This window comes from Paenibacillus humicus NBRC 102415 (assembly GCF_004000905.1).
GTDB classification, from domain to species: domain Bacteria; phylum Bacillota; class Bacilli; order Paenibacillales; family Paenibacillaceae; genus Paenibacillus_O; species Paenibacillus_O humicus.
In genome coordinates this window covers 1-57,671 of the sequence record NZ_BIMD01000004.1, presented here as the reverse complement: position 1 = coordinate 57,671, position 57,671 = coordinate 1, and the positions used below count along the sequence as shown (strand labels likewise).

The following is a 57,671-nucleotide window of genomic DNA, read 5'->3' as shown; positions in this document are numbered from 1 at the left end:
GAGGCGCGCCGGGAGGAATCCGCCCTCGGTCATCCCTCCCTCCATGCGGTTATCCGGACTTGTTTTTGCGCTATCCGGACTTTGGCATTCCGAGCCGCCGACATCCGATCCATTTTCTGGACGAAAACCTTTATACTAGAAATAAAGCGCATTCAAGATTGGAAGCGCGGAAAGGACTGGAGCCTCCCGCCTATGAATCCATCCAACCGGAAAAAGCCCTACCCGATTATCCATTATGTCAGGCTGCTGGTTTTCCTCTCGTTCCTGGCCCTTGCGCTCGACCTTGTCATCAGCGTCATCTCCATGTCCCTGGTCAAGCAGCAATCCACGAGCAATGTCCAGGATACGGCCGATCTCTATGTCAACCGGATCGACCATGACTTCGCCTATATCAACCATTACATGGGCTGGACGCTGGCCAACGACGAGACGATCACGGACATGAACGATTATCCGGACAACAGCACCGAATTCCTGAAGGCTCAGGAGAAGCTCTTTAAGCGGTTCACCGAGCTGACGAAAAACTACGAGCAGGAATACAACTTCTTCTATTACTTGAAGAGCCGGGACTTGTTCCAGAACTGCGCGCCGATGGGGATATCCTACGGGCATTTTCTCGAGCTGAAGCAGCAGATCCGATCGCTGACGGAAGACAAGGGGGTCTATGAAAACTATTATTCCAAATGGACGCCGCTTACGGTTCGGGGAATTTCCTACATCGTCAACATCGTCCCCTACCATGACCGCTACCTGATCGGACTCGTCTCGGCGGACAATATGATCCGGCCGCTCCGGCAGATGGATCTCGGGGCAAGCGGGTACGCATCGCTGGTCGACGAGGAAGGCCGCAGCCTGTCCGCTCCCCAGAGCGGCAGCCCGCCCGGCGCCCGCAAGCCGTTCTGGCTGAATCTGCTCCGGGCGCCGACCGTCGTGGACAGCAGCTTCAGCAACGCCACCTTCACCGCCGAGCTGGTCATCCACTACGGGGCGTTCGAGAAGATCATGATTGTGCAGCTGCTGATCATGCTGCTCTTCTTTCTCGTCACCTGCACGCTCAGCGCGTTCCTGTTCCTCTTCCGCAAGCAGGTGCTCGGGCCCGTCAAGAGCTTCTCCTACAATCTGGCCCGCATCTACGAGGACGGCGACTCCGGATCAGGCGCCGGAAGCCGCATCATCGAGCTGGAGCAGGCGAACGCGCAGTTCCGGGATCTCGTCAGGCAGCTCAAGAAATACAAGATCGAAATGTACGAGCAGGAGCTGGAAAAAAAGAAGATTCAGCTGGATTACATGAAGCTTCAGATCAACCCGCATTTCTTTCTGAACTGCCTGACGAGCATTTACAGCATGGCGCAAATGGAAATGCACGAGGAGATCGAGAGCATGTCGATGGCCACGACGCGCTACTTCCGCTATATCTTCCAGAGCGGAGACAACCTGGTCCTCCTCGAGGACGAGATCGAGCATGCCCGAATCTATCTCGATATTCAGCGATCCCGCTACCGGAGCGCATTGTCCTATACGATCTGCCAGCCGGACCGTGCTTCGGGCGTAAAGATTCCCCCTCTCGTCATCCAGACGTTCATCGAGAATGCCGTCAAATATGCTGTCTCGCGAGAGCGGGAGCTCAGCATCTCCATCACGGTGTCGATGCAGAGAAAGGAGGAGGAGGAGATGGCCGTCATCGCTATCGCGGACACCGGCCCCGGATTCCCGCCTCCCATCCTGGAGCGGCTGCACAGCGGAGAGAGCCTCGATCAGACAGGAGGCAACCGGATCGGCATCATGAACACGCTGCAGCGGCTGAAGCTGATGTACCGCGAGCGGGCGACGGTCGACTTCGCCAATGGAATCGACGGCGGAGCCCGCATCACGATGACGCTCCCGGCCGGCAGCGACTAATCCCATCCCGAAAGGAAGCCTGCCATGAACGTCCTTCTTGTGGACGACGATTACTTCGTCGTCAAGGCGCTTGAGAGCAAAATCGATTGGCGCGCGATGAACGTCGAGCATGTCCATACCGCCTACAATGTCGCGCAGGCAAGGGAGATTCTGCTGGAATATACCGTGCAGATCCTCATTTGCGATATCGAGATGCCCCAAGGCAGCGGGCTCGAGCTGCTGGCCTGGATCCGACAGGAGAATTGCCCGGTCCAGGCGATCTTTCTGACCAACTACGCCGACTTCAACTATGCGCAGAAAGCGATCGAGCTGCAAAGCTTCGATTATTTCCTCAAGCCGATCGAGGTCGACAAGCTGACTCTGATTATCCGGAAGGCGATCGCCAAAGCCCGCGAGCAGAAGCATAACGAGCTGGCGATCCATGAAGGGGAGCTGTGGCAAAAGAGCCGCAAGAGCGTGCTGGAGGATTTCTGGACCCGGCTCGTCGCCGGCAAGGCCTTCCCCTCCAGTCCTTCTGCGGCTGCAGGCGCCATCACGGAAGAGAATCTACCCTACCGGCTGAGCGATCTGTTCCTGCCCGTGCTTGTGACCTTGTTTCCGCATGAGGCCAGCCTCGGCCGCGAAGACAAGCCGCTGTTCGACTACGCGCTGCTCAATGTCATGTACGAGCTGTTTCAGCACCCCTCCTTATCCGTCGAAGCCATCTCCGAGTTCAAGGAAGGCAACTGGATGCTCATCTTGAAATGGACGCTTGCTCCCGACAGAGATATCCCGATGCGGCTCTGCGACGCGCTGATATCCGAGGTCCGCAAATTCCTGAAATGCGACTGCAGCTGCCATATCGCGACGTCCCGGCCGCTCGGGGAGATCCGCAAAGCCGTCAAGGAGCTGCTGCATGTCAATGAGGAATGGATCAAGCACCGCAATGAGACGATCTTCGTCGAAAGCGGCTCCAGTCAGGAGGCGGCTTATATGCCGCCCAATCTGGACTTGCTCGAGCGGCTGCTTGGCGAGGGGGCATACGGCTCTTTTCTCGATGAAACCGAGGCGTATCTGAAGCGCCTGATGCGGGAGAACGCTCTATGCGCTTCCGTGCTACGGCCGTTCCGGCACGATATGGTCCAGATCGTCTACGCCCATCTGAAGAGCAGGGAAATTCAAGCCCATCAGCTGTATGCGGGCTCGGAAGGGGACCGGCTGCATGCCCAGTCCCTCCATTCCGTCGAAGACATGCAGGGCTACCTTCGGTATCTGGTCCGTACGGCGGCGCATTCCCGTCCTTTCGCCGAGCATCCCAAGTCCATCGCGGACGAGGTCGCCCGTCATATCCATGCCCATCTCGCGCATGATCTTACCCGCACCAGCCTGGCGGAGACGGTCTTTCTCAATCCCGACTACATGGCCCGGCTGTTCAAGAAGGAGACAGGCATGCCTCTCGGCACTTATATCATCCAGGCGCGGCTCTCGGAGGCCAAGCGGCTGCTGCAGGACACCTCCCTGCCGGTCCGCGCCGTCGCCAATCAGGTCGGATACGCCAACGACTCTCATTTTTCCAAGCTGTTCAAGCAGGAGACCGGCTGCAGTCCGGCCGACTACCGCAAGAAGTTCCAAAAGCCGGCCAGACCGTGACGCGGTCCGGGCCGGCTTTTTTTGCGCTGAAGGGAAAGCCGGCCCGGGGAGCTGCAGCGCGGCCCGGAACATATAACGGACAGATTGGGAATATTTTAAAACTCTGAGGATTATTTCGCTTCTTGCAAGAGAGAGGCAGCGCAACCTATGGTATACTTTTCCTAGTAAAACATTGGAAGATAGATTGAGAGCCCCGTTCGGCGCAGGGCAAGGGGGGAAAGAAGAAATGAACGGTTCCAAGCTGTTCAGACTCGCTGGATTGATCGTCGTCGTGGCTGCCGCCGATATCGCGGTGCTGTCGCCCGGACTGCTGAACGTCGAGATCGGCGGCAGCGCGCTGGAGACCGCCTCCGGCGTCAGCCTGCTGCTGGCAAGCGCGCTGGCGCTGTTCTACGGAAGCTATGCGATCGTATTCCGGGAGCCTGCCGCTCTGCCCGTCAAGCAGATCAAATCCTATGACGATTACGCGGAAGCGCTGTCTCCATACAGGCGCGTCAAGGCGCTTGAGAACGATATCGACGGCGCTGGAGCAGATCGCCCGGCTGAAGAAAAAAAAGCTCGCGCTGGAAAATGTGCTGGAGCAGCGCTTCGACCGCGGCGAGCTGAGCTTCAAGAAGTTCGCCTCCGTAACCGAAGAGGCGGAGAAGCTGTTCTATCTCAACGTGCGCAGCCTGCTGAACCGGCTGCATGTGTTCGACGAGGCGGAGTTCTCCAGCATGTCGGGCCGCAAGAGAAGCTCCTTCTCCAGCGAGCTCATCCAGGAGAAGGCGGCCATGTACAACGACCACCTTGCCTTCGTCAAAAGCTCCCTGTCCGCCAACGAGGAGCTGCTGATGAAGCTCGACCGGCTGCTCCTCGAAATCTCCCGCCTCGACGGCATCGATCCCGATGACATCGATGCGATGCCGGGCATGCAGGAGCTGGATTCCCTCATCAAGCAGACCAAATTCTACAAACAGTAAGAGGTGCAGAATGCCGAAGAAAAGCAGGTTTTTCCTTCTATCCGCCGTCATTGTCGTGCTTGTGTTCGCGGGCGTCTACGCGGGCATATCCCTGACCTCCAACCTGGGCAAGAGCAAAGCCCAGGTATCGGCCGAGGATGCGGGCAAACGTCTGAACAAGCTGTACGGCGATCTGTCGGTCGCGACGGAAACCCCGGTCAAAGGACAGATCGACCTGAACCCTGCGGACATTGCCGAATCGCTGCCGGACATCTCCAAGTTTCCGGTCACGGTCAATAATTCCACGGATCAATTCGTCGAAATCTTCTCGTCGACCGAAAAATCGGGAACCGGCGTGGACGGCTGGCTGACAGAAACCGCAGCCGAGTTCAACAAGGCCGGCATCGTCGTGGACGGCAAGCCGGCATCGGTCAAGATCCGCAACATCGCTTCCGGCACGGCAGCCGATTACATTAAGTCCGGCAAATATATCCCCGATGCGTTCACCCCGTCCAACGAGCTGTGGGGCGAGATGGTCAAAGCGGCCGGAGTCAAGACGGAGCTGATCTCGAAGCGGCTCACCGGCAACGTTCCCGGCATCGTCATCGCCAAAGCCAAGTATGATGCCCTCGTGGATACATACGGCTCGGTCAACGTCAAAACGGTGACGGAAGCGATCGCGAACAACGAATTTTCCATGGGCTACACGGATCCGTTCGCAAGCTCCACCGGACTCAACTTTCTCGTCACGGCGCTGAGCACGTTCGACAGCGCCAATATTCTCAGCGACAAAGCGGTCCAAGGCTTCGAGAAGTTCCAGGCCAACATTCCGTTCACCGCGTCGACGACGATCCAGATGCGCGATGCGGCCAAGTCGGGCATGCTGGACGGATTCGTATTGGAATACCAGACATACGTCAATGCGGCCGACTTGAAGAGCGGATACGTGTTCACGCCATTCGGAGCGCGGCATGACAGCCCGCTGTACGCCCTGGGCGAGCTCCCCCGGGAGAAGCTCGACATCATCAAGAAATTCGCCGAATTCACCGCCCAGGACAACTACCAGAAGGCCGCGGCGGACAAAGGCTTCAACGGCCTGCAGGACTACAAGTCGGAGCTCCCTTCGGTCGACGGCAGCCTGCTCGGCTCCGCCCAGAAGGTATGGAAAGAGAAGAAGAACGGCAGCAAGCCGATCGCGGCCGTGTTCGTCGCCGACGTATCGGGCAGCATGGACGGCGCGCCGCTGAACCAGCTCAAGGAATCGCTGCTCAAGGGCCAGAAATACCTCGGCAAGGACAACAGCATCGGCCTCGTCTCCTACTCCAGCTCGGTCACGGTCAACCTTCCGATCAAGAAGTACGACACGAACCAGCAGTCCATGTTCGTCGGCGCGGTGGAAGGCTTGCAGGCCGGAGGCGGCACCGCCACCTTCGACGGCATCATCGTCGCGCTCAAGATGCTGCAGGACGAGATGGCGGCCAACCCCGGCGTCAAACCGCTCATCTTCGTGCTCAGCGACGGCGAGACGAATGAGGGCCATACGCTCAAGGACATCAAGGAGCTCGTCGAAATCTACAAGGTCCCGATCTATACGATCGGCTACAATGCCAACATCAAGGCGCTGCAAAGCATATCGAGCATCAACGAGGCCGCCAGCATCAATGCGGATACGGATGATGTCGTCTACAAGATCGGCAATCTGTTCAATGTCCAGATGTAACTCGGAGGAGGATGACCATGACATTTTCGCTTGAGGTAGCCAGCCCGGAAGAGATCAAGGCGGCGGTAGAAGAAGAAGTCAAGCCCGTGCCGGAGGAGATCCGCAAGCTCAAGGAGCTGGCGGACGCCAACGTCGCCGCCATCATGGAGCTGGACACGGAATCGCTGGACAAACGCAGGGAGATACTCCAGACGATCGACGGCTTCGGCATGAAAACGATGAAGGCTTCCTCGGACAAAAACTCGCTGCTCCAGGTATCGGTCGGCAATCTCTCCAGGACGGGAGACGAAGGCGGCCAAGTCGCCAAGGGACTGTCCGAGCTGCATACGCAGCTCAAGGATCTCGACCCGAGCGCTGTCGACTTTGCCAAGAGCGGCTTCCTCGGCAAGCTGTTCAATCCGCTGCGGGCGTACTTCCTGAAATTCCAGAAGGCCGACGCCGTCATCTCCGATATCGTCGTCTCTCTCGACAAGGGCCGGTCGACGCTGAAGAACGACAACACGACGCTGGAGATCGAGCAGCAGGCCCTTCGGGAGCTGACCAAGAAGCTCCAGAAGGAAATCCAGCTCGGCGGGCTCATGGACGAATCGATCGAAGCCCAGATCGAGGCCGCCAAAATCCGCGGCGAGGATCCCGAGAAGGTTCGCTTCATTACCGAAGAGGTGCTGTTCCCGATGCGCCAGCGCGTGATGGACCTGCAGCAGATGCTCGTCGTCAACCAGCAGGGCATCATGGCAATCGAGGTCGTCATCCGCAACAACAAGGAATTGATCCGGGGCGTCGACAGAGCCAAGAACGTCACGATCTCGGCGCTCAAAATCTCCGTCATCGTCGCTTCGGCGCTCTACAACCAGAAGATCGTGCTCAAGAAGATCGAGCTGCTCAACCAGACGACCAACGACATCATCTCCTCTACCTCCCGGATGCTCAATACGCAGGGAGCCGCGATCCACAAGCAGTCTCTGGAGGCCAGCATCTCCGTGGATACGCTGAAGCAGGCGTTCACCGAGATGCTGTCGGCTCTCGATTCCATCAGCGCCTACAAGCAGGAGGCTCTGCCCAAGATGCGCGACACCATCCTGCAGTTCCGCGAGCTCGCCGACAACGGCGAGAAGCAGATCGTCCGGCTGGAGAAGGGGCATAAGCTGGGGCTTTGACCTCCAGCGGAACGATGCCGCTGCGGTCTCCCTTCGAACAACGAGCACACCCAAAAGCAGGCACCTGTACATATATAGGTGCCTGCTTTTGTTCGTTTCGTCATGGGGTCTGCCTGACGAGACAGATCCGGCACGAATTGGGCCGCCTCCGTCTTCCAATGCCGGCGGGGCGAGAATATATATAGTCCATTCCGGTCTATGAAAGGATGATTCAAGCTGAAGCTGCGGCTTAATCGCTTCTACAAGAAATCCGGTGTCGCTTCTCCCGCCGCCAAAACCGCCAAACGCGTCAAAAACGCCAAACCGTCCAAGCGAATCCAAAGCGTTAAACCCGTCCAGCGCGTTGCGAAACGCAAAATAACCGCCTGCCCACTCAAAAAAAGGCGCCTGAATGCCGTCCAAACCGTCAACTTCCTCGTCATGGGCGACAGCCATGTCGGTTTTGGGAACAGCCTGAGCATTTATAAGCGTCTGCTTCAGCAAGCGGTGAAGTCCGGCCGCAAGAGCTTCTGCATTTTTGGCGGCGACAACAAGCACGGATCGACCGGAACGCAAGCCACGACGGACTACAAGGCGTTCAAGAACGTCGCGACGGGCATTCTTGGCCCCAAGCACATTCCGTTCAAAGCGTCGATCGGCAACTGGGAGGACAACACGCGCGCCCAGTTCAAACAATACCTTGGCGACGTGATGGGCAAGATGGATTTTCCCGGCACGCAGGGCAAGGTCAAGTACGTCTGGCTCGACAACGCTCCGGGAAAATTCAGCTTCGCGAGCATCGATCTGCTGACCAAGCTCGATCCGAATTTCTACTACATCATCGATTGTCACTGGCCGCTGAAAGTAAACGGCATCACCGTCGATCCTTCGCATGTGCTGGACGCGCAGGAGACAGCCCATTTTTTCCACGCTATCCCGGCCAACGTCAGAGACAAAGTGCTGGCGATCTTCACCCATCACTCGCATACGTTCTACCAGAACTTATCGCATATCTACCCCGGCTTCAACGAAACTCAATTCTACGTCTGCGGGTGTTCCGGCGATTACGAGTGCAAATGCGATACGACCGGCTGCGGCAGAGGATATTACGAGGGCGTGCTGACGCTGAACAACGGCAAAGCTTCCTTGAAAATAACGCCGGTCGAGTCGTAAGCCTTAGCGGCGTCGAACGGAAAGCCGGAACGAAACGTATGCCTGATGCGAAAACGCTCCTCATCAGCCTGACCGAACGTTGCCTTCCGCGTGTTCCGATTGCGCAGGCGACGGCGGTCTCCGCCGCAATAGCGGACTAGCCTGCCAGTCGGACGATATTCGGCGGATCATGCCCCAAAAACGGCTTTATTCCGGTCCGATCGATTGGATGGGCTCGCCTCATCTATCCGGCGTATTGATGGAGGCCGCATCTCCGTGGATACGCTGAAGCAGGCGTTCACCGAGATGCTGTCGGCTCTCGATTCCATCAGCGCCTACAAGCAGGAGGCTCTGCCCAAGATGCGCGACACCATCCTGCAGTTCCGCGACTCGCCGACAACGGCGGGAAGCAGATCGTCCGGCTGGAGAAGGGACATAAGCTGGGGCTCTGACCATGCGAAATGGAAAGAAGGTTCCTTTGCGGCAGCCTCACTAAGCCAACAGAAAGGCCAGCCGGAAATTACCGGCTGGCCTTTCGTTTTTAAAATTGAAAGCCTGCTATTCCTTGCACCTATTTCCGTCAAAGACGGCTTCAGCCAACCATGTTTACTCTCGTCGTTCGGTTGTCTTCGCTGTCTATTCGTCACGTCAGCCTTGGCTGTCCCTCCAAGCCCTCAACCCGAGCGCCAGCGCCCCGCTTAATCCCGAACGGCCGTCAAGCCCTGGAAGCACGACATACGCGTCCAGACCTTCCGCAAGCTCGTCCGCCTTTACGTATCCGTTCAGATTGCGGCGGACCTCTTCCCTGATCATCGGCAGCAGCTGCGGCTGCTGCATGACGCCTCCTCCAAGAATGACCTTCGCTGGCGACAGCATCAAAATCACGTTCGCGACTGCCTGGCCGAGATAGAACGCCTCGAATGTCCATGCCTCGTGCTCTGACGGAAGCACACTCCCCTTGACCTGCCAGCGGGCTTCCAGTGCCGGGCCGGCAGCCATCCCCTCCAGGCAGTCGCCATGGAAGGGACAGATGCCGCGGAACCCGTCCTTGGGATGCCTGCGCGTCAGCACATGTCCTCCTTCAGGATGAAGCAGCCCGTGAACCAGCCTGCCTTCGTAATAAACGCCGACTCCGATACCGGTTCCGACCGTAATATATACGCAGCTGCCCAGACCTGAAGCCGCTCCCCAAGATGCTTCGCCAAGCGCCGCTGCGTTGACATCCGTATCCCAGCCGATCGGAACCCCGAACTCCCGCTTCATCGTCCCCAGGAAATCGAACCCGGACCACCCTGTCTTGGGCGTCGCGGTCACGAACCCGTAATCTGGCCGGTCCGGATGGACGCCGATCGGCCCGAACGAGCCGATCCCGATCGCCTCCGCATCCCGGCTGCGGAAATAAGCCATCGCCTGTTCCACGGTCCGCTCGGGATCCCCCGTCGGGAAGCTGATGCTGTCCAGGATATCTCCGTCCTCATTGCCGATGCCGCACACAAACTTGGTTCCTCCTGCTTCAATCGCTCCGATTCTCATGCCTGTCCGCCTCCTTCAACTGCCCAGCGCCAGTCTGTACAGCTCGAGCGAAAGAAGCTTGACCCGATCTTCGCTGCCGAACAGGATGAGTCCCAGCGACTCGGGATCCGGGAAGATCAGCTCGGTCATGACGGCCCGTCCGCCGCATGCGAACACTTCGACCGAAGATCGGTCCACGAGAATACGAAGCTTCATCCGTCCACCGTCCGCCTTCGCCGCCATGGCGTGCCTGCCAGCAAAATCGACATGGAAATCGCCCACTCCGGATCGTGTCCGATCCACGAACAATTCCCCGCTCTGCGGACTGAAACCTACTCGCGTCTCTTCCTCCGCCGACATCCTTATGCTGATGCCGTACTCTCCGGCGCCGGCTTCCGCCTCGAACTCGGCCACCATCTCGAAGCTGTCCAGCCCGAATCCGCTCAGCTTGCTCTGGGCTTCCTTCCATTCCGGCTCCAGAAGAGACAGCAGCGGCTGCCGCGCCGACTCCAGCTCACGGACCGGCCGCTGCACGAGGACGGCGTCGCCTTCCGAGTAGTCAAGCGCGAGCTCTCGGGGAATCGTCATGGCGCTCCTCCAGCCTTCGGTCGGCGTCTGGTTGGCATAACGCCAATTGCTCATCCAGCCGATGCAGACCGTACGGCCATCCGTCTCCGGAATGCCGGACCACGTGACCGCCGCATAATTGTCCCGGCCGTGATCCAGCCAGCGAACGGTATTCGATGCTTCATCGGGCGTGAACGCGAACCCGTCGAAGGAGCCCATGAAATACTGGATCCGCGATCCCTCCACGATGCCGGGATCGTTGCCGATGCTGACGAGCATCGCCCAGACGCGCTTCTGCGGATCGCCGTCCACAGCAAGCGGGAACAAGTCCGGACATTCCCAGACACCGTCGTGGGAGCCGATTCCTTGGCCGAACTCGCTCGCAAACGTCCAATCGATGAGGTTAACCGAGCGGTAGATCGTCACCGTTTGACCGGAGGCGAGAATCATGATCCAGCAGCCTTCATGCCGGAATACTTTCGGATCCCGAAAATCGGCATGGCTTTCATGGGAAAGGACGGGATTGCCAGCGTACTTGATCCATGTCGCTCCCTCGTCCAAGCTGTACGCCAGGCTCTGTCTCTGCCTGGCTGCACCCGTGACCGGATGCTCGTCATGATGCGTGAAGATCGCGACGAGCCCCTCCCCGCCGCCAAAGAAGCCCGATGTATCATATCGGTCGACAACGGCGCTGCCGGAAAAGATCATGCCGTGCTCGTCGGGAGCCAGCGCGATAGGACGATGCTCCCACCGGATCAGATCCTTGCTGACCGCATGGCCCCAGTGCATCGGACCCCAGGTCGTACCGCGGGGATGATGCTGGTAGAACAGATGATAGGCGCCGCGATAATAGACCATTCCGTTCGGATCGTTCATCCAGCCGGCTGGCGGAGTGAAATGGTATTCGGGTCGAAAAGCCGTGTTGGATATAGGGTTCATCGTAACTCTCCTTTTATGCCATTCAAATGTCATGAGTGCTGTCCTGCTGCTGAAGTCCTGAAGCTGCAGCCGTTCGGCTTCAGCCCGCGGCCGCGTTGCGGTCATAGCCTTCCTGCTTGATTCTCAGCCAGTCCTGCAGACCAAGCCGGTCGAGCTCCTTGAGATAGGAAGCCCATTCCTGATCGGCCTTGCCGTTCTGGATCCATTCCGTGCGCATCCGCAGCACATAGGGCTTCAAATCGGCCTCGATGGCGGACAGACGGTCGAGATCCTCCATCGAGTAGAACACTTTCGGATAGATGTTCTTGGCCTTCATGTCCGGCACGTAAATCTTCTTGAGGATGTCCAGTCTCCATGCCGCGTCATCCGGCTTCGTCGTGACGGTGCCGTAATACGAATCTAGAATCGCCAGCGGTCCGCCTACGCTTGTCTTCCCTCTCAGCTCCCCTGGAGCCGCACCGTTCAGCGGCAGATGCTTGAGCATTTTATTGGCTTCGTCGAATTCAAAGATGTTCTGCTGCTTGTCGTCGCCGTACGTTCCCCAGTTGTCCTGAACCGACTGCAGCGGATCGTACAGCTGGTCCATCCACTTGGCCGTCGCCTCCAGATTCTTGTTCGCCTTCGTGACGACCATGCGGCCCCGATCGAATCCCATGCCGTTCGTGCGGGTAACGTTCTTCGTGCCGTCCGGGCCGGCCAGAGCCGGCATCGGCTCGAACTTGCTGTCCATGCCGGTCACGTTGGCCTTGTCCCAAGTGAAGTATAGGCCATAGACATCTTCCTTGCCCTTGGCGATATACGTGTTCCAATCTTGAGTGACGAACTCGTTGTCAATGACTCCGGCAGCATACAGCTCATGGATATAGTCGACGGCTTTCTTGAAGCCTTCTTCCGCGGGACCGAAGCTGATCTTGCCTTCGTCGCTCACGAGCGTATAGTCCCAGTTGATTCCTCCCCCGAACGATCCGAACAGAAACGCGAGATCCTCATTGCCCCCATCGGAGTTGATGAAGGAAAGCGGAATCTCGTCGGCCTTCCCATTGCCGTTGGGATCCTTCGTCTTGAAGGCGATGAGCACCTGCTTCAGCTCTTCGGTCGTTGTCGGCATTTGAAGTCCCAGCTTGTCGAGCCAAGCTATGTTGATCCAAGGAATGTTGTTGACGGAATGGATGCTTTCCTTGCCCGATCCCAGCTCTTCGATCCAGGGAAGAGAGTAGATATGCCCGTCCGGAGCCGTCATCATCGCCTTGTACTGGGGAGCCTTCTCCAGCACCGCGTTCAGGTTCGGCATCTGCTTAACGAGATCGTCGAGCGGGATGATCGTGCCGTCCTTGGCCAGCTTCAGCAGCTCGTAGTCGCCCAGACCCGCATCGAAAATCGCGTCGGGAAGGTCGCCTGTCGCCAGCGCCAGATTCCGCTTCTCGGCGAAGACGTCGCTTGTATAGTTGGTCCACTTGATATGGATGCCCGTCTTTTCCTCCAGCCGCTTGAAGATGAGCTTGTCGTTGGGATTTTCCGGAGCGAGCACGGAGCTCTGGGTCATGAACTTCAAGGTCGTGGCGGAATCTCCCGATCCATCCGGTCCTGCGTCGTTTCCGCTGCATCCGGCTGCGGCGAGCAGCAGTGCCGCGCCGGAAAAGCAGACCGCCGTTTTTTTCATTTTTTTCATTTGATACCCCTCCTATGATGGTTGATCTTATAGACAGTGCCCAGACTGCCGCCCTCCTTACTTCAAAGATCCTACCATGACGCCCTTCTCGAAGTATTTCTGGAAAAAGGGATACATGATCAGCAGCGGAAGGCTGGAAATGACGATGGAAGCATACTTGATGATTTCGGACAGGCGCTTGAGCTCCGCTGCCTGGGCGCGGTCCGTCAGCATCTCGGGGCTGACCTGATTCTGGATCAGAATCGAACGCAGCACGAGCTGCAGCGGATACAGCTTGGTATTCTCCAGATAGATCATAGCGTCGAAAAAGGAGTTCCACTGGCCGACGAAGGCGTACAAGGCCAGAACGAACATGATCGGCTTGGACAGCGGCAGGACGATGTTCAGGAAGATGGTCAGTTCCGAGGCTCCGTCGACCTTGGCCGCCTCGCTCAGCTCCCTTGGTATCCCCTTGAAGAAAGTTCTCGCCAGAATGATGTTCCACACGTTGACGGCGCCGGGAATGAGGATCGCCCATACCGTGTCGAGCATGCCGAGCTGCTTGATGACGAGGAAGGTCGGGATGAGCCCTCCCCCGAAAAACATCGTAAACACAAACGCCGTCATGAAAAACTTGCGGCCGGCAAAGCTGTCGATCGACAGCGGGAACCCCGCGCATACCGATACCGCCACTGTGATCAGCGCGAACGCGCCTGAATAGAACAGAGCGTTGAGGAAGCCGCGCACCATGGCTTTATTGGAGAGAATCAGCTTGTAGCCCTCGACGCTGTAATCCTTCAAATGAAACGATATGCCCTTGTTCAAGAGGGCGGTCGGTTCCATGAAGGAGGCGACGGCCACATAGATGAGCGGAACAAGGACGACAAGGACGATGCAAGCCAAGAGCAGGCGATTGACGGCAAGAATGAACCGGTCCATGGCGGTCGGCTTGATATTCATAGGGCAGCTCCTTTCTTATTTAGTAGAGGCCTTCTCCTTCGTTGAGCTTCTTCACGACAAAGTTAACCAAGATCAGCAGGATGACGTTGATGATGGAGTTGAACAAGCCGATGGCGGCGGAGTAGGAGTAATCGCCTGATTTCAAGCCGACCTTGTACACATAGGTAGGCAGAATTTCCGATGTGGGAAGATTGAGAGCCGTCTGCATCAGGAACGCCTTTTCAAAGCCGATGGCCATGATTCCTCCCGCAGAGAGAATGAACACGATCGCCATGACCGGCTTGATCGTGGGCAGATCGATGCTGCGTATTCTCTGCAGCAGGTTGGCTCCGTCGATCGTGGCTGCGTTGTGCAGCTCCGGGTCTACTCCGGCCAAGGCAGCCACATAAATGATGGAAGACCATCCCGCCGCCTGCCAGATTCCGGACACGATATAGACCGTACGGAAATAACCGGGATCGGACATGAAGTTGACCGGGTGGCCGGTGAATAGAAGGATCAGCTTGTTGATCGGTCCTGTCGGGGACAGGAAGATGAAGACCATCCCGACGATGACAACGACAGAGATGAAGTTGGGGGCGTAAAGCATCAGCTGCACGTTCTTCTTCACGCCTTGCCTCCGCAGCTGGTTCAGCATTAGAGCAAGGATGATCGGAACCGGAAAGCCGAACGCCAGTCCGTACAGGCTGAGCTTGAGCGTGTTCATGAAAATGGCTTCGAAGTTCGGGGCATTCAAAAATTTCTCGAAGTACTTGAAGCCCACCCAATCGCTCCCCCATATTCCCTTGCTATAGCTGAAATCCTTGAAAGCAATGATCACCCCGTACATGGGAATGTACTTGAAGATGACCGTTAGGATAAAGGCGGGCGCCATGAGCCAATAAAGGAAATGATTTTGCTTGATGGATGACATGGCTCGGTTCATTCTCCCTTGCCTGCTCGGCACGACAGCTTCTTCATATCCATTCGGTACTAAATCCAATTGTTGACCCCCATTCATCTTCTTTACATTTGCACAAATATGTAAAGGCTTTCATTTGATTTTACTCTTACAATTTAGCAATTAACTGTCGATAATGTCAACTGTTTTTGTAAAAAATTTCGGAAGCAAAACAGTGCAAAATTCCAAAAATGATCTAGAATCTGGCCAAAAAGGGCTGTCTCAACCGTTTTCAAGCTTCTTCCTATCCGTCTCATCCTTTTTCCCACTCCCATCTCCATATAAAATAATCATCAAATGTAAAGCAAACAGCACCATATGTAACGGAATAAAACGGCTCAAAATTCATGTAATTATTGTACATTTGTAATGTATCACTTGACATTTTGGTCAATCGACGATAAATTGAATGTAACCAGGACAGCTTCCAGGATTGAAATCAGGATAGACGGGGATATTGACTCATTCGAGGTGAATCGGCGGACATGCCAAAAGACAAAGTGACCATTCAGGATATAGCGGACGCGGTTGGCGTATCCCGCAATACCGCCTCCAAGGCTCTGAACGGCAACGAAAGCATTCCCGAAGCGACGCGCAACAAAATCGTCAAAAAAGCGGCTGAACTCAAGTACAAGCAGTTCGCTTTCGTGGATACGGATGCTTTTGCCCGAAAATCAGGCAACATCGCGCTTTTCACGGCCAATATGCCGACCAATTCCCATTTCGGCTCCCTTCTGCTGAGCGGATTGGAGAAGAAGATCAGCGCCGAGGGATTCAATCTCTCGTTTCATATTGTGAGGGACTCCGATACGGCTTCCCTCACCCTTCCCAACAACTTCGAGCCGGGCAAAGCCGACGGAATCGTCTGCATCGAAATGTTCGACAAAGCTTACAGCGAGATGATCTGCTCCCTCGGCATTCCGGTTATTTTCATCGATGCCTCTTCGGAGATCCTGTTCTCCGAGCTTCAAGCGGACGTCATCCTGATGGAGAACGAGCACAGCGTCTACTCCATCGCGAGCAGGCTGATCGCCTCGGGCCACAGCCGCCTCGGCTTCGTCGGGGATTATAACCATTGCAAGAGCTTCAACGAGCGATGGACCGGCTTCAATCGGGCGTTGGCCGATGCCGGTCTTCCACTGGACCGTTCGGCATGCATCGTGGAGAACGACCGGCATTTCGGCGAAGCCCGCTGGATCGAGGATCAGTTGGACCGGATGGAGCGTCTGCCTTCCGCATTCGTATGCGCCAACGATTTCATTGCCGTCGGCCTGCTCCGCGCGCTCAAGAACAAAAACATCCGCATTCCAGAGGATGTGCTCGTCGTCGGATTCGACGACGCCCAGGAATCGAGGATCGTCGAGCCCCAGCTGACGACAGTCCACATCTACAACACCGACATGGGGTTCGTCACGGCGGAAATGCTGCTCTCCCGGATCCACAACCCGGCGAAGCCTTTTATGGTCACGCATGTCAAAACCGATCCCGTCTACCGGGAATCGACAGGCAGCCTCCAACGGAACGATGCTGCCGCCGCTCTCCGCTGAACCGCAGGCAAACAAAAAAAGCAGGCACCTTTTCTCAGGTGCCTGCTTTTTCTGTTTGCCTCACGACGGAGCCTGCTTGACGAGAGACATCAGCGTCACAGTGCCCACGACGCAGAGCGTGCCCGCCCACTCCCAGAGGCCGAAATGAACGCCAAGCCAGATGACCGAGATGGCCGTTGCGGTGAGCGGCTCGATGCAGGCGAACAAACTGGTCTCCGAAGCGGAAATATATTTGGTGCTCTCCAAATACCAGATGAAGGCGAATATCGTTCCGAACAGGATGACGACAACAAGTGCTGCGAACGATGATGCCGACCAGCTTCCTTGAAATTCCCAAGGGGGATGATAAAAAGCGAGGCAGCCTCCCCCGATCACCATGCCCCACCCGACGACGATCAGCGAGCCCCAGCTCAGCAGCAGGCGGCCCGGCTGCAGCGTATAAAAGGCCAGCGCGACAGCGGAAGCCAGTCCCCACCCTATCGCAGGAGCGGATACGGACAGGCTCGTCACGTTTCCTCCCGTTACGAGGAGGAAGGTTCCGCCCATGGCAAGGAGAACTCCTGCTTGCAGAACCCGCCCCGGAAACCTTCTGGCTCTGATGGCCGAGAAGCATAGGATCAGCACCGGAGCGGTATACTGGATCACCGTTGCCGTCGCCGCGTTGCCGTGATGGATGGACGCGAAAAATGTATATTGGACGGCAAGCATGCCCAGAATTCCGAACAGGATGATGGATGCCGCATCCTTCCCGGTCTTCCATATCCCCCACACCTGCCCCCGATTTTTACGATACGCGATTCCCAGCATGATCAAGCCGGCTGTCAGCATCCGGACGACGGTAAGCCATTCCACCTCGAAGCCTTGCTTCTGGAACAAATATTGCGCCATCGTACCCGATATTCGCCAGAGGGAAGCCCCAGCCAAAGCCAGGGCGATGCCTTTTGTCCGGGCAGGATAAGCAGACTTGGTTATTGCATTCATTCGAAACCTCCATGCCGAATCCAGTCGATTGCGCTTCGCATATCTGCGTTGTCTGCTCCCGCTTTCTGGTATTCGATCAGACGAATCCTTGTGCACTCCATTCTCCCGATGAATGATAGGCAGCCTTATCGAATGAACAACTCCTCCACACGCGCTCAGGCGACATCTTGCCGGTTCATAACCGCTTCACTCTACTATATTCGGCGAATCAGGCCTAGGGAAAGAGTCTCCGGGACAAAAGCATATTTCCCCCTTCCCCGACAGCTTGCCCGGCCCGGCTCTATCGGTCTTGCATTTACTATACGAGAGGGAAAAACGGGAGGGATGGAAAGTGCTTACATTATCCGACCTGGGAGGATCGTATGACGCGATCTACAGCCTTGGCCACAACTGCTTGCCAGGCGTGCAGATGACCCGTTCGGGCCTTCGGCTTTACTCCGGTCCGATCGATTGGATGGGCTCGCCTCATCTGTCCGGCGTATCGAGAGCTTTGCAGGAACGCTTCGCCCACTTCATGGAGCTCGAAAACATGAGCATTGTCGGGATCGACCCCAATGCCGGCTGTTATCTCGTCAAGGATCAAGCTTATGGAATCGTCTCCAATCACGACTTTCCTGCGATCCATCCGGATACGCCGTACGCCCTGCTTCCTTATCCGGAGTTCAGGGCCAAGATGAAGCGGCGCACCGAAAGAATGCTGCATAAAATCGGCACAGCCGAAAGGATGCTGTTCATCCGGACGGAAGGAAGTTACCCGGAGCTGTACGAGCATCAGCAGGTGCTGAGCAAAATGGTCCGAGGCAAGTTCAACATTCTCTACGTGCAACATGGACCGGCGGCCGGAATCGAGGAGCTTGGCTGGCGGATTCCCCATGTATGCGCCCTGCATATTCCTCAGGTCGCCGATCTCTTCCATGACAACGATGTCTACTGGAGGCAGATTCTTTCCGGCATAAGCCATCGTTGAAAAGGATGCGGCTGATAGCTCGCTGCACCCGGCTTGGCAAGATGACAGATTTCAATCACTCTCTCGACAGCAGGCGAATGCTGTCAAAGTTCCATCTTCATCCGCAATCTTTGTTCATTAGCTATGGCATTATTTAGAAGAAATGGTATTCTGAATCTAGCAACGCGATAGTTCTCGCTCCATGCATCAAGCAAATTCAAGTTTATTAATGCGAGGCTCAGGAGGATCAAATGAGAGGTAAAATTCTGCTGCTAACGACCCTGATCGTTGTCATACTAGGATTGACAGCAGCCTATTTCATGCTCACAAATGTAATGAATCCTAATTCCATCGCAATAACCAGTACCCGAATTGAAGAGGAAACGATTTTGTTGAAGGGAACATTCATGGATAGTGCCTTAAATTATAGCGGATACAGCAAGACCTGCCATGAAAATAAATTAGTTCTAACAATAAAGGGGAGCCTCATTAAATGGCCCCACTCTAGCGGCGAATTTGAAATCCATATTAAAAACACCTGTGGCGTTCATGAAATATACCTCCAGGGATCGGATCCCAACTCGATCAAATTGATTTACAAATCGGATCATTAATTGATGGCGGCGCTATTGTCCCTATCAAAAATCAAAACCCTTAGAGTCTTTGAAACAAAAATCCTCAACATGCAAAAAAGCCGGTCCCCAATCGGGACCGGCTTTGCCTATTTCAGCTGCATGCTAGCCTTGCCGCCCGCTGCCGAGAGAAAACGCTCCGTAATTCCCTTCGGCCGCGTAATGGCCCCTCCTACGACGACCGCTGCCGCCCCGAGCTCCAGGCAGCGGCTGAACATTTCCGGCGTCAGCACATTGCCCTCGGCGACGACCGGAATCGCGGCTGTCTCTACGACATCACGCAGAAACCGGAAGTCGTCATCGTACAGATGCCGTCCCGAAGTGCCAGGCGTGTAGCCGTGCAGAGTCGTGGACACGCAGTCGAAGCCGAGCCGCTGTGCCTCGGCCGCCTCCTCCAGCGTCGAGATGTCGGCCATCAGCTGCACGGAAGAGTTGACGCTGCGGCAGTAACCGACCAGTCCGCTCAGCGTCTCGCCGCCCGGACGCGGGCGCGACGTGGCATCCAGCGCGATCATCTCGCAGCCTGATTCCAGCAGCTCGTCGATCTCCCGCCTCGTAGCCGTAATGAACACATCGCTGCCCGCATAGTCGCGCTTCACGATGCCGATGACCGGCAGGCCGACCTCGCTTTTGATGGCGAGAATATCGGGCTTGGTATTCGCCCGGATGCCTGCCGCTCCACCCTGCTCCGCCGCCAGCGCCATCTTGGCCATGATGAACGGGCTGTGCAGCGGCTCCAGCTCCAACGCTTGGCAGGAGACGACCAGACCGCCTCTGATCCGCTCCAGCATATCAGTATTTCCCCGGAAATGCCGCGTACTCGGCGACGGCCGCCTCGATGTCCCGATTGAGAGCCTTCAAGGAATCGCCGTCTGCAGCGCTTACCGGCAGGAGTGGCAGCCGCGGCGAGCCCGTCTCGATGCCGCGCAGCGACAGAATCGCCTTGCAGGCACCGTACAGGGACGGATAATTCAGCAGCTGCGAGATGACCGAGTTGATTCGGACTTGAAGCGCCTGCGCCTCCTTCATCCTTCCTTCGTCCGCGAGCTTGCAGAGCGCTGCGAAGAGCTCCGGCATGACGCCGTAGGTGCCGCCGATGCCGCCGTCCGCCCCCATCATCCGGCCGGCCAGGAACTGCTCGTCGGGACCGTTGAAAACGAGGAAGTCTTCCCCGCCCGCCGCCTTCAGCTGCTGCAGTCCATAAGTGCTCTCTCCGGACATCTTGACGCCGATGACCTTGTCCTGCTTGGCCAGCTTGGCGCATAGGGAAGCGGACAAGCTGAAGCCGGTCGTCTGCGGAATGTTGTAGATGATGAACGGCAGCGAGGCCGCATCGATCATCTGCTGCCAATGGTTCTCCACCGCGGCTTCGGACAGCCGGTAGTAGATCGACGGCACCGCCGAAATCGCATCGGCGCCGCAGGCTTCGGCATGACGGGACAGCTCCACGCTGTCCGCCGTGGAATTGGCTCCTACATGCACGATGATTTTGAGCTCGCCGCGCACTTCCTCCAGAACCGCCTCCAGCATCGCCTTGCGCTCCTCGACGCTCTGGAGAATTCCTTCTCCCGAGCTGCCGCCGACATAGAGGCCGGCAAGGCCTTTGCCGACATAATAGCGAGCCAGCTTGGCCGCGCGCCCGGGACTTACGGCGCCCGCTTCGTCATAAGCCGAGTACAAGGCGACATACATCCCTTGGAACTTTGACACATTGCTTTTCCTCATCTAGATCATCTCCGTCTCTTTCGTATAGTAAGCATGAACGGCTCCATACAGCGCCGCCCTGTTGCCAAGCTCGGCGACGGCCAGCTCGGCGGGAGCGAACCCGGCAGGCAGGCAGCTCCGCACATGAGGGCCGATTCTCCACAGCAACTCTTCGCCTTGGGCAGACACGCCGCCGCCGATCAGCACCTTGAGCGGGTCGAACAGCAGCATCAGTTCCGCGATTCCGCGCGCCACCTCTGCGGCCCATTCGTCGATCAGCGCTCCGCATGCGGCGTCGCCGGATCGGGCGGCTGCGAACAGCTCCGGGCCGGAGCCTTTGAAGCCGGGCCATTGCGCAGCCGCGCGGTTCAGCAGAGCCGAAGTCGACGCCCGCTGCTCGTACGTCGTGCCGGCATCCTTGTCATAGAGCGAATGGCCGATTTCTCCGGCTCGGAAGCGAGGCCCGGCCATGACGGCTCCTTCTGTGAACAGCGCGCCGCCGATGCCGGTGCCGAGCGTGATGCAGGCAAAATGCGGGCAGCCGCGCGCCGCGCCCTTCCACCATTCGCCCAGCGCGGCGGCGTTGACATCGTTCATGACCGAGACCGGGAGGCCGAACCGGCGGCCGAGAGCGCTTTTCCAATTCGTGCCCCGGTACTCTGGAATCGTCCCTCCGGCGTAGAGAATCTCCCCGCTGCCGGGATCGACGACTCCCGCGGTGCTGACCCCGATTCCCGCTATGCCGGGATGCCTGGCCAGCAGCGATTCCATGATGGAAGCAGCCGCTTCCGGTATGGCGATGTTCGCCCGTCCCTGCGGCGTGGCGGCGCGGCCGTCGAAAACGATGTCCGCCGAGCCGTCCAGGACGGCGAACTTGATGTCGGTTCCTCCCACGTCGAGAGCGGCGAACAGCCTCATTCCTTCACCGCTCCAATCGAGATTCCGCGGGTGAAGTATCGTTGGAACAGGATGAAGATAAGCAGCATCGGGATCGCGGCGACCGTGGCGCCCGCCATCTTGTAGGCGAAGTTCGGATTGAGATCCTGCATCAGCGTCGCGATTCCGACCATAAGCGTTTTGCTCTCCTTGTTCTGGCCGATGACCAGCTGCCACAGATAGTCGTTCCATACCTGAACGAAGTTCAGGATGAACAGCGCTCCGATGCCGGGCTTGACGATCGGCAGCATGATTTGCAAGAATGTTCTGACTTCTCCGGCCCCGTCAATCCTTGCCGCTTCCCTCAGCGCATCCGGCGCCGTGTCGAAAAATCCTTTGAGAAGGAAGACGCCGAAAGCCGTCGCCACGTTGGGCCAGATCATGCCGTACACGCTGTTGACGAGACCCAGATCCTGGGAGATCCGGAACAGAGGCACGATCATCACTTCCTTCGGAATCATCAGGCTGGAGATGAAGACGATAAAGAAGACGCTGCGCCCCTTGAACCGAAGCTTGGAAAAGGCGTAGGCCGCCATGGAGCTCGTGACGATGAGCAGCGCCGTCGACAATCCGGCCACGTACAAGCTGTTCAGCGTCCAGCGCAGAGCCGGCTGATTGGTGAACACATCGGCGTAGTTGGACCAGGTAAACGTGCGCGGCCACCAGTCCGGCGGCATCTTGATGACATCGGAGCTGTTCTTGACCGAGCTGCTGAACAGCCAGTACAGCGGGAACAGATTCAGCAGGGCGAAGAGAAGCACGACCGTGTTGCTGGCGATATCGAATGATTCCCGTTTCTTTGCTTTTTCTTGCCGCATAGCCAACCCTCACTTATCGTTGAACATGGCTTTGAGCTGGGGCACGGACAACAACAGCGTCAGCAGGAACATGATGACGCCTACCGCGGAGGCAACGCCGAGCTGGTTGTACTTGAAGGCGTTGTTGTAGAGGTAGTACATCAAGGTCACGGAAGCGTTGTTCGGTCCGCCGCCCGTAAGCAGCTGGATGACCACGAAGATTTTCAGCACGGCGATGATGTTGATGATGGTGATGTAGATGGTGGTGGGCTTCACGAGCGGCAGGAGAATATGGCAGATGACATGCAGGCGGCCCGCCCCGTCTACTTCCGCGGCCTCGAACAGATCCTTCGGGACGCCGATCATCGCGGCGATGTACAGGATGATCGCCTGCCCGACGTTCGTGGCGAAGGTGACGAAGATGACGACCGGCAGCACCGTGCTTTTGTTGCCGAGCAGATTCACCGTGCTCATTTCCATCTCCCGGGCCATATACGAGATGAGGCCGTTGGCCGGATTCAGCAGGAAGCTCCACACCATGCTCATGACGACCATGGACACCATGACGGGAATGTAATAGCTCCCCCGGATGAACGAGACATACTTGGCGTTTTTGTCGAAGACGGCGGAGCCGACGAAGAAGGAAAAGGCGACCGTCAGCAAAACGATGGCGACGACGAAAATGACTGTGTTCCAGACCGCCTTGAAAAAGACGGGGTCGCCGAACAGAGCGGCGTAATTGTCGAATCCGACGAACGTTTCCGTCCGGTATTGGACCTTGTACAGGCTGAGGCGCAAGCCTTCGACGATCGGATAGACGACGAAGATCAGGAACAGCAGGAACTGCGGGGCGATGAACAAATATCCGGTCAGGCCTTCTTTGACATTGCGATTGTACCGTATCATGGCTGCTTACCTTTCTCCCTTGGCCGGAACTCCCGCCCGCAGGCGGGACATCCCGGATGCCGGATGGCGCGCTCGCTTCCTCGCGATCGGCTTAGGGCTTGATGACCGAGCTTTCTCTGGCTTTCTGCAGAACGGCGTTTCCTTTGGACTGATAATCCTTGATCGCCTGCGCCGGGGTCTTCTCTCCCGTGTACATCGCCTGCAGCTCCGGATACAGCACCTGCCTCAGCTCGCTGTAGCCGGCGACATTGCCGGTGAAGGAGAACATGTTGGCGGCGTTGGCGTCATAGGCGGTAAACAGCGGAAATTGGGAGGCGAATTCGGAAGCGACCGAGCTGCGCACCGGAATGCTGTTCTTGGATGCCTTCACCAGCTCCGGATCGGTGGAGAAGAACTTGATGAAGTCCTTGGACGCTTCCATTCGGGCCTTGTCGCCCGTGTTGAACAGCGCCGTGCCGACGACATACGTGAAGGCCAGCGGCTTGCCGCTTGCGGATGGAATATTCGCCAGGCGCATGTCGAAGGAAGGAGATTTGCCCGCCTTCATGTCCGCCTTGGCATTGTTGTACAGGACGGCGTTGGTGAAGCTGATGCCGAGCTGCTGGTTCTGGAACATCGCGTTGGCATCGTTGGAGGAGACGGATTCGGCGCCGGGGTTGGAATAGCCGGAATCGTACACCTTCTTCAGCCATTCGGCCGCCTTGATTCCGTCGGCATCGTCCACGGCGAGATTGTTCTTGTCATCGAAGAACTTGTTGCCGAACATTCTCAGGTAAGCCAGGTTCCACGTATCCCCCTGGTTGTTCAGAGCATACAGCGCCATCGGGTATGCATTGGGGTACTTGTCCTTCGGCAGCTTCGTTTTCAGCGTCTCCAGAATCCGGTTGTATTCGTTGAGCGTCCACGTCTTGATCTCGTTTTCCCCGCCTACCAAGCTGTCCAGGCCGGCCGCGCGGAACATATCGGCGTTGTAGGCCAGCGTTCCCGGGTTATGGGCGAACGGATAGAAGTAGACGTCCTTGCCGAACGTGACGTTGTCCCAGTAGCCTTGGGCGATGTCCTTTCTGGCGGCATCGTCCACGATGTCGGTCAGAGGAGCGAGCGCCCCACGGTGCACATAATCGCCCATTGCGAACACGCTTTCAAAAAACATATCCGGCGGAGTGCCGCCGTTGAGGTTGACGTTCAGCAGCTCATCCCGCTGGTCTCCCGCGACGACCTGGACATTGACCTTCACGTCGTACTTGTCGTACTGCTTCTTGAATTTGTCGGCGGCATACAGGAAAAAGCTGTCGTAGTCGGCGCCGTCCTCCGTGGCGTCCATGACTCCCTTCCATTGCGGAGTCAGCCACAGGGAAAGCTCCACCTTTTCCTTTTTGCCGGCACCGGATGTCCCTCCGGCCGAGTCGGCTGAACCGGCGGAATTCGAATTCGAGTTGGCGCCGGAACAGCCGGCGGCCACGGATAAAGCCAGAGCAGCGGTCAGGACGGTCATCGCTCTTTTTTTGAGCATGGGTATTTCCCCCTTCAAATTGGTCATTGCGGATGATGCCGGCCGTTGCGGATCAGGCTTGCAGCAGATCAGCAGCGATCTTGACGACGGCCTTGCGCGCCCGCTCCCCGCCTCCCAGCCCGGGACGATGGATATCGGACGGGAACAGCATCATGTACATTCCGGGCTCAAGCCGGATGCGCCGCTCACGCTCCAGCTCGCGGTACAGCGTGCAATCCTGCTCGGCGTCATAAGCAAGATGCAGGATTTCCTTGCCGTCATGGGGCTTCCAGCCGATGTCTTCCTCCCCTTCGAGCAGGAAATGGATGTCGATGCAGCGCTCGTGCTTTTCCGCAAGCCTCTCCACCGGCGGGACGGTATGGAGACTCATGACCTGCGCATAGAAGCGGTCGCCGTCGATGTCGATGCGGCCGTCCTCCACCTTCGAGAAATCGGTTTCAAGCAGAAATGCAAGCGCTCGCTGCAGCACAGGATGAAGATAACGGCTATCGTGTCCGGACCCGTCCAAGGCATCTGCAATCATGCCTGCCCTCCTTCATGATTCATGTAAGCCCTTTTATGAATGTCGGCTTTGCGGCTTATGCCCTCATTATATCGAGGCCTATTCGAGGCTCACAGGAACGGATTTGCGCGAATTGTTCACCCTGTATGGATTTTATCCGCCGATCTTCACATTCTTTAGCCGTATATTCACTCTATTTAGATAAAAAGAGAGGCCCTGCTCGAGGCAGCCTCCCTATAAAGTCATTTCAAGCCTTCATTTCAAGCCTTTTTTAAATTTCCCCCTGAACTGCTGCGGGCTTATTCCCTTGACCTTCTTGAAGATCCTTCCGAAATAGTTGATGTTCTCGTATCCTACCCGCTCCGAAATCAAATAACTGGGCATATCGGTCTTCTTCAAATACTCCGAAGCCTTCTCGATCCGCAGCCGGTTCACCCAATCGGTAAAATTCATTCCGGTTTCGCGCTTGAACAAGGTGCTGAGGTACGCCTCGCTCATGCTCAGCCGGGCTGCGGCATCCTTCAGAGACAAGGATTTCGCGTAGTTCTCCCCCAGATACGCCAGCAGGCCGCGGATATCTTCCCGCGATGCGGCGTTAGGGGGCGATTCCTCCGCATGCCTGCGCGCCTCCGCATAATAGCCTCGAAGCTCCTCCCAATCTGCGCAAGGCGGCGACAGGCCGGCTTCGAGCTCCATGCCGAGCATCGATCCGGAAGCTCGGATCAGGCTGTCGATCCGCGCCGCGGCGGCTTCGGCTGCGATGGCATCGGCTGCGATGGCATAGGCTGTGGATTCCAACGGCTGAATCAACGCGGCCATCTCGAGCGGATTGGGCATGCAGAGGCTGGAACCCAGGAAATCCCGCAGCTCCGACTGGACAAGATGGTCAAGCAGGCGGAAGGCCGAATCCCGCTGCGACTCGTCGCGGAATCCCCTCACGCGCACATGCAGCAGCCGCATTCCTTTCGGCAGCGGCGGCAGCTCCAGCCCGGCTGGCCGGGGCTCCTGGAGCTCGCCTCGCAATTGCCGCCCCATGCGGTCAGCCTGGCTCTCCCGCCGTTCCGCAGGCGCCGGGGAAGCTCCGCTCCCGCGGCGGGATTCGTATTTGGCCGCAGCTTCGCCCAGCAGCTCCAGCAGCACGGACGGCTTGATGGAAGTCTTCAGCACGTAATCCTCGATGCCGAGCTTCATCGCCCGGCGCACATAGTCGTATTCGTCGTGGCTGCTGAGCACGATGATCATCATATCCGGGTACTTCTCCTTCACCCTGGCGATCAGCTCGAGCCCGTCCATCCGCGGCATGACGATATCGGTCAGCAGAATATCCGGCACGCCCTGCTCCATCAGCTCCAGCGCCATCTCCCCGTCGGCCGCATCGCCGATATAGTCGAAGGAGTGGCTCTCCCAGTCGACCAGCGACTTGATCCCGAGCCGGACCAGCAGCTCATCCTCGACCAGCATCACTTTAAGCTTCCCCGCCATGTCCTTCCCTCCCTTTCCTTGCCGGCAACAGTACCGTCACCGTCGTCCCGTTCCCTTCCATGCTATCCAGCTTGATGCCATAGGGCTTGCCGTACTGAAGCCGGATCCGGTCATGCACATTTTTGATTCCGATCCGCCGGGACGGCTCCTCCTGCGCGTCCGCCTCCAGCCGTTTCCTCAGCTCCATCAGCTTCGCTTCCGCCATGCCGGCCCCGTTGTCGCTTACCGCGACGATGACCTGCTCCTCTTTTCGGAGGGCCTCGATCCGGATCGCGCCGCCTGACGCCTTGTCCTTCAGCCCATGCATGAGGCAGTTCTCCACGACAGGCTGCAGCATCATTTTAAGCGCTTCCTGATCCAGCAGCTCATCCGGAACATCGATCTCGAGAGAGACGGCGCCCAGGCTCATTTTCATCAAGTTCATGTAGCTGCCGATATAATCCAGCTCCTGCCGCAGCGTCGCAAGACTGCCGTCGCGCCCGATGCTTCCTTCCAGAATGCCGCCGAGGCTGGACAGCATGTCCCCGACCTCGTCGTCCTTGCGCAAGTAAGCAAGCCATTTGATGTTGTTCAGCGTATTGAGCAGGAAATGGGGATTGATCTGGGACTGGAGCGCCCGGAAGCGCATGTCTTCCTTCTGCTCGTATTCCTGCTTGACCCGCTGCAGCAGATGCCTGATCTCCCTCACCATGTCGTTGTACGTCTGGCTGAGCGCCGCGATCTCCTGAGGTCCCGCGACCTGGATCGTGGAATGGAACTGCTTGCTTTCCAGCTCGGTCATCTTCTTGCGCAGCAGCCTCAGAGGCTTGGACATTCCGTTGGAAATCGACAGCGTCACGATCGTGAACACGATGAATATCGCAGCAAGAACAAGCATATTGGTCCGCCGGATCGTCACGATTTCCTCGAACACTTTGTCGTAAGGCACCATCTGGACCGTCGTCCAGCCGTTCAAGCCGATCGTATCATGGCTGACGATCCACTTCCGTCCGTCCTTTTCGACGATGCTTTGTCCTTGGCGGCTCGAGTGGATTCCGGCCATCACGATTTCCTCCGGAGCCTGCTGCCCCTGCATGCCGCCTCCGCCGGCAGAGACGATCCGGTCCTCCTTGTCCAGCAAATAGACGGCCCCGTCCAGGCCCCGCAGCATTTTGCGGACATCCGTCTCCGGCACGCTGAAGGAGATCGAACCGAGATTTTGGCCTTCGGGAAAGTCGGACACCGCTTTGACAAGCGTCACCATCGGCCTCTGCTCCAGGTACAGCATCCGGGAGTCTCCGGACATCCAGAGCTGGCGATAGGGCTGGCTCATGAGCGAAGAGTACCAGTCGGAGCCGGTATAGGCGCTCAGCTTGGCATCCGGTACGTAGCTTGTGCTCAGCCAGCCGCCGTAGCGGTCGATCAAGGTGATGTCCGTGTTCGTGAAATAAGAGCTGAACACCCGTTTGAACGCGGCATCGGACAGCCTGAGCTTTTCGTATTTGGAATATTGGCCGGGATCCTTCAAAACCGAGCGGATATCGGCCTGGAGCGTCATCTCCACCGATGCCTGGACCATGTCGTCAAGCAGAAGCTTCACGTTGTAGGTGACCAGAGACAAGGCATCCTGGTTGGATTCCCCGATTTTATGCTCGATCGTCCGCTCCAGCGGCTTGTCGAGCAGATACATGCTGATCAGCACGGGGGCGATCAGAAAGCAGAGGATGGAGAAGAATACGCGGTTGCGGATCGTGTTCCAGCGGGGGAAGCGGCTTTGGCGGCTTGCTGCATCGAAGGTTTTCAACTGCATTCACATCCCTTTTGTCCCTCTGGCTGCTATAACGTCATCCCAAAGATAGAACCTGTTATTTTCAAAGACCTGATGACTGCGCTTTCATTCATCCCCTCATTCTAGCTCCAATCCGCAGTTCTCGCATCATGCAATCCGTTCCAGTACCGGCTTTTGGCCAAGCAAAGGAAACGGGACGATCTTTTCCCGATTCGTCCATTATATCGATTTTAGAATTACACTGCATTTTACAAGCTCTAAATATCTTAAAAGCAATAGATTTATCGACGCTGCGCCGACTGGATTTCGACGGTTATTCGCTTGACAATTGCGATAAAAAGCAGATTGGCAACAAGCGGATTTCCATCAACATCGGCAAAATGAAATTGATTGGGAGTTGTCGCTGCGTTAGAACCTTTAATGAATCAGGCTGAACCGGTTTGACTGCCATTCGGAACGGAGAGGAGGGAAGCGCGATAAAGACAAAGCTTGCACAAATGTTCTAGAATGGAAGAAGCCTATAAGGAAAGAAGGTCGGCCATGCTGTTCTATAGCATCGCGGTACTGACATTCATGCTGGATCAAGCGACCAAATGGCTGATCCGCAGAAATCTCGAGATCGGGGATTCATTCCCATGGGGGCCGTTCCAAATCAGCCGTTATGAGAACAGCGGGATGGCCGGAAGCCTGTTTCAGGGATATGGAACTCTGTTCGGCATTGCGGCTCTGCTGTTCGTCGTGGCCATTCTCTATTATCGCGGCACCCTGGAGAAGAAACGCATCCTTCTGGAAGCCAGCTTCGGATTGCTCGTTGGCGGAGCGGCAGGCAACGGAATCGATCGCCTGCTGTTCGGACGCGTAACGGACTTCCTTGTGCGCTCCGGAGGCATTCTCAACGTGGCCGATCATGCCATCGAGGCTGGCGTGCTGCTCCTTCTCATTCATTCGGCCCTCAACTGGCTGAAAAGGTTAGCAATCAAAGAGTGGAAGAATTGATATCCTCCGCTCCGCATGCACGGCCCGCAGCTCCGATTGATGCATGCATCGATAAGTGTCGAATCTCTTCCAAAAAAATTCCATTATAAGGGTTTATATTAAAATGTTGACATAAATTGTAATATAATATATTCTTGCAAGAGATATCTACCCCATCATCCGGCCGGAGAAAAGTAGATACGACAACAAGATCTTACATAGGAATAAAATAGGATTGATGGAGGTAATTATATGAAATTACACAAATCCAAACTATTAACATTTGCCTTATCCGTACCTGTAGCAGCGTTTATGCTAGGAGGAAGCTCTTTTGCAGCATCTTCCATATCGTCTACAGTTGGAGGAGTTTCTGTCTCCGGTTCCATCAGCAAATTTGCAAACGGTTCAAGTTACGGCGCTACAGCAAGCACTACGTGTGGATCTACTCTCTGCACCTCTTACGCATCGGTTACTTATAATTATGTATTTGGTGATGTGAACGACATCAAGCATTCATCTGCTTCGGCTTCAAATACGGTTTCAGCTTATGCAACCGCTTACTCAAAAGATGCCCCTGTCGTTTTCAAATCCGCCACAGGGTCTCATAGTATTTCTTATACGAATAATTCGAATCAAAACTTCACCTGGTCTGGATCTACAAATATTTAACTAAATAAGATGCGCCATGTAAGGATTTAGTGCCTTAGAAAAGACCTAAACTCTTTTCTAAGGCACTTCTTCTATGTTCAGTTCATACCTAATTCAGAGTAAAAGGGGCATCATGAAATGAGGAAAAAAATCTTCTTAGGGATGATTTTAGCGATGTCATTCTTATCTGCGGGATGTAATCGCTTTGTTATGCCCAGCGATAATGAGTATCATTCAGAGGTGGATTTTCCCTATCAGTTCCGTGATGGTTTTATGGGTTTGGGGATGACTAGTTCGGAGACAGGATATTATCTTCTGCATAACAATCTAATTTATTATATGGACAAGGAGAAGATGAAGCCCGTAATTCTGGATAATCGGCCAGACAACAACTGCTTGAATAAACCCGACAGCAAGAACTGTTATGCTTTTGTTAAGAATGAAGAGCAAATGACAAGCTTGCTGCAATATTACCATTCTCATTTGTACATAGCAGAAAGCTTATTCGATCCTAAAATATCAAAATTTGGTTGGTATATGAAATTATCTCGCATGGATAGCGACGGTAAAAACCGACACGAAATCAAGACTTTTAAACTATCACCGAAAACAATTGCCATTCATCGGGGCTATATATATTACGCCACGGTTAGCGTTACAAAAGACAATGTTGAGCAGCTTGAGATCAAGCGATCCAAGCTTAAGGACCCTAATAAAGAAGAGATTATTTATACGGGGACAGATGGTATTACAGACTTATCAGCCATGATCCCGTTCGGCAATCAACTGTATTGGGTAGGTCTTGGAAATAAAGGATATGCAGAGCAAAGATATGATTTCAGTACGGGAAAGGTCACTACATTGTGGGATCGTGGTGATGGCGGATATAGCTCAATCTTGAGTATTTCAGATCAAAGGCTATATTTCAGTTACTTCTATGGTGACCCGGCTGACCCAAGAACGCTTAAAAAGTATTCATCTGATCTACAAGGAAGAGACATAAAAGAATTGCCTATCGAACATCCACCCGTCATTTCCTATTTTCTTAAAGATAATAACTATTCGTATATTCGTCCAAATGATGCTTACAAGGATCATCTGCCTAAAGGAGTCCCGTATGAATTAGCCATTTTGAAAGATAATGTAAAGATTGATTCGCTTGACTTAACGCCTTTAACGAAATTTTTTCAACTTTATGTCGGTGATGACCGTTATATGTTTATCAGATACAGTGATGACACGAAGGCTGGATATTACTACATAGATAAAAGTCAATTCGAGACAAAACAAGCCTCATTTAAGCCTTTGCTGGAAAGCAAAGTTGAGAATGAATCCCTTGTTGACTGAGGGGCGTGTCGATGAAACTGATCGGTTACGAGCTGAATAAAATCGTACACAAGCGAATTGTGATGCTGCTAGCCATCATCCTCCTCCTTATAAATAGTGTTTTCTTCGTCAATGAACAACGCAAAGATCATCATTTGCTCATTCAAAATCGTGACCAGTACAAACAGGTAGAGCAATCCTATAAAGGATTACCCCCTGTGGATGGGAAGAGATTAACAACCCTACAAGTTCAACAGTTCATTCTTTATGGGCAATTCATACAAGCCTATTTGAGTCCAAAGGATAGTCCTTGGCAGAAAATTGTCGCTGATTTGAAAAGGGATAATCAACAAGCATACGAGCAATATGAAACAGGTCCTTACTTTAACCAAGAGCAAGCGATAATACGGGATTCTTATCTTTTAAATATGTTGAGACTTCAATTTGAAAATGCTGACCATTTTGATGACAAAATAAGCTCGATGGAAGAACAAGCAAATGAAATGAAATCCGTCTCCATCTTCAACAAGAAAGATTCCTTCTCTTATCGGAATATTGTAAAGACAGTCGAGGATTTTAAGCCTTTACGCGGCTTGCCTTTCCAATTAGGGCTGGAGGAAGGGATTGTATCTGGGACGAATACTTGGTCGACTGATTTCTGCTTGGCTATGTTGATCTTCCTGCTTATCACCATCCTATTTTATGTGGAGAAAGAGGAGGGACTAACATCCCTCATTCGCTCTACTCGTCACGGTAAACTGCGTACATTCGGAGCGAAGTTGACTGCCTTGACGCTTATTACCATTTTTCTCTCTTTGATTTACTATGGTTCGATTCTACTTCTTGCAGAGCGATTATATGGGTTTGGCAGTCTCTCCCGATATATTCAGTCCATGAGTTCTTTTTATCATGCCGTTCAACCGTTGACAGTGGAACAGTACCTTTTGGTATATATGTTGTTGAAGATCATGGTCAATATACTATTGGGCTGGCTGATGGCTGCGTTATTTCTCGGTCTTGGCCATATCTCCAAAATTTATGTCGCGACATCCCTCTTGCTAGGCGCCAGCTATTTGTGTTACTCGCTTATTCATCCGAATTCTTATTTGAATGTACTAAAGTATATCAACATTCTGGCTTTTTATGATGCCTTCCATTTCATCTCCGATTATCGCAACTTGAATATATTGGGCTATCCTGTTCGGAAGGATACATTAACCTTATGGGTATGGGCAATAATGACGGCGATCTTGCCCTTGGCTTGTGCTTGGCTATTTGTGAAGCAGCCTGTTTCCATAACAAGTCCAGCACCGCTGCGTTGGATTGTGAAATGGAAAGCTTCGTTATGGAAGCACAGGAGAACGAATTCTCTCTTTTTACATGAATGGTATAAACTTCTGATCGTTGGGAAATCTGTTCTGGTTCTTATTTTCGCCGTTATTCTAATGTATAACCGAATAGATCAGAATGAACGTCCGTTTGATCTGGATTCAGGTACATATAACCGCTACATATTATCTCTGCATGGAGAATTGACGCAAGAGAAGCTTTTATTTCTTAGTGAGGAAAGAGATAAATTCACAGCAATGCCTCAGGAGCTCGATGCTTTGAAACTGAAATTAAAAAATAAGGAGATTGACTTAATTACTTACAATCAGGAAAAATTCAAAATCGATGAATATGCGAAGCAAGACAAAGCATTCCGATTTGTCGAGAAACAACGAGATTATTTGCTCCAATTAAAGCAGAAGCAAGGAATTACGGGCAACTTTGTAAATACAATATCCAGTGATGCCTTATTTAACAGCCAGCAAGATCGCCTTCTTGATGGAATTATTTACGTCCTTCTGTTGATTGTCGGCCTTGGCCCTTTGTTTGCATTGGATTATAAAAATGAGATGATGAGGGTCATTTGGAGCAGTCCAAGGGGAAGATGGCGTTTGTTCGCCATGAAACATGCTATTGCATATGCATTCGCTATATGGTTGTTGGTGCTTGTTCAAATACCTAAATTCTATAATGTCATTGTTCATTATCCCCGCCTTGATTGGAGCGCGCCTGTCCAAAGCATTGAAGTTCTGGGAAATGTGAACTGGCCGATTAGCATTTTAACCTATGTGATAGTGACAAGCTTGCTGCAATTGCTTGGTGTACTGATGCTGGCTCATGTTATTTTGTTCATTGCTGTAAGTCTGAAGAAGCAGTCTTTTCTACTCCTGACAGCTACCTCATTAGCCGTGCTTCCGCTTTGTCTTCAATACATGGGCCTGTCGGTAATCGACAAGTATAGTTTTAATTTCGCATTTGAGCTCTACGGCAAATTTAATTCGGTATCTTATGGAACGGGGATAAGCTTGTACTTTGGCGGATTGGTTGTGGTCGGCATGGCAGCATTCCGAGCGGCTTGGTCTATTATAAACAGATTCAAATGGAGGGAAAACTGAACATGCAATTGTCCATCAACTCCATTTCAAAACGCTATGATCGAGGACGTAAAGCAGCCCTGCATCAGTTCACGTCACATCTGACTCCCGGTATATATGGTGTATTGGGGCCAAATGGAGCGGGTAAGTCAACCTTAATGAATCTGATTACGGATCAAATTCAACCCGATGAAGGAGAAATTCTATTCAATGGGCAGCATATTAGTAGACTTGGCGAAAACTATCGAGAATTATTAGGTTATATGCCGCAACAACAAGGCATTTATCGTGAATTTACAGGCCGGCGCTTCTTATGGTATATGGCTGCTCTTAAGGGGCTGCCGACGGCCCAAGCGAAAACTAGAATTGATGAGTTGTTGTCGATTGTAAATTTAACGCAAGATGCGGACACGAAACTTGCTGCGTATTCCGGGGGGATGAAACAGCGCATCCTCATTGCCCAGGCATTGTTGAACGATCCCGATCTGCTTATTATGGATGAACCTACAGCAGGACTTGATCCAAAAGAAAGAATACGCATTCGCAATTTTATTTCTACCATTGCTCTCAATAAAATCGTGGTCATTGCAACCCACGTGGTTTCAGATATTGAATTTATATCAAAGGAAATATTGCTCATGAAGGAAGGGGCGCTAATCTTGCAGGATGATCCGGTGAACTTGCTTTCTTGCATGGAGGGTCATGTACACGAAGTACATACATCGGAAGCGGAACTCCCCCTGCTCCAAGCACGTTTCAAGGTAAGCAATATATTAAGTGATCGTGAGGGGATATGGGCAAGAATTGTTCACGATCAGCCTCTGCTGAACTTGGAGACTAGAGCGGTCAAGCCCAACTTGGAAGACGTGTATCTTCATTATTTCCAGGATTAATCCCCCTCCTTATTCCATCAAAGCTAGAGATATGGCCGAGAAGCCTACGCAGGATATTGCTGTAGCTCATCAAGGAATGGAATCCCTAAGAGGATAAAAAGAAAGACACCCTTGCAGGCGTCTTAGAAATGATAAAACCTTCCTTGTCCAGATTTATTCGTTCAACTCAGATGTTGCCATCATGATTCATTAAATTTACGGCCAGAGATTTATTTCTTCGCCTTATAAAACTCATGATAAAGCTTCATGAGCGCCCGCTTCTCGATCCGCGACACATAGCTTCGGCTGATGCCCAGCTCCTTGGCGATTTCCCGCTGCGTCCGCTCCTCGCCGCCATGCTCCAGCCCGAACCGGGCCATCACCACTTCCCGCTCCCGCTCGTCGAGAATGTCCAGATTTTTGTAGATCTTCGACTTCTCGATTTTGAGCTGCACCTTCTCCACGACATCGTCATGCTCCGAGCCCAGGATATCGATAAGCGTGATTTCGTTGCCTTCCTTATCCGTACCGATGGGATCGTGCAGGGAGACGTCCTTGCGCGTTTTCTTCAGCGAGCGGAGATGCATCAGAATTTCGTTCTCGATGCATCGGGCCGCGAATGTCGCCAGCTTTGTCCCCTTGCCGGTCTGGAAGCTCTCGATCGCCTTGATCAGCCCGATTGTGCCGATGGAGATGAGATCCTCGGCATCCTCGCCGGTGTTGTCGAATTTTTTGACGATATGGGCGACAAGCCTCAGATTATGCTCGATCAGCAAGTTCCTGGATACGGGATTGCCCTCGGCCATCAGCTTCAGATGGCGCAGCTCCTCTTCCTCCTGCAGCGGCTGCGGAAAGGCGTTGTTTTTGACATAGGATACGAGCAGGCTGAGCTGCTTGATGAACAGGGCGATTGCGGCAAATAATCCAGGCATTTTTCGAGCCACCCCCATGCAGTATTACCGGCCCTGCCGAGGGCACCGGTGCAAGTGTACTGACAGTTTATGTGGGCTGCCGCCCATACGTGCCTGTACGGAGCAGACACACGCAAAATAGGCCGCATTCAAATTAAATGGTTCAAAATCGCCTGAATCGGGTACAACTTCACCGCCGCAGAAGCAAGAAGCCGATTAAAATAAATAAAATCATTGATTTCCCAGTATTTAAGGAAATGGTATTAACTTTCCAAATCTTCCTGTCGATAAAATCATCGTTCTGACCATAGTTAAGGGGAGAGTTAAAAAGTATGGAATCCACCTTCCAACCGCCGGCAGGGCAGCAGCCCCCGGTACCGCCGGGATACGCGCCGCCCTATGCAAGCGACGAAGTCGTCAGCGTCAAATCCTGGCTCGGCTCGCTTGTCATTCTCATGATTCCCATCGTCAACATCATCTTCCTGTTCGTCTGGGCGTTCGGCGACAGCGCGAACCTGAACCGGAAGTACTTTGCGCGGGCGTATCTTTTATGGGCGCTGATCGGCATCGTCCTCTACATCATCTTGCTGGCTGTTTTCGGAGCTGTCATGTTCAGTGCCTTCAAATCCATGAACGATATGAACGTTTAAAAGGAGAACCCCTATGTCCTATCAACCGATTCCGACCGGCAACTCCCAAGTCATCCGCACCAGTTCCTGGATGGTGACGATGCTGCTGCTCGCTATTCCGATCGTCAATATCATCATGCTGTTCGTATGGGCGTTCGGCTCCGGCGTCAATCTCAACAAGCGCAATCTGAGCCGGGCTTACCTGATCCTTATCCTGATTGTAATGGGGATCTCGCTGCTCTTCTTCCTGTTGTCTCTCGCAGCAGCATCGGGTCAATAATCGACGACTGCCGCCATCTTTTAACCCAAAAAAAGCCCAGGCAGATATGATCTGCCTGGGCTTTTCGCCTTCATGTACAGGACGGACGCCGAAATCATCATCGAGGGTACAGGGAACCCAGCACGTCGCCGACATTTCCGTCCGAAATATAGTTCGCATAAGCATCGAGCGGAGTCGGAGTCCGGTTGACGATAATAAGCTTATCGCCGCGGTACAGGCTCACGAGGCCCGCAGCCGGATGCACCGTCAGCGACGTGCCTCCTACGATGAGCGTGTCGGCCTGCTCGATCTCGAATGCCGCGCGATCCAGGAGATCCGTATCGAGGTTCTCTTGATACAGCACGACATCCGGCTTGACGATGCCTTCGCAGGCCGTGCAGAGAGGAACCGGGCGCGGATCGCGCAGGACGGCGGACAACGGATACTTGAGCCCGCAGTCCATGCAATAGTTGCGGTGAACCGATCCGTGCAGCTCCAGCACGCTGCGGCTGCCGGCAAGCTGATGCAGGCCGTCGATATTCTGGGTGACGACCGCCGTCAGCCGGCCCTCCTGCTCCAGCCTAGCCAGCGCTCGATGCGCGGCATTGGGAAGCGCTTCGGGATAGACCATATGGGTCCGGTAAAAGGCATAGAAATCAGCCGGATGCTCCATGAAAAAGTCCCGGCTCAAAATCTCTTCCGGCAAATACGTTTTGCTCGTACGCTGCTCGTACAACCCGTCCGCCGAGCGGAAATCGGGAATCCCGCTTTCCGTGGAGGTTCCCGCCCCGCCGAAAAATACGATGCGCCGGCTGTCGGACAGAATCGTCTGCAGATCCGCCTGCTCCATGCGGCCACTCCCTCTTCAGGTTCATTTCCCACCTTTACCCCGCTTCGGCTGAGACTGACGCCGATGCAGCCAAATTAGCTGCGGCCGGCTTCTACAGGCTGGTTTTGAAAATCGCCTTGTTTTCCAATCCGCGGATCATCGGCGTCCAGCTGTCGGCTTCCGGCGTAGAGCCGAGCGCGTCCTCGACCATCTGCAGCTTGGCGTCGAGCGAATCGATGAAATGGAGCGCGACCGCCTCGGCCATTTGCGGCTGCACGGGACTTCCCCATTCCCCGAGGTTGTGATGGGACAGCACAAGATGCTGAAGCGCTGTTACCTTGGCGGATTCCAGCTCGATGCCCAGCTTCAGCGCCGCTTCCGTAATCCAGCCGGATATGAGCGCCAGATGGCCGATCAGCCGGCCGCGGTCGCTGTATTCGGAGACGATGCCGAGCTGCGCGTTCATTTCCTCCGGCTTGGCCAGATCATGCAGGATGATGCCCGCAACCAAGAGATCCCGGTTCAGGAACGGCCTCTGCAGGCAGAGGAACTCCCCGATCTCCAGCATCCGAACCATGTGGTAGGCAAGGCCCGCATAGTAGGCATGATGATGGCTTTTGGCCGCAGGGTAATGCTCCAGCCGATCTCCCGCCTTCACGACGCAATAAGCGGTTATTTCACGAATCTGCACGTCTTGAATGGAGTCGACCTTGCTGCGTATGTTTTCCATCAAAGCGTCGGGGGCGGCGGGAGCGGCACGGATGAAGTCCGTCAGCTGCAGATTGTCCTCCGGCGCCGCAGGCCGGATCCGGGATACCTTCATCTGCAGGCGTTCCCTGTACAGCTGTACGGTTCCCTGTACTTTGGCCAGCATCATCGGCTTCAGCGTATCTTTCTCATGCGGCTTCAAATCCCAGTACTTGGCCGTAAGCTGGCCGCTGGAGTCCGAGAGCACGAGATCCCAATAATCCTTGGGAGGCGTCGCATTGGTCAGCTTGACATCGAGTTCCTTGACCAGATAGAACCCTGTAAATTCGTCCTTGTCGTTCAGACTGCTAATCAACGTCATGCAGCAGGCTCCTTCCGGGTGTTCATTCCTGTCTCCAGTATACTACGGAACGGCCCTTCCAGGCTCGTCATCGCTTTACTGTGACAGGCTATTCGGCGCGCCCGTTCCCGCTTGCAGCCCCCTCTCCGCCAGGAAGCGTATGGACAGCCGAGCGATTGGAAACCCTTGCAACAGGGTATAAACTGCCTATCAAGGCAATCGAACGCTGCAGCAGAAGGAAGATCCATCAACCAGGAGGGGACAAGCATGGAAGACAAGAACAAAGAAGGTCTCGCGACGGAAAAAGACATCGATCCTCGATTCGGCCTGTTCGAGGACCAGCGCGAAGGAAGCCGGGTGCAGGGCGCCGAGGAAGAGCTTCTCCGCACGTATCCTTCCGGAGAAGGCACCTATGGAACCGTTCAGGTCGACAGCTACACCGTGTCCTCCTCCCAGGCGAACGCCGCGCTGGCGGATGATGTCGACGGGGCGGAAGCGCCGAGTCCGGATCAATACGCCAAGCAGCGCGACGGCGGCGACTATGCCGAGGAGGTTCCTGTCGGCGTGCGTACCGTGAACGCCGATCCGGACCTTCTGGAGCTCGCAGACGATACGCCCGTCGATCCCGCTGCTCCGCCCGACGAATTCCACGGCACCGATCTGCTGAACGGAGTCGGGGCGCACCCGGAGGAAGAAGACCGGGAATGACGATACCGGTAACCGGCGCATAAATAAAGCAGGGGCTGCATGGCTGTATGCCGTGCGGCCCCCTTCTTTGCCTGTCCGGTTCAATCCTCGAACGAAAATCCCTGTTCCCGCAAGAAATCACCGTAGCTGCGCGACGGATAATCGGTGCGCCCTTTCATCTCGCGCGTCCACGACGATTCCCTGCCTCCGCCGGACCGGTTGCGGATGTAATCCGCATAGAGGCTGTCGTAACGCTCCAGGTCTTCGGCATAACCATTTTCCCTATACCGGTTCTCGGCATACATGCTTTCCAGCGGCAGCCGCGGCCGGTGATCCGGCTGCTCGTCGGGAACGCCGATGCACATCCCGAATACGGGATAGACGAGAGGCGGCAGTCCGAGCAGCTCCGACATCTTCCTCATGTCGTTGCGGATTCCGCCAATGTACACGATGCCGAGTCCCAGAGACTCGGCTGCCGCCGCCGCGTTCTGAGCCGCAAGCGAGGCATCGACCGTCGCCACAAGGAAATACTCCGTCGTCGCGTCGAAGCTTCCTCCATGCATGGCGACCGCTTCTCCGAAGCGGCTGAGATCGGCGCACCAGACGAGGAAGACAGGCGCTTCCCGGACATGGCGCTGGCTGCCGGCGACATCGGCGATCTGATTCCTCAGCTCGGAATCGGTTATCCCGATGACGCTGTAAGCCTGCATATGGCTGGAAGAAGAAGCTTGACGGGCGCAAGCCAGAATCGCGTCCAGCTGTTCGCCCGTGACCGGCTCGTTTTTGTAGCGCCGGATGGAGCGGTGGTTCATGAGCAGCTTGATGGTCTCGTTGCTGTTGCCGGCTTGCATGATGCCAGCCTCCTTTCGGGGACAAAAAACCTCCTGTCCATTATAAGGGACAGGAGGCCGGGCTGCCAGCAGCCGTCCAAACCATCAGGCCTGAGCGGAATCCGTCACTCCGACTGCAGATTGGCGATCATCCGGTCGAAATACCGAAGCATCTGCTCCATATCCGTCCCGTCCATCCCCTCGTACAGCTTGTACATCAGCTTCTGCTTGGTCTTGCTCACCTGCTCGAGCAGCTGCTTGCCGTTCGCTTCGATATCGAGCAGCACGACTCTGCGGTCCTGCTCCCCGCGCTCTCTAGAAATATAGCCAAGCTCGACCAGACGGTCGGCCAGTCCGGTTACCGCGCCGGAAGTAATCTGGAGCCGATCCGCCAGCACCGATGCCTTCTGCGGGCCTTCGGAGGACAACAGGCTGAGAATGCGGACATGCGTAAGGCCAAGTCCATGTTCGTTATCCCGGTTCCATTCGGAGTTGATGAGCTTGCGGACGAGTCTGAACCGGTCATCCAGCTGTCTGATCAGCTCTTGCGATACCGCTTCATTGACCATGCTTCTTTCACCTCCAGACCCCTTTGGAAGTAAGTTGGGGTTATTATATCCTTTTCCTCTAAAAATCTTCAATGTAAAGCTAAAAAAGAAACCTGACACGACGCAGCCCCGTTCGTTCAAGATGGGCAAAGGCTGCCTCAATCCTTGAACTACGCAGAGCAGGACGGTCAGGTTTCAAAAAGTTTAGTTCAAAGCTTTACGGAGCGGGTCCGGCAAATCCGGCCTCAACAGCTTTCTTGCCGTCAGCCAGGCATGCTCCAATGCCCGCTGCAGCGTCCACGCGCTGCGGGCTCCGGCCTGCACCACGAGGCCGCTTCTCCATGTCAGCGAGACGCCGCTGACGACCTCGCGCCCGGGCACCGGCTGGAGAGAATCCATCGCTTCGCGCAGCTTCTCCTCCAGCCGGCGGTCCACCAGCGACGAGAACACGCAGAAGGTTCCCCAATGGGTCATCCCCTGCCAGCTTCCCGGCGCGCCGAGCAGCTGCTCGCCGGGAATAATGCGCTGGTGCTGGCGATAGATCAATTCTCCATCCTCGTATACGGCAAGCTTGCTGTCCAGGCGGCGGTAGCGGAATACTTCTCCGCGCAGCGTCCGGCCCGGACAGAGCGCCTCGGCCTGCATCCAGCAGGCGCCGGGAGCGAGCATCACTTCCGTATCCGAGGCGAAAGACGCATCTCCGAACAGCATGACCGGTTCGGGCATATGTTCCATGACCGCATTCTCGCCGATGCTGAACCGCTGCCGCAGCGATGCGCCGCCGCCTCCCGGACACGGATGCACCTTGAGGAACGACTGGTTGGATATCTGGACCATCGTATCGCTGCCGGCCGTCCAGTCCATCCGGTACGCGTCGCCTTCCAGCATGCCCGGCGACACATCCATGACGAGAATGCCCGCTCCGCTGCCGAGCGGAAAGCTTTTGGCGATCTTGATGGGCGAAGTATGATAGCGCTCCTGCAGCCGCGTTGCGCCGGATCGATGCTCGAATGTCGCCCGAAGCTCGGATACCCGGATGCCGTTCGGCGCTCCCGCTTCCGGGACCGTGCTCAATGGGAGTGTCCGTCTCCGCCGGCCGCCGCTTCGGAGGCCGCGGCGCTCTCGCCATGAGCATGGCCATGCTCGTGATGGGTATGGCTTCTGCCCTGGGCATGGGCGATTTCATGCTCCAGCCAAGCGGCGATCTCCGCCGTCCCTTCGCCTCCGAACAGATTGGAGAAGACGAACGGCCGGTCGCCGCGCATGCGGCGCGAGTCCGCCTCCATCACCTCGAGGCTCGCTCCTACATGAGGAGCAAGGTCGGTCTTGTTGATGACGAGCAGGTCGGATCGCATGATGCCCGGGCCGCCCTTGCGCGGTATTTTTTCCCCTTGGGCAACGTCGATGATGTAGATGAACCGGTCCGCCAGCTCGGGGCTGAACGCGGCAGCCAGATTGTCGCCGCCGCTCTCGATGAAGATAAGCTCGAGCGGAGAGAACCGGCTCTGCAGCTCTTCGATCGCCTCGAAATTCATCGAAGCATCCTCGCGCACAGCCGTATGCGGGCAGCCGCCCGTCTCCACGCCGATGATCCGCTCTTCCGGAAGAACGCCTGTCGCCGCCAATATCCGCGCATCCTCCTTGGTATAGATGTCGTTGGTAATGACCGCCAGGCTGTATTTATCCTTCAGCGCTTCCGCCAGGCGCTCCACCAGCTTGGTCTTGCCGGAGCCGACCGGTCCGCCGATGCCGATCCGGATCGGCCTCCCCGCCGGAATCGGATTCGTTTCCCATTCCACATGCGTATGTCCTTGTCCTTGGCACATAATGTACGCCTCCCAGGCAATAAGTTGGTTTGGATTCAATCCATGTCTTCCATCAAGCTCATTCCTTGCCGCTAATCTTGAGGGTGACGGTGCGGGTCGGGGAAATGAGGCCCCGCCGCCCATCGTCCGGCCAATCCGGCCGTCTTCCGCGTCCACTCGTCATCCTGTGCCGAACTCATCCCTCGTTCTTCCTCTCGGTATGGGATGGCAGGAAACCGGCCGTTGAACAGGTTCAGGACATGAACAATCGCGAGTACAGCGTCTCGTGGCGGATCATGGCCAGCTCGGCGAAAGGCATGTTGCTCCAAGCCTCTTCCGGCTCCATGCCGAGCGTTATTCCGGCGGCCCGTCCGGCATCCGCCGACAGCAAGGCCAGCATGCGCTGGGCTTCCGTCTGTCCGATGGCCATCAGGCGCAGAGCGCTGTTCACCGCATTGCTGATGCTGCCGTACAGCCACCCCTGCACGGCCTGCTCCCGCCCGATGCCGCTCTGCCAGCAGATCCAGCCGAATACGAGCGGATGGGTCAGCAGGCATTCCCCTTCCCGGTATGCCTTCTCCAGCTCTTCCATGCGGCATCCCGGATAGATCGACGCCGCCAGCGCCAGCAGGCGCCGTCCCATCTTCTCCATCCCGGAGCGGGTCTCGGTTCCGATGCGCTGGACATGCACGATGCGCTCAGCCGCCCATAACCGCCGATACTCCCCTGCCGGCGCATCCCGATAGACGGCGGAGACGACCAGCGCATCCGTCGTCGCCCAGCTCTGCTCCAGCATGGCGCGCAAATACTGCTCCAGATCGGCAGCGCTGCGGATGCCGCCTTCCTGGATCAGCGTCTCCAAGCCGAAGCTGTGCGAGAAGCCTCCGATCGGCAGCGCCGAGTCCAGCAGCTGCTGCAGCACGAGCCAGTTGGCCGGAGGACTGGAAGAAGCCCCGCGGCTTCCGGCGCCAGAGGTCAGAATAAGAAGTACCTTTGCGCCATCGGCACGCTTTCCGCAGGCTCGCAGGCCGCATGGATACCGTCCACCGTCACCTTGTAGGTTTCCGGGTCGACCTCGATGACGGGGGTGGCGTCGTTGTGGATCATGTCTTTTTTGGATACTGTCCGGCAGCCCTTGACCGGCTCCACCCGCTTCTGCAGGCCGAGCCGCTCCGCGATGCCGCTGTCATGGGCCGCTTGGGAGACGAAGGTGATGCAGCTGCCGTATACCGCCCGGCCGTAAGCGGCGAACATCGGGCGGCCGAATACCGGCTGAGGCGTCGGAATCGAGGCGTTGGGATCGCCCATCTGGGCGAAGGCGATCATTCCGCCCTTCAGCACGAGATCGGGCTTCACTCCGAAGAACATCGGGCTCCAAAGCGCAAGATCGGCGAACTTTCCCGGTTCGATGGAGCCGACGAGATGGGAAACGCCATGGGTAATGGCCGGATTGATCGTGTATTTCGCCACATACCGCTTGATCCGGAAGTTGTCGCCATGCTCATCGTCCGGAGCCAGCGGCCCGCGCTGCTTCTTCATCTTGTCCGCCGTCTGCCAGGTGCGGATAATCACTTCCCCGACGCGTCCCATCGCCTGGGAATCGGAGCTCAGCATGCTGAATACCCCCATATCGTGCAGAATATCCTCGGCGGCGATCGTCTCGGGACGGATGCGCGAGTCGGCGAACGCCACATCCTCGGGGATGCGCGAATCCAGATGGTGGCAGACCATCAGCATATCCAGATGCTCCTCGATCGTGTTGACCGTGAATGGACGGGTCGGATTCGTGGAGCTGGGCAGCACGTTGAGCTCGCCCGCCGCGCGGATGATGTCGGGAGCATGCCCTCCTCCCGCGCCTTCGGTATGGTAGGTATGGATCGTCCTGCCGCCGATGGCGGCAAGCGTATCCTCCAGAAAGCCGGATTCGTTCAGCGTATCGGTATGGATCGCAACCTGCACATCGTATTGGTCGGCCGCCTTGAGGCAGGCGTCGATGGCGGCGGGAGTCGTGCCCCAGTCCTCATGCAGCTTGAGGCCGATCGCTCCCGCTTCGATCTGCTCGATCAGCGGACCCGTGAAGCTGGCGTTGCCCTTGCCGGTGAAGCCGAGATTCATCGGGAAAGCTTCGGCGGCCTCCAGCATGCGCCGCATATGCCAGGCGCCAGGCGTGCAGGTCGTGGCGTTGGTGCCCGTTGCCGGTCCCGTCCCGCCGCCGATCATCGTCGTGACCCCGGAGGAGAGCGCCGTCTCGATCTGCTGGGGACAAATGTAATGGATGTGGGCGTCGATGCCGCCCGCCGTGACGATCTTGCCTTCGGCGGCTATGACCTCCGTGCTCGCTCCGACCGTCATGCCCGGCGTGACGCCGTCCATGATATCCGGGTTGCCGGCCTTGCCGATTGCGACGATATGTCCGTCCCGAATGCCGATGTCGGCTTTGACGATGCCCCAATGGTCAATGATGACGGCATTCGTTATCAGCGTGTCCAGCACCCCCTCGCTGCGAAGCGCCCCGCTGGACTGGCCCATGCCGTCCCGGATGACCTTGCCGCCGCCGAACTTGCATTCGTCGCCGTACACCGTGTAATCCTTCTCGATGACAGCCCACAGCTCCGTATCGGCCAGCCTTACGGCATCTCCGGCGGTAGGGCCGAACATGTCCGCGTAGCTTTTGCGGTCCATCGATTTCATGCCTGCTCCCCCTCCCAAGCCTTGAGGCGGGCCCGCACCTCATCCGGCATGGCGCCGGCGACCGCCGGACCTCCGGTAATGCCGCTCAGCCCGAAGCCGAGCCGGCTTCCGCCGAGCTCGACGAGCTCGACCGGCTTCTCCTCGCCCGGCTCGAACCGCACGGCCGTGCCGGCAGGAATATTGAGCCTCATGCCGAAAGCCTGCTCGCGGTCGAAGCTCAGCCCGCGATTCACTTCGAAGAAATGGTAATGCGAGCCGACCTGGACCGGCCGGTCTCCTTGGTTGACGACAAACAGCTCTGCGGTCCGCCGGCCTTCGTTGAGCTTGATCTCTCCCGGCAATGTCCGGTATTCCCCTGGTATCACGGGCATTCCCCTTTCTTTCAAAAGCATGGCGCCTGCAGCAGCGGCAGCCGTCCTCGATCCGCCCTTCGGCTGCTGCCGGACGATCAGCCCGATATGGGCTGGTGCACCGTCACGAGCTTCGTCCCGTCAGGGAAGGTCGCTTCGACCTGAACCTCATGGATCATCTCCGGTATGCCTGCCATCACCTGGTCCCGGCGCAGGATCCGCGTGCCGTATTCCATCAGGCGCGCCACCGTAAGGCCGTCTCGGGCACCCTCCATGATCTCGGAAGTAATGAGCGCGATGCTCTCGGGATAATTGAGCTTGACCCCCCGGTCAAGCCGCCTGCGAGCCACGTCGGCGGCCATGGTAATGAGCAGCTTCTCTTTTTCCCGCTCGGTCAACTGCATCCCTTTCACCCCTTATGCCAGAATTAGTTCCATTATAGTCACGCCGGAGGCGGAAGTAAACATATTATGTAAGGAAAGTTAACATCATTAAACCTTTCGCTCCGTGCAAAAAAAGAAGCTTGCGCCTTAAGCGAAGCTTCCCGATTTCATGCCGCTATGCTGTTCCCTTCGATCTATCGACACTCGCGAACGGCTGCATCCCTACCAGATCCGCAGCAGAATATCGACCAATCCCACGTTTTTGCCGCCGTCTCCGCCTACCAGCAGAACGGCCATCAAGATAACCGCGCATGCCATGACCATCATCCACAGATGCCTCAAGGACGTCCCCTCCTCAGCGTCGTTGTCTGCTCCTATTGTAGCCGAGCCGGGAAAGGCATACCGTAACGTAATCCTAAAAATTTCTTAAGAAATCCTAAAGAGCGTCTAATGCTGTCGTTTCGCGTCCCTTTTCCGCCTGCGGGACAGCGGCGCCGGCCAGCGGGAGCCTGACCTGGAAGCTCGTCATGAAGGGATCGCTTGCCGCGGATATGGTTCCTCCATGCTGCTCTACTATGCCTTTGGCGATCGCCAGACCGAGTCCGGTGCCGCCGCTGCCGTCGCCTCTCGCCTTGTCGACCCGGTAGAACCGGTCGAACAAGTGCGGCAGATCGATGGACGGAATCATTTCCCCGTAATTGACCACTTCGACCACGGCTTCGCCTCCGGATGCCGAAGCGATCAGATCGACTCTGCCGCCATCCTTGCCGTATCGGATCGCGTTGGCGAGCAGATTCTCGAATACGCGCACCATTTTGTCGGAATCTCCCGTCACCATCAGCTTGTCGGCAGGCGCCCTCAGCTCCGTGTCCAGGCCCGCCTCCTCCAGCGGCACCCGGTACTGCAGCAGCAGCTGACGGAGCAGCTCCGTCAGATTGAAGGTCAGCTTGCGCTGCGGCGCGGTCTCATACCTCATCTTCGTGTAGTCGAACAGATCGTTGATCAGCACATGAAGCCGCTTGGACTTCTCGTAAGCGATGCTGACATAATGGCGCAGCTCCACTTCATCCCTGCACCGGTCCTGCTGGATCAGCCCGAGGTACCCGATGATGGAGGTGAGCGGCGTGCGCAGGTCATGGGAGACGTTCGTGATGAGCTCGCTCTTGGTCTGCTCCGCCCTGCGCTCCTCGTCCAGCGATAATTGCAGCTTGTGGACGAGATAGTTGATGTAGGAAGCGAGATCTCCCAGCTCGTTCTTCTGCCGGACGGGAACCTTGTAGCCGAAATGCCCGTCGGCGATGTAGCGGACGCTGCGGCTGACGTCGCGGAAATACCGGAACTGCCGCTGCTGCAGCAGCAGCAGATAAACGAGGAACAGGATCAGAGCCAGAATGACGAGCGTAAAATCGCCCAGCTGGTCGATCATCAGATGGGCGAAGGAGCGCAGCGACGGGAACGTCACCGCCAGCCTCTCGGCGGCGATGACCACGAGCGCGGAGGTGATGACCGCCAGCGCCGCGCTTGCCGCCAGATGGACGAGCAGGCGGACCGTCATGTCCTTGACGATATTGTCATCCTTCAATTTTGTAGCCTACCCCCCATACGGTCACGATGAACTTGTCTCCGGTTTCCTGCTCGAGCTTGTCCCTCAGCTTGCTGATATGGACCATAACCGTATTGTTGGACTCGTAGAACTTCTCTTTCCATACTTGCTGGAAGATGTCCTCCGCGCTGAATACCCGCCCCGGATGCGAGGCGAGCAGATGAAGAATGGCGAACTCGGTGCTCGTCAGATGCATCTGCCTGCCGTCCGCGCGCAGGACGACGGCATGGGTGCTCTTGTCGATGCGCAGCGGCCCGAGGTCGACCGCCTCCTCCGCATCCGCGCCTCCGGCCTGCGAGGACTTCGGATACTGATAAGCCCGCCTGAGCAGCGATTTCACCCTTGCGACCAGCTCCAGCGGATTGAACGGCTTGACCATGTAGTCGTCCGCTCCCGTCATGAGTCCCATGATCTTGTCCATGTCCTCGGCCTTGGCGCTCAGCATGAGGATCGGAACGGGAACTTCGTGGTCCTTGCGGATTCTTCGGCATACCTCGAGGCCGCTCAGCTTCGGCATCATGATATCGAGAACGACCAGATGGTAGGACCCGTCCGCAAGCAGCGCGAGCGCTTCCTCGCCGTCATGGGCGGTTGCCGTCTGGTAGCCTTCATTGGATAGATAAATTTGGATCAATTCTGCAATTTCACGGTCGTCGTCGACGATCAGCAGCTTTTTCACAACCGATACCACCCCTTACAGCCACTATACCGCAGAGCCGGGCGGCTTGAAAGGCATGGCGGCCAATCGTCAGACAGGTTTAAGCTTTCCTTTAGGTTTCCTTTAACATGCAGCAGAAAGACCCCGCTCCTGCGCCATGCAGGGACGGGGTTCTCCATACGGCCGCGGATGCGGGGAAGGAGATCAGCTCTTGTCGCTGGCCGCCTTATCCGTAATGTTGATCAGATTCTGGTCCGGGTTGTACCAGCAATAGGCGCCGAGCGACTCGGATACGAACCGCAGCGGCACCATCGTCGCCCCGCTCAGGTTGCGCGCCGGCACGTCCAGCTCGACCTTGTTGCCGTTGATGGAGGCCGCCGTCTTGTTGACGGTCAGCTCGATCGTCATCGTCCCTTTCGTCGCCTTGATGCTCTGGTCGAACTGGTTCCAGTCCACCTGAGCGCCCATCGCTTCGAACACGCCGCGGAGCGGGACGAGGGTTCTGCCTTTCTCGATGACCGGATCATGGTTCATGTCGTAGCTGATGCCATTAATTAAAATTTTCGGCAGATCCTTTGCCGCCTCGGCTTGAGCGGGAGCCAGCAGTCCTGCTCCGGCAACAAGAGCGGCCGCTGCGATTGCGGCGGCCGGCTTCAGCTTGCGGACGCCGGGGGATGCTGGACGGACGAAGAAACGGTGAATGGGACTCATGGATGGGTTTGCCTCCTTTGGCAATGGACGGAATGAAAGGCTCTGATTGATATTAAACCGCTTTCGGCCGGTAAAAACCGAGGCATGTTCTTCATTTTGCGGCCGCATCATCGAAGCGAAGCATCAATGCGGCAATCTGTAGTCAAGCCTTCCCTACTATGGTAGAATCATAGAACGATGTTATTCCTGGGAGGGACAGTCATGGCACCGAAGAAAATGCGTTCCGATATGATCAAGAAGGGCTTCGACCGCGCTCCGCACCGCAGCCTGCTGCGCGCCGCCGGCGTCAAGGAAGAAGATTTCGACAAGCCGTTCATCGCCGTCTGCAATTCCTACATCGATATTATTCCAGGCCACGTGCATCTCCAAGAGTTCGGCAAAGTCGTCAAGGAAGCGATCCGCGAAGCCGGCGGCGTGCCGTTCGAGTTCAACACGATCGGCGTCGACGACGGCATCGCTATGGGCCACATCGGCATGCGCTACTCGCTCGCCAGCCGCGAGATCATCGCCGACTCCGTCGAGACGGTCGTCAACGCGCACTGGTTCGACGGCATGGTATGCATCCCCAACTGCGACAAGATCACCCCTGGCATGATGATGGGCATGCTGCGCGTCAACATCCCGTCCATCATGGTGAGCGGCGGCCCGATGAAGGCCGGACGCACCAGCGATGGACGCGCGATTTCCCTGACGAGCGTATTCGAGGGAGTCGGCCAGTTCATGGCCGGCAAGATCGACGAGGTCGGCCTGACCGAGCTGGAGCAGTTCGGCTGTCCGACATGCGGCTCCTGTTCCGGCATGTTCACGGCCAACTCCATGAACTGCCTCGCCGAGGCGCTCGGAATCGCTCTTCCAGGCAACGGCTCCATTCTCGCCGTCTCGCCGGAGCGCAAGGATTTCGTCCGCGAATCCGCCCGCCAGCTCATGAAGCTGATCGAGCTCGATCTGCGTCCGCGCGATATCGTAACCGCCGAAGCCATCGACAACGCCTTCGCGCTGGATATGGCCATGGGGGGCTCCACCAACACCGTTCTGCACACGCTCGCCATCGCCCATGAAGCCGGCATCGACTACCCGATCGCCCGCATCAACGAGGTCGCCAACCGCGTGCCGCATCTGTCCAAGCTGGCCCCTGCCTCCGACCTCCACATGGAGGACGTGCATGACGCCGGCGGCGTAAGCGCCGTTCTGAACGAGCTGCTCAAGAAGGAAGGCGCGCTTCACACGGAATGCATCACCGTCACCGGCAAGACGATCCGCGAGAACGTCGAGAATACGGAAGTGAAGCGCCGCGACGTCGTCCGTCCGATCGACGACCCGCATTCCGAGCGCGGCGGCCTGGCCGTCCTCTTCGGCAACCTGGCGCCGGACGGCGCGATCATCAAGGTCGGCGCCGTAGACAAATCCGTCGGCGGCTACCACCGCGGACCGGCCATCTGCTTCGACTCCCAGGACGCGGTTCTGGAAGGGTTGAGCAAAGGTCTCGTCAAGGAAGGCCATGTCGTGGTCATCCGCTACGAAGGACCGAAGGGCGGTCCCGGCATGCCGGAAATGCTCGCCCCTACATCCCAGATCGTGGGCATGGGACTCGGAGCCAAGGTCGGCCTCATCACCGACGGCCGCTTCTCCGGCGCTTCGCGCGGCATCAGCATCGGCCATATCTCGCCTGAAGCAGCCGACGGCGGCCCTCTCGCCTTCGTCAACGACGGCGACATCATCGAGCTGGACATGAACAACCGGACGATCCAGCTGGAGATCAGCGACGAGGAAATGGCCAAGCGCCGCGCCGAATGGGCCGGCTTCGAGCCGAAGATCAAGCGCGGCTACCTCGCCCGCTACTCCCATCTGGTTACTTCCGCCAGCACCGGCGGCGTCATGAGAATCTAATTCAAGCCATAACCGAACAATCCCCCTGCGCTTGCCGCAGGGGGATTGTTTTTCGTTCCGTTTCCATGGTGCAGATCAAGCTTTCAAGCCTCCGGCCATGACCATCGTGCCGCGCGGCGCGGTGCCGAACGCATCCGGCTCCAGCGTGATCGCCACCTGATCGAAGGAATCCGGCTGGAAGGTGAACGTAATGGCGCCGGAGCCGTTCACCGGCTTGAACGTGCCCGCATTCACAGGCTTGTCGCCCTTGATGAGCCATACCTGGAAAGCCTGGCTGTCCTTAAGCGCCGGAAGCTTGCTGGCCTGCACGATCAAGTGCGTGCCCTTGGCATCCACGACGATGTAGGCCTGCCCTTTGGCGACCATATTCTTGACCGGCTTGAGCGAGATGATCTGGCTCACCGCCGCGTCGGCCGACGGCTTCATTACTTCCTGCAGCTCCGACTGGGCCTGCACCAGATTCTGCTTGGCCGCCTCAAGTTCGCCCGAAAGCAGCTCATTCCTTTTGCTGAGGCTGTCCATGCGCTGGGCGAGGGTGCCGCAGACAAGCAGCATGACCGCTGCCGCTCCGGCCAGAAGCGCCACCAGGCGCGGCCTGCGTCCGCCGGCTGCAGCGGTCCTTCTGCCGCTTCCGGCGTTCGAAGTCCAAGCCGCTGAGCCTGCGTCCGCGCTCCTCTTGCTTGCGGAACCAGCTTCAGTCCGCCGGCGCCCGGAAGCCTCCTCATCAGGACTATCGACCTCCGCCCTGGCTGCATCGACTTGCCTTCCCAAGCCCGGCTCCTGAGCGCCGCTTCGGCCGAGCACCGCTCCCAGCACTCGTTTCTTCATTCCCTCGGGAGGCTCGACCGGATCGACCGCCAGCGGCAGCAGATTCATCAGCTTCCGCAGCTCCTGCAGCTCCGCGCCGCATTCAGCGCACTGTTCCAGATGCTCTTCGAATGCGGCGCGCTCGGCGGCGTCAAGCGCTCCTGCCGCGTACAGCTCCACATTGTCGCATTCCGTGTTTTTGCCATGCGGCTGATATGGCTGGCTTGTCATGATCGAACCCCCTCTCTCCAGACTTCCCCGAGACTTTTGCGCAGCTGCCTAAGCGCAAGCCGGACCCGGCTTTTGACGGTGCCCAGCGGAATATGATGCAGCTCGGAAATTTCCTGCTGCGTGTATCCCCCGTAATAAACCCACTCCAGCACCCGTTTCTGCTCCTCGTTCAGCTCCGCCAGCGCTTCCTTCACATGCTCCGCCATGAGCCTGTCCATCGCGGCCTGCTCCGTCGTCTCCGGGTCCTTGACCCCCTGCCAGTCCTCCTCGGACCCCGACGCCGCCGGACGGCGGTCGCGCTTGCGGATCCAGTCGATGGAGAGGTTGCGGGCCAGCGTGAATATCCAGGTGCTCACTTTGCCGGTGCGCTGGTTCATGTCAAATGAATCGGCATGATTCCATACTTTGAAAAAAAGTTCCTGCACGATCTCCTCCGCCGCCATGACGTCTCCGACGATGCGGTAGACAAAGGAGTATACGGGCCGCTCGTATCGATCATACAGCTGCTCGAGAGCATCGCTGTCCTTCGCCGCTATCCGTTGGAGGAGCTGCTCCTCCCAAGCCGTTTCGCTCATTGTTTCCTCTCCTTCCCGCTTCTCCCATCATAGAGCCTTTCCCGCCCGAAAGTCCAATGGATTAAGGACACAAAAAAAGACTGCTTCACGGAGAGAGCTGCGCTCCGAAAAGCAGTCTTGCCGGCCCAATGAGCCGAGCTTCAGGAAGCGCTCGGGCTTCCGCTCGCGACCGGCTCGACCGAGGCTCCCGGCTCGGCGGCCGGAACAGCCGCGGAGCCCTTCGGCTGCCTGGCCGTTTGCGGGCTGTCCGCATCGCGGGAAGAGGATGGCGTCCGGGCGGCATGCCGCAGTATATCCTCGCGCGACATCAGCAGCATGCGCGGTGTCATCGGCTTTTTGTCTCTTGCCTTGCCTTTGCGGCCGGCGGCTTTTTTCTTCGGCCTTGCCGTGAGAACCCGGAACAGAATACGAAGATAAATTCGGGATGCTTTGGCAAATAAATTCTCAGGAAGGTCGAATACCTGGAACCCGAGCCTGTCGGTTCCCCTATGGATCATGGTGACGCCATAAATAGCCTTGACGGAGCTCGTTTCAGGATCGTTCAGAACCTGCCTCGACAAGGCGGGAAGCGCCGTCTCCATCTCTCGGATCAAGTGGATGATGACGGCCATGGGGGAGGCCGAGCGTCCCGATACCCTGCGCAGCATGTCGTTGTCGAGATGAATCTCGGCGACGGAGTCGCCTTTGCGGATGACCGCGCCTTCCTTCAGCTCCACCTCGGGACCGTTGTACGTCGTCTTGCGGTAGTAGAAGACCGTCCTGTCTCCCGAGCCCCGAACGGCCTTCAGCCGGAATGCGAGGTGGAACAGCTTCTCGTACTGCAGCCATGTCCATGCCGCCGCCCGTCCGATCAGGCCCGGCCTCGCTTCCTTGGCCTTGTCCGTGATCGCCATCATCTCCTCGATTCCGACAAATCGGAAGCCTCGACGGCTTCCTTCCTCCAGGTAAACGGTCAGCGCCTCCAGCATTTGCGCCGGGGCTTCCGCATCCGCGCCTAGAGTGAGCCCGCAGTCGTGCAGCAGCACCACCTCGCCCGGCCTCAGCTTCTTGAGCAGCCGTTCCGTGAGCCGATCGGCATTATCGTGGGCTTTCCAGTCGCCGAAGATGCCGGACCAGAGCACGATTTTATACTGGCCTTTTTTGGAGAAATCGAACAGGTTCACAATTCCCCACGGCGGGCGGTAGTAGGCCGGCTTCAGCCCGGCTGCCGCTTCGATGATCTCCGCCGTCCGTTGTATCTGCTTTCTCACCGTAGCAGGCCTCATCAGCCAGTTGGTCTTGTGCACATAGTTGTGGATTCCGATCGTATGCCCTTCGTCCCGCATGCGCTGAAGAAGCTCCGGGTGTCTCTCCGCATGGGATCCGACGACAAAAAAAGTCGCCTTGGCTCCGTGCCTGGCGAGCAAATCGAGAAGCTTGGGCGTATAAACGGGATCGGGCCCGTCATCGAACGTCAAGGCGATCTCCCGTTCCGTGAGGCCTTTTTTGAACACTCGGAATCCGAACATGCGGCTGACCAGCCCCGGGAGAAAAGCATACAGCGTCAAAAAGTAGAATCCCCAGACAAGCAAATTCTCCATGTTCTTTTCCCCACCATATTCTCTGTATTCTGTCGATTCCGGACACAAGCCCTCCGGAAGTCCATTGAAGTCAACATCCATTGTACCATAGTCCACGGGCAAAAAAAGCCTATCATCTCTAAAACTATAGTACAATACAGACAGAAATATGCTCGTACACCGATATCTGGAGAAGGAGAACTAGACAGCATGCTGACCTTTTACCGCAAGTACTGGAGGACGGCTTTCGACATCGGCCTGATCGTCCTCACGGTTTACCTGATCATGCTATTATTCAGCTTTTTGTATTCCATCGCAGCCCCGATCTTCCTCTCGCTGCTCATCTTCGTCATCATCGAGCCATTGGCCAAAGCCTTGAACCGGATCGGCATCAAAAAGTCTCTGGCCTCGGCCGTTTCCATCCTGATTTTCTCCGCGCTCGTTCTCGGCCTGTTCTTTGGAGCCGGCTATATCGTCGTCAAGGAAGCCACCGCGCTTGCGGACAAGCTTCCGGAGTACCAGAGCATGCTCGTCGCCAAGGTCAATGCCGGATCGGATTGGCTCAAGGAGCAGGTAGGAGCCCTGCCTCCGGGATCGGTCGACAAGCTGCAGGAATACGTCGACTCCCTTACCCTGTGGGGACAAAAAGTAGCCAAAGGCTTCCTCTTCAGCGCGGCGGGATACCTGTCCTCGGTCTCCGCCTTTATGTTTAACTTTATCGTCGGAATCATACTCGCTTATTTCCTCAGCATCGAGATCGGCGACTGGAAAAAAATCGCCCGGGACAAAACGCCCCGGACGTTCAAGAAAGCGTTCGAATTTCTGCGCCTCAACGTCTTCTCGGGCATTACGGCTTACTTGAAAGCGCAGATGAAGCTGATCTCCATCACCTTCCTCGTCGTATTCGTGTCCCTCCTTCTGCTCGGAGTCGACAACGCGCTCACGATATCGGTGCTTGCCGCTGTGTTCGACATTCTGCCGCTCCTCGGAGTCGGAACGGTATTCATTCCCTGGATCATCTATCTGCTGGCTGTCGGGGATTTCAATCTGGCCATCTGGCTGACCGTCCTGTTCCTCGTCATCGTGCTTGCCCGGCAGATTCTGGAGCCGCTCATTACCGGAGATACGCTCGGCGTCTCCGCCTTCACGATGCTGGCGTTCATGGTCATCTCCCTGTCGCTATTCGGCGTCGCCGGCGTCATCCTCTCGCCCGTGCTTCTCATTCTTGTCAAAGCGTTGTACGATCAGGGCTATCTGAGGCGATGGATCACTCCGCCCAAGGATGAATATGATCTGCCCGACTATGGAAGGCCCGATCCGCCTGCAGAGGCGTGAAACTATCGGGGAAGTCCCGACAATCGCCGGAAAAAAAGTTCGGCCTAAAGTTAAGCTCTTAGCTTGGCCTTAGCTTGGCCTTGCTCGGCCATTGAAATTCGGCTCGATATCAAGCGATTCCCGTCAAGGCAGCCGCTCCGCGCCGGAGGCTTCCCAGGCAGCCAGCGCATCCATGACGCTGCCGAACAGCCTCGCCGCCTGATTCGGACTGCCCTCCGGCCGGTTCTCGGCCAGCACCGCGACGGCATACCGGGGGCTGCGGACAGGGCCGTAGCCGGCGAACCATTGATGGTTGCCCTGTCCGGGCCGTCCTGTCTCCGCTGTCCCGGACTTGCCGGCCAGCTGCCAGGACCTGCGCTGCAGGGAACGTCCCGTCCCTCCGCTTACGACCGCCTCCATGCCTTTGCGCAGAGCTGCCGCCGTAGCCGGGGTTATGCGTCCGTACGGCGACTCCAGCTCATGGGCCGGCATCCGGGCCAGCAGCTGCCCGTCCGCATATCGGATTTCCCGGAGCAGCCTCGGCTCGAGGACCTGACCGCCATGCAGAAGAGTGACCATCAGATTGGCCGCCTGAAGCGGGGACGCCAGCACATCCTGCTGGCCGATTCCCGTCCGGGCAAGCTCGCCTCTCGACCGTTCGCCCGGCGTTCCCCCTTGGCGGAACACTTGGCCCGATTCTTCTTCCCACAGAAGCCGCAGCGGACCCTTGAGGGGCCCTGCGGCTTCTCCGTTCTCCAGGCTCCAGCCTACCCTCTTGCCAAGTCCGAGCCGGTCTGCGGTGATCCGGATCTGGGAGGGGGTCAGCCGCTCGGCGAGCCCGGCAAAAACGATATTGCAGGATTGCGCCAGTCCTTGCCGAAGCGTAACGAGTCCATGCCCCCCCTCTTTCCAGCAGGATAGTCCGTAACGGCCATATTGGCCGGGACAGAAAAACCTCTCTCCCTCGCTCGTCACGCCTGCCTCCAGCGCCGCCGCTTCCGTAACCAATTTAAAGATCGAGCCCGGCGTGAACGCTTTGACACCGTGATTTTCCGTCCCGGACAGGGAGCCGTCCAGCTTGAGCGGGTCAAAGGAAGGCATCGATACCATCGCAACGATGTCGGCATTGCGGACATCCAGCACGACGACAGCCCCTTTGGCGAGCCCTTCCAGACGGGCCATCCTTTCCAGCTCCCGCTGCAAGGGAAGGCTGATGGTGGTGACGGCTTGAAGCGGATAGAGAGGCGTAGACGGGCGCGTGAGCGTCATGTCCAGCCCCTTGAGCGGAGCCCCTCCTCCGTCCGTGAAATATCGGGCGTAGGACGGACCCGTTCCTCTCAGCACTTTATCCAGCGACAGCTCCAGACCCGCTCCACCCGTTACATCGGAAAGGGCCGCCTTGCCCTTTTGCAGCTGCTTGGCGTACAATTCCCGAATCCGATCCGGATTTTCGCTGACATAACCGATCGCCTGGATTCCGCTTTCCCCTTCCGGATACCGCGCCCGAAACGGCAGCACCGCCACCCCTTCGATCCGCAGGCCGGCCAGCTCCCGCTCCTGCGCAGCGCTTAGCCGGCGCGGAATTCCCGACCCGGCATCCTGCCAGAATTCAGGCGACTTCAGGGCGGACAGCTTCTTCGTCAGCTCCTCCCTCCCGATGCCCATGATCCGCGCGAGGACGGAGAGATCTCTGCCCGTTCCTCTGCTCGCCGATGAAGGCAAGGGGAACAGCGCAAGCGAGCGGTAGGAGAAGCCCGTCAGCGGCAGCCCCGAACGGTCGCGAAAGTCTCCCCTCCCGGAATCAAGCCGGAGGCTTTGGCTGTGCAGCTGCAGCGGGCCGGCGGGCCGGCGCTGCCCGCCAGCCGGACTGCCGGAAGCGTGTCGGGAAGGAAGGAGATCAATCCAGGCAAGGCGGGCCATGCATACAAGCATGACGAACGTAATCAAGCAAGCAGCGGTTCTCAAGCGGCGTACGGACATAGGATGGCCTCCGAATATCAAATCGATTGATTCTGTATTCCAGCATTCCCCATCGACCGTTCGGCTAACAGCAGGAAAACGAACAAAGCCAAAGCCCCTTTGCTCTCGGCAAAGGGGCTTCATGTTCTTTCTTGCTTCTGCTTCTGCTTCTGCTTCTTCTGCTTCTGCTTCTTTTTCTTTCTTGCTTCTTTTTCTTTCTTGCTTCTGCTTCTGCTTCTTGCTTGGCCGTGTTCCTATTCCGTCCGGAACCTCTCCAGAGATTTCTGCAGCGAACGCGACACTTCCTCCAGCTTGGAGGATAGATTCACAAGCCCTTCGCTTACGCCGAGCTGCTCGCTGCTCAGAGACGCGACCTCCTCCGACGTCGCCGAAGAT

At 56.6% G+C, this 57,671-nt stretch carries 52 protein-coding genes and 1 pseudogene; 20 read left to right on the top strand and 33 right to left on the bottom strand.

The window, feature by feature from the left end:
- Positions 1-192: 192 nt before the first annotated feature.
- The 7 genes and pseudogenes from PHU01S_RS04350 to PHU01S_RS04320 form a co-directional block, all read left to right on the top strand.
- Entirely contained in the window at positions 193-1,899 is a 1,707-nt protein-coding gene (locus PHU01S_RS04350; protein ID WP_048743788.1) for a sensor histidine kinase, read from the top strand.
- 24 nt (positions 1,900-1,923) lie between these two features.
- Entirely contained in the window at positions 1,924-3,528 is a 1,605-nt protein-coding gene (locus PHU01S_RS04345) for a helix-turn-helix domain-containing protein (RefSeq protein WP_048743787.1), read from the top strand.
- Between the two features lie 503 nt (positions 3,529-4,031).
- Complete coding sequence (locus PHU01S_RS26575) at positions 4,032-4,490, top strand: hypothetical protein (protein WP_246029145.1); 459 nt, start codon at positions 4,032-4,034, stop codon at positions 4,488-4,490.
- A 10-nt stretch (positions 4,491-4,500) separates the two neighbouring features.
- The gene (locus PHU01S_RS04335) at positions 4,501-6,189 is read left to right on the top strand and encodes a vWA domain-containing protein (protein ID WP_048743785.1); all 1,689 of its coding nucleotides are present in this window, start codon (positions 4,501-4,503) and stop codon (positions 6,187-6,189) included.
- A gap of 17 nt (positions 6,190-6,206) precedes the next feature.
- Positions 6,207-7,346 carry a toxic anion resistance protein gene (locus PHU01S_RS04330; protein ID WP_127506350.1) on the top strand — a complete coding sequence of 380 codons (1,140 nt, stop codon included), beginning with the start codon at positions 6,207-6,209 and terminating at the stop codon, positions 7,344-7,346.
- Positions 7,347-7,766: 420 nt separating this feature from the next.
- The gene (locus PHU01S_RS04325) at positions 7,767-8,498 is read left to right on the top strand and encodes a metallophosphoesterase (RefSeq protein ID WP_246029144.1); all 732 of its coding nucleotides are present in this window, start codon (positions 7,767-7,769) and stop codon (positions 8,496-8,498) included.
- Positions 8,499-8,747: 249 nt separating this feature from the next.
- Positions 8,748-8,929, top strand: a pseudogene (locus PHU01S_RS04320) (toxic anion resistance protein); the annotation flags it as partial.
- Between the two features lie 196 nt (positions 8,930-9,125).
- Here PHU01S_RS04320 and PHU01S_RS04315 read toward each other — a convergent pair.
- The 5 genes from PHU01S_RS04315 to PHU01S_RS04295 all read right to left on the bottom strand — a co-directional run bounded on the left by PHU01S_RS04315 (position 9,126) and on the right by PHU01S_RS04295 (position 15,028).
- The gene (locus tag PHU01S_RS04315) at positions 9,126-10,010 is read right to left on the bottom strand and encodes an ROK family protein (protein ID WP_049867780.1); all 885 of its coding nucleotides are present in this window, start codon (positions 10,008-10,010) and stop codon (positions 9,126-9,128) included.
- Between the two features lie 15 nt (positions 10,011-10,025).
- Positions 10,026-11,495 (bottom strand): glycoside hydrolase family 32 protein, encoded by a 1,470-nt coding sequence (locus PHU01S_RS04310; protein WP_127506346.1) that lies wholly within the window; start codon positions 11,493-11,495, stop codon positions 10,026-10,028.
- 79 nt (positions 11,496-11,574) lie between these two features.
- On the bottom strand, positions 11,575-13,164 hold the full coding sequence (locus tag PHU01S_RS04305; RefSeq protein ID WP_127506344.1) for an ABC transporter substrate-binding protein: 1,590 nt from the start codon (positions 13,162-13,164) through the stop codon (positions 11,575-11,577).
- A gap of 57 nt (positions 13,165-13,221) precedes the next feature.
- Positions 13,222-14,103: a carbohydrate ABC transporter permease gene (locus PHU01S_RS04300; protein ID WP_049867783.1), complete on the bottom strand. Its 882-nt coding sequence runs from the start codon at positions 14,101-14,103 to the stop codon at positions 13,222-13,224.
- Between the two features lie 19 nt (positions 14,104-14,122).
- Positions 14,123-15,028, bottom strand: a complete 906-nt coding sequence (locus PHU01S_RS04295; protein WP_049867784.1) for an ABC transporter permease — start codon at positions 15,026-15,028, stop codon at positions 14,123-14,125.
- A gap of 500 nt (positions 15,029-15,528) precedes the next feature.
- On the opposite strand from PHU01S_RS04295, the gene PHU01S_RS04290 reads away from it, so the two are divergent.
- Complete coding sequence (locus tag PHU01S_RS04290; protein WP_127506342.1) at positions 15,529-16,590, top strand: LacI family DNA-binding transcriptional regulator; 1,062 nt, start codon at positions 15,529-15,531, stop codon at positions 16,588-16,590.
- A gap of 60 nt (positions 16,591-16,650) precedes the next feature.
- Here PHU01S_RS04290 and PHU01S_RS04285 read toward each other — a convergent pair whose 3' ends face one another.
- A complete protein-coding gene (locus PHU01S_RS04285) occupies positions 16,651-17,571 on the bottom strand; it encodes a DMT family transporter (RefSeq protein ID WP_127506340.1) in 921 nt (306 codons plus the stop codon).
- A gap of 331 nt (positions 17,572-17,902) precedes the next feature.
- Here PHU01S_RS04285 and PHU01S_RS04280 point away from each other — a divergent pair, with 331 nt between their 5' ends.
- Together PHU01S_RS04280 and PHU01S_RS04275 are read left to right on the top strand one after the other, a co-directional pair.
- Positions 17,903-18,538 (top strand): DUF1796 family putative cysteine peptidase, encoded by a 636-nt coding sequence (locus PHU01S_RS04280; RefSeq protein WP_127506338.1) that lies wholly within the window; start codon positions 17,903-17,905, stop codon positions 18,536-18,538.
- Positions 18,539-18,768: 230 nt separating this feature from the next.
- Positions 18,769-19,131: a hypothetical protein gene (locus tag PHU01S_RS04275; RefSeq protein ID WP_049867787.1), complete on the top strand. Its 363-nt coding sequence runs from the start codon at positions 18,769-18,771 to the stop codon at positions 19,129-19,131.
- A 107-nt stretch (positions 19,132-19,238) separates the two neighbouring features.
- Here the strand turns inward: PHU01S_RS04275 and PHU01S_RS04270 are convergent, their stop codons facing one another.
- The 9 genes from PHU01S_RS04270 to PHU01S_RS04230 all read right to left on the bottom strand — a co-directional run bounded on the left by PHU01S_RS04270 (position 19,239) and on the right by PHU01S_RS04230 (position 28,772).
- Complete coding sequence (locus PHU01S_RS04270; protein WP_127506336.1) at positions 19,239-19,940, bottom strand: N-acetylmannosamine-6-phosphate 2-epimerase; 702 nt, start codon at positions 19,938-19,940, stop codon at positions 19,239-19,241.
- Position 19,941: 1 nt separating this feature from the next.
- Positions 19,942-20,859, bottom strand: a complete 918-nt coding sequence (locus PHU01S_RS04265) for a dihydrodipicolinate synthase family protein (RefSeq protein ID WP_246029143.1) — start codon at positions 20,857-20,859, stop codon at positions 19,942-19,944.
- Between the two features lie 15 nt (positions 20,860-20,874).
- Positions 20,875-21,771, bottom strand: a complete 897-nt coding sequence (locus PHU01S_RS04260; RefSeq protein WP_127506334.1) for an ROK family protein — start codon at positions 21,769-21,771, stop codon at positions 20,875-20,877.
- On the bottom strand, positions 21,768-22,607 hold the full coding sequence (locus tag PHU01S_RS04255) for a carbohydrate ABC transporter permease (protein WP_048743772.1): 840 nt from the start codon (positions 22,605-22,607) through the stop codon (positions 21,768-21,770). The genes PHU01S_RS04260 and PHU01S_RS04255 overlap by 4 nt, the downstream gene beginning before the upstream one ends.
- Before the next feature lie 9 nt (positions 22,608-22,616).
- Complete coding sequence (locus PHU01S_RS04250) at positions 22,617-23,492, bottom strand: carbohydrate ABC transporter permease (RefSeq protein ID WP_127506332.1); 876 nt, start codon at positions 23,490-23,492, stop codon at positions 22,617-22,619.
- Between the two features lie 91 nt (positions 23,493-23,583).
- Entirely contained in the window at positions 23,584-25,005 is a 1,422-nt protein-coding gene (locus tag PHU01S_RS04245; RefSeq protein ID WP_127506330.1) for an ABC transporter substrate-binding protein, read from the bottom strand.
- 52 nt (positions 25,006-25,057) lie between these two features.
- Positions 25,058-25,528 (bottom strand): NanQ anomerase/TabA/YiaL family protein, encoded by a 471-nt coding sequence (locus PHU01S_RS04240; RefSeq protein ID WP_049867791.1) that lies wholly within the window; start codon positions 25,526-25,528, stop codon positions 25,058-25,060.
- Between the two features lie 234 nt (positions 25,529-25,762).
- Positions 25,763-26,989, bottom strand: coding sequence for a response regulator transcription factor (locus PHU01S_RS04235; protein WP_127506328.1), 1,227 nt, complete (start codon positions 26,987-26,989; stop codon positions 25,763-25,765).
- The gene (locus tag PHU01S_RS04230) at positions 26,973-28,772 is read right to left on the bottom strand and encodes a sensor histidine kinase (RefSeq protein WP_246029142.1); all 1,800 of its coding nucleotides are present in this window, start codon (positions 28,770-28,772) and stop codon (positions 26,973-26,975) included. The genes PHU01S_RS04235 and PHU01S_RS04230 overlap by 17 nt, the downstream gene beginning before the upstream one ends.
- A gap of 525 nt (positions 28,773-29,297) precedes the next feature.
- Here PHU01S_RS04230 and lspA point away from each other — a divergent pair.
- The 5 genes from lspA to PHU01S_RS04205 all read left to right on the top strand — a co-directional run bounded on the left by lspA (position 29,298) and on the right by PHU01S_RS04205 (position 35,022).
- The gene (gene lspA, locus PHU01S_RS04225) at positions 29,298-29,753 is read left to right on the top strand and encodes a signal peptidase II (RefSeq protein ID WP_048743767.1); all 456 of its coding nucleotides are present in this window, start codon (positions 29,298-29,300) and stop codon (positions 29,751-29,753) included.
- Between the two features lie 231 nt (positions 29,754-29,984).
- Entirely contained in the window at positions 29,985-30,401 is a 417-nt protein-coding gene (locus tag PHU01S_RS04220; protein ID WP_127506324.1) for a hypothetical protein, read from the top strand.
- Between the two features lie 117 nt (positions 30,402-30,518).
- Entirely contained in the window at positions 30,519-31,727 is a 1,209-nt protein-coding gene (locus PHU01S_RS04215) for a hypothetical protein (RefSeq protein ID WP_049867794.1), read from the top strand.
- An 11-nt stretch (positions 31,728-31,738) separates the two neighbouring features.
- Positions 31,739-34,150, top strand: a complete 2,412-nt coding sequence (locus PHU01S_RS04210) for a hypothetical protein (RefSeq protein WP_127506322.1) — start codon at positions 31,739-31,741, stop codon at positions 34,148-34,150.
- A gap of 2 nt (positions 34,151-34,152) precedes the next feature.
- Positions 34,153-35,022: an ATP-binding cassette domain-containing protein gene (locus tag PHU01S_RS04205; RefSeq protein ID WP_049867796.1), complete on the top strand. Its 870-nt coding sequence runs from the start codon at positions 34,153-34,155 to the stop codon at positions 35,020-35,022.
- Positions 35,023-35,231: 209 nt separating this feature from the next.
- Here PHU01S_RS04205 and sigK read toward each other — a convergent pair whose 3' ends face one another.
- Positions 35,232-35,933: an RNA polymerase sporulation sigma factor SigK gene (gene sigK / locus PHU01S_RS04200; RefSeq protein ID WP_048743760.1), complete on the bottom strand. Its 702-nt coding sequence runs from the start codon at positions 35,931-35,933 to the stop codon at positions 35,232-35,234.
- Positions 35,934-36,244: 311 nt separating this feature from the next.
- Between sigK and PHU01S_RS04195 the strand changes: the two genes are divergently transcribed.
- Entirely contained in the window at positions 36,245-36,562 is a 318-nt protein-coding gene (locus PHU01S_RS04195) for a hypothetical protein (protein WP_021877870.1), read from the top strand.
- A 13-nt stretch (positions 36,563-36,575) separates the two neighbouring features.
- Positions 36,576-36,821, top strand: coding sequence for a hypothetical protein (locus PHU01S_RS04190; RefSeq protein WP_127506319.1), 246 nt, complete (start codon positions 36,576-36,578; stop codon positions 36,819-36,821).
- Between the two features lie 97 nt (positions 36,822-36,918).
- Here the strand turns inward: PHU01S_RS04190 and PHU01S_RS04185 are convergent, their stop codons facing one another.
- Both PHU01S_RS04185 and PHU01S_RS04180 read right to left on the bottom strand, forming a co-directional pair.
- On the bottom strand, positions 36,919-37,650 hold the full coding sequence (locus PHU01S_RS04185; RefSeq protein ID WP_021877868.1) for an NAD-dependent protein deacylase: 732 nt from the start codon (positions 37,648-37,650) through the stop codon (positions 36,919-36,921).
- 91 nt (positions 37,651-37,741) lie between these two features.
- Positions 37,742-38,698, bottom strand: coding sequence for a 3'-5' exoribonuclease YhaM family protein (locus tag PHU01S_RS04180; protein WP_021877867.1), 957 nt, complete (start codon positions 38,696-38,698; stop codon positions 37,742-37,744).
- Between the two features lie 246 nt (positions 38,699-38,944).
- Between PHU01S_RS04180 and PHU01S_RS04175 the strand changes: the two genes are divergently transcribed.
- Positions 38,945-39,385 carry a hypothetical protein gene (locus tag PHU01S_RS04175; protein WP_021877866.1) on the top strand — a complete coding sequence of 147 codons (441 nt, stop codon included), beginning with the start codon at positions 38,945-38,947 and terminating at the stop codon, positions 39,383-39,385.
- A gap of 80 nt (positions 39,386-39,465) precedes the next feature.
- Here PHU01S_RS04175 and nfsA read toward each other — a convergent pair whose 3' ends face one another.
- From nfsA to PHU01S_RS04120, 11 genes are all read right to left on the bottom strand, one after another.
- Positions 39,466-40,215 (bottom strand): oxygen-insensitive NADPH nitroreductase, encoded by a 750-nt coding sequence (gene nfsA, locus PHU01S_RS04170; RefSeq protein ID WP_049867799.1) that lies wholly within the window; start codon positions 40,213-40,215, stop codon positions 39,466-39,468.
- A gap of 104 nt (positions 40,216-40,319) precedes the next feature.
- Positions 40,320-40,763, bottom strand: a complete 444-nt coding sequence (locus PHU01S_RS04165; RefSeq protein ID WP_048743753.1) for a MarR family winged helix-turn-helix transcriptional regulator — start codon at positions 40,761-40,763, stop codon at positions 40,320-40,322.
- 183 nt (positions 40,764-40,946) lie between these two features.
- Complete coding sequence (locus tag PHU01S_RS04160; protein ID WP_048743751.1) at positions 40,947-41,816, bottom strand: urease accessory protein UreD; 870 nt, start codon at positions 41,814-41,816, stop codon at positions 40,947-40,949.
- On the bottom strand, positions 41,813-42,568 hold the full coding sequence (gene ureG / locus PHU01S_RS04155; RefSeq protein WP_049867800.1) for an urease accessory protein UreG: 756 nt from the start codon (positions 42,566-42,568) through the stop codon (positions 41,813-41,815). Before ureG ends, PHU01S_RS04160 begins: the two co-directional genes overlap by 4 nt.
- Before the next feature lie 232 nt (positions 42,569-42,800).
- The gene (locus PHU01S_RS04150) at positions 42,801-43,469 is read right to left on the bottom strand and encodes an urease accessory protein UreF (protein ID WP_307721775.1); all 669 of its coding nucleotides are present in this window, start codon (positions 43,467-43,469) and stop codon (positions 42,801-42,803) included.
- 53 nt (positions 43,470-43,522) lie between these two features.
- On the bottom strand, positions 43,523-45,238 hold the full coding sequence (gene ureC, locus PHU01S_RS04145) for an urease subunit alpha (protein WP_049867801.1): 1,716 nt from the start codon (positions 45,236-45,238) through the stop codon (positions 43,523-43,525).
- A complete protein-coding gene (locus PHU01S_RS04140; RefSeq protein WP_048749632.1) occupies positions 45,235-45,603 on the bottom strand; it encodes an urease subunit beta in 369 nt (122 codons plus the stop codon). The genes ureC and PHU01S_RS04140 overlap by 4 nt, the downstream gene beginning before the upstream one ends.
- Positions 45,604-45,686: 83 nt before the next feature.
- Positions 45,687-45,992, bottom strand: a complete 306-nt coding sequence (locus PHU01S_RS04135; protein WP_048749618.1) for an urease subunit gamma — start codon at positions 45,990-45,992, stop codon at positions 45,687-45,689.
- A 415-nt stretch (positions 45,993-46,407) separates the two neighbouring features.
- Positions 46,408-47,553, bottom strand: a complete 1,146-nt coding sequence (locus PHU01S_RS04130) for a sensor histidine kinase (RefSeq protein ID WP_021877856.1) — start codon at positions 47,551-47,553, stop codon at positions 46,408-46,410.
- Entirely contained in the window at positions 47,543-48,253 is a 711-nt protein-coding gene (locus PHU01S_RS04125) for a response regulator transcription factor (protein WP_048749621.1), read from the bottom strand. The genes PHU01S_RS04130 and PHU01S_RS04125 overlap by 11 nt, the downstream gene beginning before the upstream one ends.
- Positions 48,254-48,436: 183 nt before the next feature.
- Entirely contained in the window at positions 48,437-48,943 is a 507-nt protein-coding gene (locus tag PHU01S_RS04120; RefSeq protein ID WP_048749623.1) for a copper amine oxidase N-terminal domain-containing protein, read from the bottom strand.
- Between the two features lie 201 nt (positions 48,944-49,144).
- Between PHU01S_RS04120 and ilvD the strand changes: the two genes are divergently transcribed.
- Positions 49,145-50,830, top strand: a complete 1,686-nt coding sequence (gene ilvD, locus PHU01S_RS04115; RefSeq protein WP_232313321.1) for a dihydroxy-acid dehydratase — start codon at positions 49,145-49,147, stop codon at positions 50,828-50,830.
- A 75-nt stretch (positions 50,831-50,905) separates the two neighbouring features.
- Here the strand turns inward: ilvD and PHU01S_RS04110 are convergent, their stop codons facing one another.
- The 3 genes from PHU01S_RS04110 to PHU01S_RS04100 form a co-directional block, all read right to left on the bottom strand.
- Positions 50,906-51,868: an anti-sigma factor domain-containing protein gene (locus PHU01S_RS04110; protein ID WP_049867803.1), complete on the bottom strand. Its 963-nt coding sequence runs from the start codon at positions 51,866-51,868 to the stop codon at positions 50,906-50,908.
- Entirely contained in the window at positions 51,865-52,443 is a 579-nt protein-coding gene (locus PHU01S_RS04105) for an RNA polymerase sigma factor (protein ID WP_021877850.1), read from the bottom strand. The genes PHU01S_RS04110 and PHU01S_RS04105 overlap by 4 nt, the downstream gene beginning before the upstream one ends.
- A 140-nt stretch (positions 52,444-52,583) precedes the next feature.
- Positions 52,584-54,023 carry a polysaccharide deacetylase family protein gene (locus PHU01S_RS04100; protein WP_049867804.1) on the bottom strand — a complete coding sequence of 480 codons (1,440 nt, stop codon included), beginning with the start codon at positions 54,021-54,023 and terminating at the stop codon, positions 52,584-52,586.
- Between the two features lie 189 nt (positions 54,024-54,212).
- On the opposite strand from PHU01S_RS04100, the gene PHU01S_RS04095 reads away from it, so the two are divergent.
- Entirely contained in the window at positions 54,213-55,337 is a 1,125-nt protein-coding gene (locus PHU01S_RS04095; protein WP_049867805.1) for an AI-2E family transporter, read from the top strand.
- A gap of 123 nt (positions 55,338-55,460) precedes the next feature.
- Here PHU01S_RS04095 and PHU01S_RS04090 read toward each other — a convergent pair whose 3' ends face one another.
- Positions 55,461-57,296: a peptidoglycan D,D-transpeptidase FtsI family protein gene (locus PHU01S_RS04090; RefSeq protein WP_127506317.1), complete on the bottom strand. Its 1,836-nt coding sequence runs from the start codon at positions 57,294-57,296 to the stop codon at positions 55,461-55,463.
- Positions 57,297-57,671 lie beyond the last annotated feature (375 nt).

Bases quoted from the DNA above. Each gene is read 5' to 3' on its own strand.
- PHU01S_RS04350 (WP_048743788.1), top strand. From the start codon at position 193: ATGAATCCATCCAACCGGAAAAAGCCCTACCCGATTATCCATTATGTC.
- PHU01S_RS04345 (WP_048743787.1), top strand. From the start codon at position 1,924: ATGAACGTCCTTCTTGTGGACGACGATTACTTCGTCGTCAAGGCGCTT.
- PHU01S_RS04335 (WP_048743785.1), top strand. From the start codon at position 4,501: ATGCCGAAGAAAAGCAGGTTTTTCCTTCTATCCGCCGTCATTGTCGTG.
- PHU01S_RS04330 (WP_127506350.1), top strand. From the start codon at position 6,207: ATGACATTTTCGCTTGAGGTAGCCAGCCCGGAAGAGATCAAGGCGGCG.
- PHU01S_RS04325 (WP_246029144.1), top strand. From the start codon at position 7,767: ATGGGCGACAGCCATGTCGGTTTTGGGAACAGCCTGAGCATTTATAAG.
- PHU01S_RS04315 (WP_049867780.1), bottom strand. From the start codon at position 10,010: ATGAGAATCGGAGCGATTGAAGCAGGAGGAACCAAGTTTGTGTGCGGC.
- PHU01S_RS04310 (WP_127506346.1), bottom strand. From the start codon at position 11,495: ATGAACCCTATATCCAACACGGCTTTTCGACCCGAATACCATTTCACT.
- PHU01S_RS04305 (WP_127506344.1), bottom strand. From the start codon at position 13,164: ATGAAAAAAATGAAAAAAACGGCGGTCTGCTTTTCCGGCGCGGCACTG.
- PHU01S_RS04300 (WP_049867783.1), bottom strand. From the start codon at position 14,103: ATGAATATCAAGCCGACCGCCATGGACCGGTTCATTCTTGCCGTCAAT.
- PHU01S_RS04295 (WP_049867784.1), bottom strand. From the start codon at position 15,028: ATGAACCGAGCCATGTCATCCATCAAGCAAAATCATTTCCTTTATTGG.
- PHU01S_RS04290 (WP_127506342.1), top strand. From the start codon at position 15,529: ATGCCAAAAGACAAAGTGACCATTCAGGATATAGCGGACGCGGTTGGC.
- PHU01S_RS04285 (WP_127506340.1), bottom strand. From the start codon at position 17,571: ATGAATGCAATAACCAAGTCTGCTTATCCTGCCCGGACAAAAGGCATC.
- PHU01S_RS04275 (WP_049867787.1), top strand. From the start codon at position 18,769: ATGAGAGGTAAAATTCTGCTGCTAACGACCCTGATCGTTGTCATACTA.
- PHU01S_RS04270 (WP_127506336.1), bottom strand. From the start codon at position 19,940: ATGCTGGAGCGGATCAGAGGCGGTCTGGTCGTCTCCTGCCAAGCGTTG.
- PHU01S_RS04260 (WP_127506334.1), bottom strand. From the start codon at position 21,771: ATGAGGCTGTTCGCCGCTCTCGACGTGGGAGGAACCGACATCAAGTTC.
- PHU01S_RS04255 (WP_048743772.1), bottom strand. From the start codon at position 22,607: ATGCGGCAAGAAAAAGCAAAGAAACGGGAATCATTCGATATCGCCAGC.
- PHU01S_RS04250 (WP_127506332.1), bottom strand. From the start codon at position 23,492: ATGATACGGTACAATCGCAATGTCAAAGAAGGCCTGACCGGATATTTG.
- PHU01S_RS04245 (WP_127506330.1), bottom strand. From the start codon at position 25,005: ATGCTCAAAAAAAGAGCGATGACCGTCCTGACCGCTGCTCTGGCTTTA.
- PHU01S_RS04240 (WP_049867791.1), bottom strand. From the start codon at position 25,528: ATGATTGCAGATGCCTTGGACGGGTCCGGACACGATAGCCGTTATCTT.
- PHU01S_RS04235 (WP_127506328.1), bottom strand. From the start codon at position 26,989: ATGGCGGGGAAGCTTAAAGTGATGCTGGTCGAGGATGAGCTGCTGGTC.
- lspA (WP_048743767.1), top strand. From the start codon at position 29,298: ATGCTGTTCTATAGCATCGCGGTACTGACATTCATGCTGGATCAAGCG.
- PHU01S_RS04220 (WP_127506324.1), top strand. From the start codon at position 29,985: ATGAAATTACACAAATCCAAACTATTAACATTTGCCTTATCCGTACCT.
- PHU01S_RS04215 (WP_049867794.1), top strand. From the start codon at position 30,519: ATGAGGAAAAAAATCTTCTTAGGGATGATTTTAGCGATGTCATTCTTA.
- PHU01S_RS04210 (WP_127506322.1), top strand. From the start codon at position 31,739: ATGAAACTGATCGGTTACGAGCTGAATAAAATCGTACACAAGCGAATT.
- PHU01S_RS04205 (WP_049867796.1), top strand. From the start codon at position 34,153: ATGCAATTGTCCATCAACTCCATTTCAAAACGCTATGATCGAGGACGT.
- sigK (WP_048743760.1), bottom strand. From the start codon at position 35,933: ATGCCTGGATTATTTGCCGCAATCGCCCTGTTCATCAAGCAGCTCAGC.
- PHU01S_RS04195 (WP_021877870.1), top strand. From the start codon at position 36,245: ATGGAATCCACCTTCCAACCGCCGGCAGGGCAGCAGCCCCCGGTACCG.
- PHU01S_RS04190 (WP_127506319.1), top strand. From the start codon at position 36,576: ATGTCCTATCAACCGATTCCGACCGGCAACTCCCAAGTCATCCGCACC.
- PHU01S_RS04185 (WP_021877868.1), bottom strand. From the start codon at position 37,650: ATGGAGCAGGCGGATCTGCAGACGATTCTGTCCGACAGCCGGCGCATC.
- PHU01S_RS04180 (WP_021877867.1), bottom strand. From the start codon at position 38,698: ATGACGTTGATTAGCAGTCTGAACGACAAGGACGAATTTACAGGGTTC.
- PHU01S_RS04175 (WP_021877866.1), top strand. From the start codon at position 38,945: ATGGAAGACAAGAACAAAGAAGGTCTCGCGACGGAAAAAGACATCGAT.
- nfsA (WP_049867799.1), bottom strand. From the start codon at position 40,215: ATGCAAGCCGGCAACAGCAACGAGACCATCAAGCTGCTCATGAACCAC.
- PHU01S_RS04165 (WP_048743753.1), bottom strand. From the start codon at position 40,763: ATGGTCAATGAAGCGGTATCGCAAGAGCTGATCAGACAGCTGGATGAC.
- ureG (WP_049867800.1), bottom strand. From the start codon at position 42,568: ATGTGCCAAGGACAAGGACATACGCATGTGGAATGGGAAACGAATCCG.
- ureC (WP_049867801.1), bottom strand. From the start codon at position 45,238: ATGAAATCGATGGACCGCAAAAGCTACGCGGACATGTTCGGCCCTACC.
- PHU01S_RS04135 (WP_048749618.1), bottom strand. From the start codon at position 45,992: ATGCAGTTGACCGAGCGGGAAAAAGAGAAGCTGCTCATTACCATGGCC.
- PHU01S_RS04120 (WP_048749623.1), bottom strand. From the start codon at position 48,943: ATGAGTCCCATTCACCGTTTCTTCGTCCGTCCAGCATCCCCCGGCGTC.
- ilvD (WP_232313321.1), top strand. From the start codon at position 49,145: ATGGCACCGAAGAAAATGCGTTCCGATATGATCAAGAAGGGCTTCGAC.
- PHU01S_RS04110 (WP_049867803.1), bottom strand. From the start codon at position 51,868: ATGACAAGCCAGCCATATCAGCCGCATGGCAAAAACACGGAATGCGAC.
- PHU01S_RS04105 (WP_021877850.1), bottom strand. From the start codon at position 52,443: ATGAGCGAAACGGCTTGGGAGGAGCAGCTCCTCCAACGGATAGCGGCG.
- PHU01S_RS04100 (WP_049867804.1), bottom strand. From the start codon at position 54,023: ATGGAGAATTTGCTTGTCTGGGGATTCTACTTTTTGACGCTGTATGCT.
- PHU01S_RS04095 (WP_049867805.1), top strand. From the start codon at position 54,213: ATGCTGACCTTTTACCGCAAGTACTGGAGGACGGCTTTCGACATCGGC.
- PHU01S_RS04090 (WP_127506317.1), bottom strand. From the start codon at position 57,296: ATGTCCGTACGCCGCTTGAGAACCGCTGCTTGCTTGATTACGTTCGTC.